General features: G+C 53.9%; 45 protein-coding genes (2 of these 45 running past the window's edge). 17 read left to right on the top strand and 28 right to left on the bottom strand.

Going from position 1 to position 57671, the window contains the following annotated elements; all coding sequences use genetic code 11:
* The 8 genes from AC23NW_RS05045 to AC23NW_RS05010 all read right to left on the bottom strand — a co-directional run.
* Positions 1–840, bottom strand: partial view of a RagB/SusD family nutrient uptake outer membrane protein gene (locus AC23NW_RS05045; RefSeq protein ID WP_487448098.1) — the beginning only. The gene continues 1011 nt to the left of window position 1, outside the view; the window shows 840 of its 1851 coding nt (coding positions 1–840); its start codon is at positions 838–840; its stop codon lies off the left edge, out of view.
* Positions 841–881: 41 nt separating this feature from the next.
* A complete protein-coding gene (locus tag AC23NW_RS05040; protein ID WP_487448339.1) occupies positions 882–3971 on the bottom strand; it encodes a SusC/RagA family TonB-linked outer membrane protein in 3090 nt (1029 codons plus the stop codon).
* Positions 3972–4422: 451 nt separating this feature from the next.
* A complete protein-coding gene (locus AC23NW_RS05035) occupies positions 4423–5418 on the bottom strand; it encodes a FecR family protein (RefSeq protein WP_487448097.1) in 996 nt (331 codons plus the stop codon).
* Between the two features lie 56 nt (positions 5419–5474).
* Positions 5475–6137: an RNA polymerase sigma-70 factor gene (locus AC23NW_RS05030; RefSeq protein WP_293836985.1), complete on the bottom strand. Its 663-nt coding sequence runs from the start codon at positions 6135–6137 to the stop codon at positions 5475–5477.
* 579 nt (positions 6138–6716) lie between these two features.
* The gene (locus tag AC23NW_RS05025) at positions 6717–7463 is read right to left on the bottom strand and encodes a hypothetical protein (RefSeq protein WP_487448095.1); all 747 of its coding nucleotides are present in this window, start codon (positions 7461–7463) and stop codon (positions 6717–6719) included.
* Between the two features lie 49 nt (positions 7464–7512).
* Positions 7513–8442, bottom strand: coding sequence for a DUF4097 family beta strand repeat-containing protein (locus AC23NW_RS05020; RefSeq protein ID WP_487448093.1), 930 nt, complete (start codon positions 8440–8442; stop codon positions 7513–7515).
* Positions 8439–9038, bottom strand: coding sequence for a hypothetical protein (locus AC23NW_RS05015; RefSeq protein ID WP_487448092.1), 600 nt, complete (start codon positions 9036–9038; stop codon positions 8439–8441). Before AC23NW_RS05015 ends, AC23NW_RS05020 begins: the two co-directional genes overlap by 4 nt.
* Positions 9035–9583 carry an RNA polymerase sigma factor gene (locus AC23NW_RS05010; protein WP_487448090.1) on the bottom strand — a complete coding sequence of 183 codons (549 nt, stop codon included), beginning with the start codon at positions 9581–9583 and terminating at the stop codon, positions 9035–9037. Before AC23NW_RS05010 ends, AC23NW_RS05015 begins: the two co-directional genes overlap by 4 nt.
* An 11-nt stretch (positions 9584–9594) precedes the next feature.
* Between AC23NW_RS05010 and AC23NW_RS05005 the strand changes: the two genes are divergently transcribed.
* The gene (locus AC23NW_RS05005; RefSeq protein ID WP_487448088.1) at positions 9595–9768 is read left to right on the top strand and encodes a hypothetical protein; all 174 of its coding nucleotides are present in this window, start codon (positions 9595–9597) and stop codon (positions 9766–9768) included.
* A gap of 287 nt (positions 9769–10055) precedes the next feature.
* Here AC23NW_RS05005 and AC23NW_RS05000 read toward each other — a convergent pair whose 3' ends face one another.
* Positions 10056–10844, bottom strand: coding sequence for an SMP-30/gluconolactonase/LRE family protein (locus AC23NW_RS05000; RefSeq protein ID WP_487448087.1), 789 nt, complete (start codon positions 10842–10844; stop codon positions 10056–10058).
* Between the two features lie 257 nt (positions 10845–11101).
* On the opposite strand from AC23NW_RS05000, the gene AC23NW_RS04995 reads away from it, so the two are divergent.
* From AC23NW_RS04995 to AC23NW_RS04985, 3 genes are all read left to right on the top strand, one after another.
* Positions 11102–12202 (top strand): Nif3-like dinuclear metal center hexameric protein, encoded by a 1101-nt coding sequence (locus AC23NW_RS04995; RefSeq protein WP_487448086.1) that lies wholly within the window; start codon positions 11102–11104, stop codon positions 12200–12202.
* Between the two features lie 86 nt (positions 12203–12288).
* Positions 12289–13041, top strand: a complete 753-nt coding sequence (locus AC23NW_RS04990; RefSeq protein WP_293836999.1) for a zinc ribbon domain-containing protein — start codon at positions 12289–12291, stop codon at positions 13039–13041.
* Between the two features lie 76 nt (positions 13042–13117).
* Positions 13118–14596, top strand: a complete 1479-nt coding sequence (locus AC23NW_RS04985) for a tetratricopeptide repeat protein (protein ID WP_487448084.1) — start codon at positions 13118–13120, stop codon at positions 14594–14596.
* 51 nt (positions 14597–14647) lie between these two features.
* On the opposite strand, the gene AC23NW_RS04980 is transcribed toward AC23NW_RS04985, so the two are convergent.
* The 3 genes from AC23NW_RS04980 to AC23NW_RS04970 form a co-directional block, all read right to left on the bottom strand.
* The gene (locus tag AC23NW_RS04980; protein WP_293837003.1) at positions 14648–15385 is read right to left on the bottom strand and encodes a LytR/AlgR family response regulator transcription factor; all 738 of its coding nucleotides are present in this window, start codon (positions 15383–15385) and stop codon (positions 14648–14650) included.
* 18 nt (positions 15386–15403) lie between these two features.
* Positions 15404–16489, bottom strand: a complete 1086-nt coding sequence (locus AC23NW_RS04975; protein WP_487448082.1) for a sensor histidine kinase — start codon at positions 16487–16489, stop codon at positions 15404–15406.
* Between the two features lie 138 nt (positions 16490–16627).
* Positions 16628–17263, bottom strand: coding sequence for a histidine phosphatase family protein (locus tag AC23NW_RS04970; protein ID WP_487448081.1), 636 nt, complete (start codon positions 17261–17263; stop codon positions 16628–16630).
* Positions 17264–17410: 147 nt separating this feature from the next.
* On the opposite strand from AC23NW_RS04970, the gene AC23NW_RS04965 reads away from it, so the two are divergent.
* Positions 17411–17833: a hotdog fold thioesterase gene (locus tag AC23NW_RS04965; protein WP_487448080.1), complete on the top strand. Its 423-nt coding sequence runs from the start codon at positions 17411–17413 to the stop codon at positions 17831–17833.
* 81 nt (positions 17834–17914) lie between these two features.
* Positions 17915–19150 carry a chorismate-binding protein gene (locus AC23NW_RS04960; RefSeq protein WP_487448079.1) on the top strand — a complete coding sequence of 412 codons (1236 nt, stop codon included), beginning with the start codon at positions 17915–17917 and terminating at the stop codon, positions 19148–19150.
* A gap of 46 nt (positions 19151–19196) precedes the next feature.
* Here the strand turns inward: AC23NW_RS04960 and AC23NW_RS04955 are convergent, their stop codons facing one another.
* Together AC23NW_RS04955 and AC23NW_RS04950 are read right to left on the bottom strand one after the other, a co-directional pair.
* Entirely contained in the window at positions 19197–19361 is a 165-nt protein-coding gene (locus AC23NW_RS04955) for a hypothetical protein (RefSeq protein WP_293844302.1), read from the bottom strand.
* Positions 19362–19383: 22 nt separating this feature from the next.
* Entirely contained in the window at positions 19384–19716 is a 333-nt protein-coding gene (locus AC23NW_RS04950; protein WP_487448077.1) for a hypothetical protein, read from the bottom strand.
* A 212-nt stretch (positions 19717–19928) separates the two neighbouring features.
* Between AC23NW_RS04950 and AC23NW_RS04945 the strand changes: the two genes are divergently transcribed.
* A complete protein-coding gene (locus tag AC23NW_RS04945) occupies positions 19929–22580 on the top strand; it encodes a T9SS type B sorting domain-containing protein (protein WP_487448076.1) in 2652 nt (883 codons plus the stop codon).
* A 21-nt stretch (positions 22581–22601) separates the two neighbouring features.
* Positions 22602–23648, top strand: a complete 1047-nt coding sequence (locus AC23NW_RS04940; RefSeq protein WP_487448074.1) for a glycoside hydrolase family 130 protein — start codon at positions 22602–22604, stop codon at positions 23646–23648.
* On the opposite strand, the gene AC23NW_RS04935 is transcribed toward AC23NW_RS04940, so the two are convergent.
* From AC23NW_RS04935 to AC23NW_RS04920, 4 genes are all read right to left on the bottom strand, one after another.
* Positions 23645–24697 (bottom strand): methyltransferase, encoded by a 1053-nt coding sequence (locus AC23NW_RS04935; protein ID WP_487448072.1) that lies wholly within the window; start codon positions 24695–24697, stop codon positions 23645–23647. The genes AC23NW_RS04940 and AC23NW_RS04935 overlap by 4 nt on opposite strands.
* A gap of 32 nt (positions 24698–24729) precedes the next feature.
* Positions 24730–25455, bottom strand: a complete 726-nt coding sequence (locus tag AC23NW_RS04930; RefSeq protein WP_487448071.1) for an SDR family oxidoreductase — start codon at positions 25453–25455, stop codon at positions 24730–24732.
* 140 nt (positions 25456–25595) lie between these two features.
* Positions 25596–26165 carry a Crp/Fnr family transcriptional regulator gene (locus AC23NW_RS04925; RefSeq protein WP_487448069.1) on the bottom strand — a complete coding sequence of 190 codons (570 nt, stop codon included), beginning with the start codon at positions 26163–26165 and terminating at the stop codon, positions 25596–25598.
* 6 nt (positions 26166–26171) lie between these two features.
* The gene (locus AC23NW_RS04920) at positions 26172–26984 is read right to left on the bottom strand and encodes an oxidoreductase (protein ID WP_487448068.1); all 813 of its coding nucleotides are present in this window, start codon (positions 26982–26984) and stop codon (positions 26172–26174) included.
* Between the two features lie 293 nt (positions 26985–27277).
* Here AC23NW_RS04920 and AC23NW_RS04915 point away from each other — a divergent pair, with 293 nt between their 5' ends.
* Entirely contained in the window at positions 27278–29431 is a 2154-nt protein-coding gene (locus tag AC23NW_RS04915; RefSeq protein ID WP_487448066.1) for an FUSC family protein, read from the top strand.
* Positions 29432–29486: 55 nt separating this feature from the next.
* Here AC23NW_RS04915 and AC23NW_RS04910 read toward each other — a convergent pair whose 3' ends face one another.
* Positions 29487–34964 (bottom strand): endonuclease/exonuclease/phosphatase family protein, encoded by a 5478-nt coding sequence (locus AC23NW_RS04910; RefSeq protein ID WP_487448065.1) that lies wholly within the window; start codon positions 34962–34964, stop codon positions 29487–29489.
* 771 nt (positions 34965–35735) lie between these two features.
* Between AC23NW_RS04910 and AC23NW_RS04905 the strand changes: the two genes are divergently transcribed.
* Positions 35736–37346 (top strand): GMC family oxidoreductase, encoded by a 1611-nt coding sequence (locus tag AC23NW_RS04905; RefSeq protein ID WP_487448063.1) that lies wholly within the window; start codon positions 35736–35738, stop codon positions 37344–37346.
* A 157-nt stretch (positions 37347–37503) separates the two neighbouring features.
* Here AC23NW_RS04905 and AC23NW_RS04900 read toward each other — a convergent pair whose 3' ends face one another.
* Entirely contained in the window at positions 37504–37701 is a 198-nt protein-coding gene (locus tag AC23NW_RS04900) for a hypothetical protein (RefSeq protein ID WP_487448062.1), read from the bottom strand.
* Between the two features lie 98 nt (positions 37702–37799).
* Between AC23NW_RS04900 and AC23NW_RS04895 the strand changes: the two genes are divergently transcribed.
* Positions 37800–39107 carry a CehA/McbA family metallohydrolase domain-containing protein gene (locus AC23NW_RS04895; protein ID WP_487448061.1) on the top strand — a complete coding sequence of 436 codons (1308 nt, stop codon included), beginning with the start codon at positions 37800–37802 and terminating at the stop codon, positions 39105–39107.
* Positions 39108–39147: 40 nt separating this feature from the next.
* On the opposite strand, the gene AC23NW_RS04890 is transcribed toward AC23NW_RS04895, so the two are convergent.
* Positions 39148–40290: an RNA-guided endonuclease InsQ/TnpB family protein gene (locus AC23NW_RS04890; RefSeq protein WP_487448060.1), complete on the bottom strand. Its 1143-nt coding sequence runs from the start codon at positions 40288–40290 to the stop codon at positions 39148–39150.
* 158 nt (positions 40291–40448) lie between these two features.
* Here AC23NW_RS04890 and AC23NW_RS04885 point away from each other — a divergent pair, with 158 nt between their 5' ends.
* A complete protein-coding gene (locus AC23NW_RS04885) occupies positions 40449–42224 on the top strand; it encodes a TIM-barrel domain-containing protein (RefSeq protein WP_487448059.1) in 1776 nt (591 codons plus the stop codon).
* 130 nt (positions 42225–42354) lie between these two features.
* Here AC23NW_RS04885 and AC23NW_RS04880 read toward each other — a convergent pair whose 3' ends face one another.
* Both AC23NW_RS04880 and AC23NW_RS04875 read right to left on the bottom strand, forming a co-directional pair.
* Positions 42355–43383, bottom strand: coding sequence for a helix-turn-helix transcriptional regulator (locus AC23NW_RS04880; protein ID WP_487448057.1), 1029 nt, complete (start codon positions 43381–43383; stop codon positions 42355–42357).
* A gap of 255 nt (positions 43384–43638) precedes the next feature.
* Positions 43639–44112: a DUF3828 domain-containing protein gene (locus tag AC23NW_RS04875; protein WP_487448055.1), complete on the bottom strand. Its 474-nt coding sequence runs from the start codon at positions 44110–44112 to the stop codon at positions 43639–43641.
* A gap of 164 nt (positions 44113–44276) precedes the next feature.
* Here AC23NW_RS04875 and AC23NW_RS04870 point away from each other — a divergent pair, with 164 nt between their 5' ends.
* From AC23NW_RS04870 to AC23NW_RS04855, 4 genes are all read left to right on the top strand, one after another.
* On the top strand, positions 44277–44711 hold the full coding sequence (locus tag AC23NW_RS04870) for a pPIWI_RE_Z domain-containing protein (protein ID WP_293835840.1): 435 nt from the start codon (positions 44277–44279) through the stop codon (positions 44709–44711).
* 81 nt (positions 44712–44792) lie between these two features.
* Positions 44793–46166 (top strand): ADP-ribose polymerase, encoded by a 1374-nt coding sequence (locus AC23NW_RS04865; protein WP_487448054.1) that lies wholly within the window; start codon positions 44793–44795, stop codon positions 46164–46166.
* Positions 46167–46225: 59 nt separating this feature from the next.
* The gene (locus tag AC23NW_RS04860) at positions 46226–46474 is read left to right on the top strand and encodes a hypothetical protein (protein WP_293835837.1); all 249 of its coding nucleotides are present in this window, start codon (positions 46226–46228) and stop codon (positions 46472–46474) included.
* Positions 46475–46921: 447 nt separating this feature from the next.
* Entirely contained in the window at positions 46922–47380 is a 459-nt protein-coding gene (locus AC23NW_RS04855; protein WP_487448052.1) for a pPIWI_RE_Z domain-containing protein, read from the top strand.
* An 85-nt stretch (positions 47381–47465) separates the two neighbouring features.
* Here the strand turns inward: AC23NW_RS04855 and AC23NW_RS04850 are convergent, their stop codons facing one another.
* The 5 genes from AC23NW_RS04850 to AC23NW_RS04830 all read right to left on the bottom strand — a co-directional run bounded on the left by AC23NW_RS04850 (position 47466) and on the right by AC23NW_RS04830 (position 54789).
* Positions 47466–50033, bottom strand: coding sequence for a TonB-dependent receptor (locus AC23NW_RS04850; protein WP_487448050.1), 2568 nt, complete (start codon positions 50031–50033; stop codon positions 47466–47468).
* Between the two features lie 576 nt (positions 50034–50609).
* Entirely contained in the window at positions 50610–51719 is a 1110-nt protein-coding gene (locus AC23NW_RS04845; protein WP_487448049.1) for an alginate O-acetyltransferase AlgX-related protein, read from the bottom strand.
* A gap of 79 nt (positions 51720–51798) precedes the next feature.
* Positions 51799–53220, bottom strand: a complete 1422-nt coding sequence (locus AC23NW_RS04840; RefSeq protein ID WP_487448048.1) for an MBOAT family O-acyltransferase — start codon at positions 53218–53220, stop codon at positions 51799–51801.
* 171 nt (positions 53221–53391) lie between these two features.
* The gene (locus tag AC23NW_RS04835; RefSeq protein ID WP_487448047.1) at positions 53392–54021 is read right to left on the bottom strand and encodes a hypothetical protein; all 630 of its coding nucleotides are present in this window, start codon (positions 54019–54021) and stop codon (positions 53392–53394) included.
* A 138-nt stretch (positions 54022–54159) separates the two neighbouring features.
* Positions 54160–54789, bottom strand: coding sequence for an MgtC/SapB family protein (locus AC23NW_RS04830; RefSeq protein ID WP_487448046.1), 630 nt, complete (start codon positions 54787–54789; stop codon positions 54160–54162).
* Positions 54790–54912: 123 nt separating this feature from the next.
* Here AC23NW_RS04830 and uvrA point away from each other — a divergent pair, with 123 nt between their 5' ends.
* Positions 54913–57671 carry the 5' portion of an excinuclease ABC subunit UvrA gene (gene uvrA / locus AC23NW_RS04825; RefSeq protein WP_487448045.1) on the top strand. The gene runs 178 nt beyond the window's last position, so 2759 of the gene's 2937 nt are visible here — the first part of the coding sequence; it begins with the start codon at positions 54913–54915; the stop codon falls past the right edge of the window.

Genomic DNA, 57671 nt, shown 5'->3' with positions numbered 1-57671 from the left:
GAAGAAGTTTTCGCCGGCGTTCGGGTTCACGCGGTACAGCGAGTAGTTGCCGGTGGTGATGATCTCCTTCGAGGCCGCCAGCGACTTGGTGTAGTAATCGGTTGCCCGTGCTGCCGGAATACCAACTTCACCGCCGGGGGTCGTAATCGGAGCACCCATCCGGTTGTTGTATTTGGCAATCGACGCCGCATAGAGCATCGCCCGGCTTTTCAGCGCCAGCGCGGTAAACTTATTCGCCCGCGTGTTGCTGCCGGCATTGCCCAGCTGCTCCTTGATCGCATCGAGTTCGCTGGCAATGAAGTCATATACCGCTTCCTCTTTCGCCCGTGGCTGCTGCAACGGGGTCGGGTCGCCGCTGAAGTCGTAAATCAGCTGCTTCGTAATGAGCGGCACGCCTCCCATCCGCTTCACCAGCTCGAAATACTGATACGCCCGCAGGAAGCGTAGCTCGGCCGAAAACAGCGTTTTCTGGCTGGCAGTCAGCGTGGTGCCGTATTTCTCGATGCTTTCAAGCGCCAGGTTAATGTCGCGGATCAGGCCGTAGTCCCACAACCGCCAGCGGTCAAACGGATACGAAACAATGTTGTTCCGCGCATCGTCGTTCCCCGACCACATGGCTTCGTCGTAGGCCGCGAACTCCGCCCAACCCACATCAATCTGCGAGTGGGCCGGTAGCCGGTCGTAGTAGTTGGCCAGCAAACCGGTGATCATGTTCGGATCGTTCCAGACTTGTTCTTCAAGGATAATGTTCGGCGGCTGCCGTTCGAGCCACTCCTCCTTACAAGCCGTTACGGGTGCGGCCAGGGCCGCTATGATGAGTAATTTCTGAAATTTTTTCATGGAGAATAAAGGGCCTTTCACGTTCATCGTTCCGGAATCGTTTAGAATGTCAGGTTGAAACCGGTGTTAAACAGCCGCTGCTGCGGATACACCAATGCACCGTTCGACGAAATTTCAGGGTCGATGCCGAGCGATTTCACGTTGTCGAATGAAAACAGGTTGGTCGCATTCACATAGACTTTCATCTGGTTGACACCGAACTTACGCGTGAAGACAACCGGCAGGTTGTAGCCCAGTTCGAGGTTACGGAGCCGCACATAGCGTACGTTGGTTGTCCAGAAATCACTACGACGGCTGAAATTCACGTGGCTGGTATTGTCTTTCCGGATGGCCGGATACGTGCCTTCCACCCACGGGCTGTCGGCATTGTACGGATCGGCGCGGTGCCAGCGATCTTCAAACATGTAGTTCGGCGATGTACCGTTGTTCTGGAACGGAATCTTCATTTCCACTTCGCGGCGGAACGATTGCAGGGAAGCGCCCGCAAAGTCGACCTGGAGCGTAAAGCCTTTGTAGCCAAAGTTTAAGCTGCCGCCGAAGCTCAGGTACGGGTTGGCACCTTCGGCATAACCGATTGGCCGCTCGTCGAGGCCGTTGATGATGCCGTCGCCGTTCACGTCCTTGTAGATAAAGTCGCCCGGCAGCTGGGTCCGGTTGCCCTGTCCGTCGTTGTTAATATCGTAGTTATCAATCTCTTCCTGCGACTTGAAGCGGCCGATCACCTGATAGCCCCAGTTCACGCTTGCCCACCGGTCAACGGCGGAGTTCCGGTATTCGTCCCATGCGTTGCCGAAGCGTGGCTTGTACTGGCTGAGGTTACGCAGCCTGGAGATCGTGGCGTTACCGCTTACCGAGAAATCAATGTCGCGGACTTTGCTGCGGTAGGTCAGTACCCCTTCCAGACCACGGTGTGCGTCCGAGTTAAGGTTTTCGTTCGGCAGCGTGTAGCCTACTTCACTAGGCAGCAGCACGTCATACCGGGCGGCCGGCAGACCGGTCCGGCGGCGCTCAAACAGGTCAAACTGACCCGACAGTTTTGAATTCAGCAAGGCAAAATCAACCCCGATGTTCGACGAAATGTTGGTCACCCACGACAGGGTTGTGATCGGCAGACCGCGCGGCCGTACCCCAATGACGTAGTTCCCGTTGAAAATGGCGCTGCCTTGCAGGAAGTTGTAGCCCGGCAGGTAGCTGAACGGTGCCACAATAAAGCCGTCGTTGATCAGGTCACTACCCGTTTTGCCGTACGAGGCCCGGAGCTTCAGTTCGTTCAGCACCTTGGTGCGGCCCTGCATAAACGGCTCTTCAGTAATCCGCCATCCCGCCGACACGCCCGGGAAGAAGCCGTAGCGTTTGCCCGGCGCAAACAGGAACGATCCGTCATAACGACCCAGTACCTCAAGCAGATAGCGCTGCTTGTAGTTATAATTTACCCGGCCGATATAGCCCGCCCGCGCCTGCACGTTCCATTCGTCGATCAGCAAGTCCTGGTTGGCGAACGACATCAGCGGAATGTAGTTGTTCGGCGGCACCGTGTGGACCACCAGGTATTTGTTGTCCGAGTCGGTACGTTCGTAAGCGGCTACTGCCGAGATACCATGTACGCCAAACTGCTTGTTATAACTCAGCTGCAACTGGGCAAAGCGGTCGGAGACGTTCCGCTTCCGGCGTTCGCGCCACGGGTTCTGGTTACCACCGCCCGGCACCAGGTTGTAGGCATCGTTTTTGGCGTCGTAGGTATAGGCGTTGTAGGTGTATTCGAACCCGTCGAAATCGAAGTTGGTGAAGTTATACGAATACGTCGCCTTGGCGCTCAGCCCGAAATCGAAGTCATACTGGGCGTAGAAGTTGCCCTTGGCCGCCCGCCAGATTTCGTCGATATAGCCCGTTACTTCCTTCTTGTAAGTCGCAGGGTTTACGTTTACGTTGTGGGTCTGGTTGATGTATTTCGGGTTATCGTTGGCATACGGGCGCTCCGTCGGCCACATTGAGAAAATACTCAGGAACGGGTTGAAGTAATCGTCAAGGCCCGGCACCCCGACCTGAAAACGATCTTCCAGACGACCGCTGATCTGAGTACCGACCCGCAGGCGTTTCGACAGACCGGCATCAATGTTTGCCTGGAAGTTGGTCCGGTTAAAGTTATAGTCGCGGATCAAAGCGTCCTGATTCAGGTGGCTCACCGAGAAATAGTAGTTTACACTCTCCGAACCACCCGACGCACTGGCGTTCAGGTAATACTGCGGTACGTTCGGCCGCATAACCATGTCGTAATAGTCAAAGCTCTGGAAGCCTTTTTCGGTATTGGCCTGCCACTTTGCCAGCTCTTCCGGCGTGATGGTCGGCGTAATGCCCCGGTTCTGATCCGATTCGACCAGCGCCCGCACGTGCTGGTAGGCATTGGCCGGGCGCGGATAGCGGGTAAAGTTCTGTAAGCCGTAATAGCCCGACAGGTTGATCGACGTTTTCTGACCGGCCTTACCTTTTTTGGTTGTTACAAGCACAACCCCGTTGGCCGCCCGAAGTCCGTAGATCGCCGCCGACGCATCTTTCAGAATCGAAATACTTTCAATATCATTGATCCCGAGGTTGTTAAACTGCCCTGCATCGGCTGTAATACCGTCGATAACGAACAGCGGTGTACCCATGTTCCGGATCTGGATACTGGTTGACCCGCCCGGACGCGCATCGGCCTGACGGGCAGTAATCCCCTGCACCCGGCCGACCAGCGCACCCGATGTAGTTGCAGCCGGTGTCCGGATAATGTCATCGGCTTTTACATTGCCGACCGCACCGGTCACCGTTCCCCGCGACTGCGTACCGTACCCTACCACCACAACCTCTTCGAGTGTCTGATTGTCAGCCACGAGCGTTACGGCAATCCGCGCATTCGCACCAACAACCACCTCTTTCGACGTGTAGCCCACAAAGCTGAACACCAGAATCGCATTCTGGTCCGGTACACTCATCCGGAACGCGCCGGTAGCATCGGTCGTCACCCCTTTGGTTGTGCCTTTGATCACTACGTTAACGCCCGGCAGGCCGTCGCCTTTTTCGTCGGTTACCGTACCCGTCACCTGAATATCCGCCGCCGACGCAACATCCGGCGAACGCATAGCCAGCGAATTCATGGTCAAGGTGCTGCCCGCCGGCGCCGGTTCGGTCGTCAGCGGTGCCGGGAGGGTATTGGCCAGGCCAGCCACGGGTGCGGCCTTCGTTTGTTTGCGGAAAACCAGGAACGTCTGGTCGCTTACCTGCTTTACCTGCAGGCCGTACGGCTCAACCAGACTGGCCAGCCGGCGGGATAATTTACCGGTAGCCGTCAGCGATTGCCCCGGAACGGTAAGCCCCTGAACGGTCGTTTCTTCAAACAGAATACTCACACGATGTTGCCGGCTCAGGTCGGTCAGCACATCTTTCAACTGCCGCGCCGACGTACCGGACGACTGTATCAGTGCCACGGGTTTGGCCTGCTGCCGGGCCAGTACTACCCGCTGTGCCATACTCGTATGGCAGCAGGAAAGCCCCAGTAGAACCAAAAAGGTCCCTGGTAAGAAAGGTTGGTGCATAGGAGAAGTTAAATTAAAGGGTAAGTGTTCGTAATTCGATATGGTCGTTGGTTCTCGTAATTTTCACATTGAGTAATTCCGATAAGCTCTGCAACAGCTGATCAGCCTTTGTTGCCTTGAAATTGCCGGCAATACGCCGCCGGGCCAGTCCGGAGTCAGGAATGACCACCTGAACACCAAATACCTCATCAATCTGCTGCACCACTTCCGACAAGGATGTATTGTCGAAATGGAACCAGTGATCCTGCCAGGCGAGATACGACTGTGCCGGTGCGGTTTCCGTCAGCTTACCGTGACCGTCCGCATCGACCGTAAAGAGGTTACCAGGCTTCATGTAGAGCTGTTTCCCCTGTGGCAAGTCCAGTTTAATGCTTCCTTTATGGAGGAATACGTGCTGTCCGCGGTTACGGGCGTAAGCCACGAATTCGGTTCCGAGCACTTCGATCTGCACACCGCGTCCCATGTCTACCACAAACCGCTGGTGATCAGGCAGGTGAGCCACCTTGAACACCGCTTCGCCCGTCAGTCTGACCAGCCGGCGGCCCTCAGCGAAGCCAAAACGCGGCACCTGTAGTACCGAATTGGCATTCAGCGTTACGGTTGAGCCGTCAGGCAGCCGGTGCGTGGCGGTTTCACTGAATCCGGTGCGGTAGGTACTGTAGCGCCACTGATCCTGATAGATCAGTCCGCCTCCGGTTGCCAGCAGAATAATCGAAGCGGCAATACTCCACCAGAACCACCGCTGAAACCGGAACGGGCTTTCCGGCGGATCGTACAAGGCCCTGACCCGGCGGGTCCGTTCGCCGTTCAGCTCCTGTCTGTATTGCGTCAGGGCTTCGTCGAGCGGCGGAAAGAACTGCATGTGGCGCGTTTCCCACTCATCGAGATACTGGTAGTACAGTTCTTCATTGGCCGGTATCATCAGCCAGTCTTCAATCAGTTTGCGTTGCAGGGGCGTGGCCTTGCCGTCGAAGAAGTCAAAAAGGATGTCTTTAGGTAGCGGTGTCATTATCATCAGGTTGTTTTGCGGTGTATGGTCTTGAGATCGTGAAAATCCCGCCGCGTTTACAGAATAGATAAGATCACCAGCCCGGACAATCCCAGAAACCAGTCGTTTTTCAGTTCGGCACGGAGGCGGGTAAGCGCCCGGCTGACCAGTGCTTCTACAGCCTTGGTACCGATCTGCATTTCTTCAGCGATTTCCGTGTATTTTTTGCCCTCAATCCGTTTCAGCAGAAACGCCCGCTGACACTGGGCCGGCAGTTGCTGGATAGCGTGTTCAATCTTCTGGTGCAGTTCGGAGTACTGCAATACTTCGTCGGGTTTTAGCGTCGGATCGACGGGCATATCCTCAATGGCGTCCATCGAATCAGTACGTTTGAACTGCCAGGCGAGGTAATTATAGGCCCGGTTCCGGACAGCGCGGTAGAGATATGCCCGGTAGGAGGTGCTGATGTCATCGAACACCCTGCTGTACCAGAAGTTAGCGAACAGCTCAGCCACAATGTCTTCAGCAACTTCCTTCGAATAAACAAACCGGATGGCGTGGTTACAGAGGTTGGTGTAGTACCGGCGAAACAGGAGTTCACAGCCCTTGCGCGGATCGCTGGCAAACGCCTGCCGGAGTACCAGCTCATCGTCCATGACTAAAGCTTCCTTACAAACAGAGGTTCTGAACACAGACGACTGCGTTTTTTCCTGCGAATGCGTTGAGTAAGAAGCGCTCATATAAAATTGTGTTTTTCACCTACAATCGTTGTACTCATCATAGACAAGTAAAGTAAGCGAATCCCTATACTCGCAGGTTAAAAAAACGACCTTTTTTTCTCTATTTTATCATGTTTTTTTGTCGATTAAGCGTATTTTGATCAATATATAGCCAGTTTTACCTGAATGATTAAATCCTCATTAAAGAAATTACGGCGATAGTCAATGCATTTTTAATCAGTGTTATTATGCATGCGGGCTGACACAATTGTAGAGCCGCAACATCTTGCGGCTCGGGGCGGTTGAAGTACCCTGTCAGCTGACGATGGAGTTTGAATAGCTACCGCAACTGTAGAGCCGCAACATCTTGCGGCTCGGGCGGTTGAAGTAGCCTGTGTGCTGACGATGGGGTTGCAATAGCTGACGATGGGGTTTTAAGAAAATGAATATGGATAGCTGACGCAACTGTAGAGCCGCAACATCTTGCGGCTCGGGGCGGTTGAAGTACCCTGTCAGCTGACGATGGGGTTTTAAGAAGAATAGATGTGGATAGCCGGCGCGATATGGCTGGCGCATGCGAAACCGCAACATCTTGCGGCGCTACAGGGCCAAGCCGAAGCAGGACCGGAAAACGGCCTGTACATGCCGCCGGATGCCCGGATCAGGGCCAATGAGGTACCCTGCCCCGAACGAAAAGTTGTAATCAAACCATTTTGTCCGGCGGCTGTGCTGCCCGATCTGTACCGTAATCAGCTGGTTGTAGTGCTTCAGGTTGGTCTGCCAGCGTTCTCCGGTATTCAGCCGGGTAGCCGTGATCCGGTCATGGATAGTCGTTACCAGTAAGGCTGAGATGTAGGTCTGGCGTAAGAAGTTATTCGCGGACTTACCCTTCCGGATCATCCGCATAATGGAAGGATACCAGGCAATGCCGCCAACGCCGTCAAGGCTGTAACCCTTGTATGAAAAGCCGTTTTTCCGGCCACCGGCAAACCCGGCCTGTACGGTCCCGAGCAGTGCCCATGCCGGATGCACCTTATGCTCGACACCGGTTTCCAGCCCATACCAGCTGGTTTGCTCCTGCTCCGGCAACCTGTTTGTTGCAAAGACGGGATGGAGGCTATCTGTGAACCGCAGCACAAACAGTGTCCGTTCTTCACGGCTACGGCTGTACAATTCATCGACAGCCGTTTTTTCGGCTTTTGCACGCTCGGGATCCGTTTTCGCCGAGACAGTCACTGTCTCCTGTGTATACTCCACCCGAACAGTGTCCGGTACGGTCTGTGCCTGCAAAGGCACCAGGCTGCCCGTCATTACGATAAAAAGCGCAAGAGTAACGATGGTTTTCATACGATCAGATTAGTAGTTAGGGTTCAAGTTTCAGCGTAGCGATATCCGTTTATTTCCCCGTTGACGCATTGGTATCCGAAAGCGACTGGATGATCACCGGAGCATAGTCGTTGTCAATCTTTATCAGAGGTTTGCGGCCGGAAACCGGCCAGTCGAAGCGCTGCTGCACGCCCTTTTTCTTCAGAAACTCCCTGAAGCCGTCAGGCACCTGTACTGTGCTGTAAGCCGACTGAACCACATACTGGTACTCCTCGATCCGCTTCGGAATAACCATGATTTCCGTACCGGCCGCGTCAACCTGCAAGCCGTCCAGCGTGGCGGCGTTCGGCCAGATCACCAGCTTACCGTATTTACAGTACAGCTTCACAGTGCCGCCCAGCCCGCGCAGACTGACTTCGGCCTTCTGCGTTTTTCCCGTCAGGACGGCATTCACCTGCCGCCCGTCGATGTCGGCGTACTCCGACACAATGGTCAGCCGGCCACCGACCTCCTCCAGCGTCAACCGGCCAAATTCCAGGTTTACCGACCCCTCACCTGCCCAGTCGGTCAGGCTGATGTCGCCGAATGCATCATTGATCGTCAGTTGCGAACGGGCCGGCACATTTACTTCGAAAACGGCCTTCAGCTGGCTTTTAAGCTTGCCGGCCGCCTGCGGAATCACGAAGCGGTTGGCCAGATCCAGCCCGGTACCGGTCGCCTGCAACGTGTACTGGTGATAGGCCAGCTCCCGCTCAGCCACCGCCCGGTCGGGGTGTTTGGCAATAAGCCGGAGCCGGATACTCACTACGGGCCGGTTCCAGCCCCGTACGATCACATCAGCCTTCTGTGCCATCAGCCGGATGGGTTGTCCGTCGGCATAAGGCAGCTCCTTCTCAATCGTTTTCGTCACGACCTGTACCTGCGTCTGCGCCATCGTTCCTGACCACATGCAGACCAGTAACCACAAGAGCCACCTGCCCGAATACCTGCCTGTTCTCATATCCGTAGTTCGCGTACGAGCTGCTTTGTCACCTCAGCACGCTCATTTTCAATTTTTATCTGTGCCTGTACCAGCGCCGGATCGTTACCGAAAACCGACAGTTTTTCCTCGATTTTCACCTTCCGGTCGTTCAGATCGTCCAGCCGGCCTTTCAGTTCTTTTACCTCCGGGCGGCTACAGGCAGCCACTTCCTGCCGGCAATGCTGCTCAACAAATGTCATGAAGTGGTCATCGGCCGCTGTCTGGTCAGATTGCTGCCATGTCGTTACCGCCGTTTCTGTCGACCAGGCAACCGTTATGTACTCATCCGGCTTCGACAGATTCTGCCACCAGAGCCAGCCCGCCAGTAAGCCGGCCACAGAAGCCGCTCCCAACCACCTTGCTGCCACAGACCAGCCAATCTGCCGTACCGGTGTTTCGCCGGCGGCACCGCTTTCCCCCTCTTGCATCCGTGCCTCCAGCTGTGCCCATACATCGCCGGGGTCATGTTCGGGCAGCTGGCTGAGCAACCGGTCAAGCCGGTCTTCGTGGGTAAGGTCAGCCTCAATGCGGGCCCAGAGGTCAGGGCGCGGGTCATGTTCGGGTAATTGATTCATGATCGTTGAAGCCGTTTTTTCAGCAATTTTTTCGCATAACTAACCTGTGATTTCGACGTTCCCTCCGAAATCTGAAGCATATCCGAGACCTCACGGTGGCTATAGCCTTCTACTTCAATCAGCAGAAACACCGTCCGTGCACCTGCCGGAAGTGCCAGAATAGCGCCCTCCAGCTCCTGCCCCGTCAGCGTGTCCAGCTCCGGTACCGGCTGATCATGCAGGGATTCGTCAAGGCTGATGAACCGGCCTTCGAACTGCTGTTTGCGCAGCGCGTGCCGTACCACAATCGTTTTCATCCATGCCCCCGGCGTCGACTGGTACCGAAACGTATTGAGATTGCGGAAAATGTCCACAAACGCATCCTGTAAGGCATCGTTGGCATGGTCATAATCGTTCAGCAGCCTGAATGCCGTTGAAAACATAGCCCGTTTGTACCGCTCAAACAACGTCCGCTGCGCCATCCGGCGGATCGGCAGCTCCGGGCTCAGACAGCCTTCGATCAGGTCGCGTTCGGATATGTCAGGAGAGGTCGCCAAGCGAAACATTCGGTGGTTAGATGAATTACACCCTAAAGTGCACCGGCAAACCCGAAAAGTTGGAAAGGGGCAAAAAAAATCCTGACCGGCTGATCAGGATTTTCTTCTGTATTGATGAATCGGTTGTAGAGCCGCAACATCTTGCGGCTCGGGCGGTTGAAGTACCCGGTCTGCTGACGATGGGGTTTCAATAGCTGACGCAACTGTAAAACCGCAAAATATTGCGGCTCGGGCGGTTGAAATACCCTGTCTGCTGACGATGGGGTTTCAATAGCTGACGCAACTGTAGAGCCGCAACATCTTGCGGCTCGGGCGGTTGAGGTCCCCGGTCTGCTGACGATGGGGTTGCAATAGCTGACGCAACTGTAGAGCCGCAACATCTTGCGGCTCGGGCGGTTGAGGTCCCCGGTCTGCTGACGATGGGGTTGCAATAGCTGACGCAATACGGCTGACGCATGCGGAGCCGCAAAATATTGCGGCTCTACAGGTGGACGCTGATCAGCTGGCCTTTTTCGGCTTCGGTCACAATCAGCTGGTGCCCGTCCGGCGTAAAGGTCAGGTTAGTCGGGTTCTCGCCGGGAACGCTGATTTCACTGACCGGCACTCCCTCCTGATCGAACACCTGAATCCGGCTGCCGCCATATACGGCTGCATACAGATTGCCGTCAGGGCCTACAGCCAGCCCGTCAGGACCAAATCCTTTGTCGCCGGTTTCAGCCCACACACGGATGTTTTCCCACGTCAGGCTGACAGCGTCCCACTGACCGCACCAGATGCGTTTCCGGTGCGTTTCGGCAATGAGCAGACCATCGGTCTCCGGCAACATGGCCAGCCCGTTGGGGTAGCGCAGCCCTTCCGTAATCATATCCACTGCTCCTTTAGTCGTCAGTACACCCACATAGCCGTGCACATCATCGTCGGACGGGCCGGGGCAACTGAACAGTAAATTGCCGTATTTATCAAAAATAAGGTCATTGGGCATATTCAGCGGTTCCCCGTGAATCTGATCCAGCACGGTTTCCACCTGCCGGTTGTCGGGATGAATCCGCCGGATCGCGTTTTTCCCCGAGTCGCAGAAGTAAAGCCACCCATCGGGGCCTTTGGTTAATCCGTTCGGCTTACCGCCCACCCGTATTCGTTCGGTCATTCCATCAGCATGACGGCAGAACAGGCTCTCGCCCTCCTGCTCTACGCACCAGAGGCGGCCGGCATCGTCAAATGCAGGGCCCTCCGGAAACCGCAGATCCGTCACAAGTATTGTTGTTTCCATGTTCATTAGTTGAGTAGATTACAACACGTTAATACGTGCTTCTTTTCATTAAGTCAGTTTTATGCCCGTTTGTTTAGTAAACCGCTCATTTATTGGCCTCCCGCCCATTACTTTTGCAATCTGTTGAGCCGACTCCCGACGGGAGTGATAATGTGCAAACCGAATCATTCATTAATCCCGCGAAGGCCGGACTGACTACGCGTCCCGGACTACGCGTCCCGCTCATTCACTCATTCGCTCTATCACTCATTAGTACCATGACAACCATACGCACAGTAACGGCCTGCCTGGAAGCCTGGGCTCCGCTGGCCTATCAGGAATCATACGACAACGCCGGACTCATCGTCGGCGATCCGTCAACACCCGTCACCGGCGTGCTGGTTACGCTCGACGCAACCGAGGCCGTTATCGACGAAGCCATTGCCCGTGGCTGTAACCTGGTGGTCGCTCACCACCCCATTGTCTTTAAGGGCCTTAAGAAATTTAACGGCCGCACTTACGTAGAACGGACCGTGATTAAAGCGATTAAAAACGACGTGGCGATCTATGCATCCCATACTAATCTAGATAACGTAACAGGTGGTGTAAATTTTAAAATTGCCCAAAAATTAAGCCTGCGGGACACACGCATTCTGTCGCCCAAAGCCCAGACGCTGACCAAGCTCTCGGTGTATATTCCGGTCGGCGACACAGAAGCCTTGTTACAAGCCCTGTACGCGGCCGGAGCCGGTCAGATCGGTAATTACGAACACTGCTCGTTCCGCGTCGAAGGCACCGGTACGTTTAAGCCTCTGGACGGTGCCAATCCGGTAATTGGTCAGGTCGGCACCGACGAAGCGGTCCGCGAACACAAGGTCGAAGTCATTTTTCCGTCGCACCTCGAAGGAGCGATTGTGTCGGCCATGAAAAAAGCGCACCCATACGAAGAGGTTGCCCACGATTTGTACCCGGTACTGAATGTTAACGGCGAGGTTGGTTCGGGGGCCATCGGCGAGTTGCCGGAAGCCATGAGCGGTCCCGATTTTCTGGCTTATCTGAAGCAGCAGATGCAGGTTACGGTGATCCGGCATACGGCCCTGCCCGCTAAACCCATCCGCCGCGTGGCCGTTTGCGGGGGTGCCGGGGGATTTCTGTTGCCCAACGCCATCCGGGCCGGCGCCGACGTGCTGGTGACCGCTGACTACAAGTACCACGAATTTTTCGACGCCGATCAGCAAATTATGATCTGCGACATTGGCCATTACGAAAGTGAAGTCTTCACAAAGGAGCTGATTCAGCACTATTTATCAAAACATTTCACTAATTTTGCGGTAATTTTGTCTGAAACGGTGACTAACCCAATTCAGTACTATTTTTAGCGGGTTATGGTTGCTGCCAAACTATTTACGGATAGCCAGGTGTTCAGTATTCATAATGCCTTTTACATTAAAATATATTCGCTCGAATGGAACTAACAATTGCGCAAAAACTGGATGCTCTTCTCAAACTACAAACGATTGACTCTTCCCTCGATGATCTGATTAAAATCCGTGGTAGCCTGCCTGAAGAAGTTCGGGATCTGGAAGACGAAATCGCCGGTTTTGAAACGCGAATTGGTAAGTTTAACGACGAAATCAGCACGCTGAACGACGAAATCGAACGCAACCGGTTGTCGAAAAAAGACGCCGAACGCCTGATTAATCGCTATAAAGACCAGCAGATGAACGTACGGAACAACCGTGAGTACGATGCCATCTCCAAAGAAATCGAACTGCAATCGCTCGAAATCGAACTGGCCGACAAACGCATTAAGGAAGCGCTGTTCCGTATTGCCGGGAAAGAAGATGAGATCAAGGGGACACAAGGCGCCCTGAATGAGCGGAAGGAAGACCTGCGCGTGAAAAAACAGGAGTTGGATCAGATTCTGGCCGAAAGCGAAGAAGAAGAAAAACGCCTGAAAGTTGACCGCGACGAACAAGCTACGCACATCGAAGAACGTCTGCTGAAGTCGTATACCAAAATCCGGGGTAATGCCCTGAACGGTCTGGCTGTCGTAACCGTAAAACGCGGTGCGTGCGGTGGCTGCTTCAACGTGGTTCCGCCACAGCGTCAGGCTGACATCAAAGACAAGAAAAAAATCATCGTGTGCGAACACTGCGGCCGCGTTCTGGCCGACGTGGAAGGCGCACCTGAGCCAGCCGTAACCGGTCGCCGGTAATGGCGGATTGCCCTTTGCACGCCCCGTCTGATCCTGTCAGGCGGGGCTTTTTTTGTTTTGTCATGAATTGTGAGCCATGTACACGCGTGTTCTGTTCATACTCCTCATAGGGCTGGCCGGTACGCAACGCGCCGGTGCGCAGCCGTATGGCTGGACGGCCGGCCATCAGCAGGCCTACGCTGACCTGTCGAAGCTAAAGCTACAACCGGCCCGGCAGCGGCTTGCTGCCGAAAACGGCCGGAACGGCATCACGATCTGGCTCACCGACTATGCCGATATGCTCACCCTGCTTATCAATGACGATGAACAGGCCTTCGGTCAGCTGGCCGGCCTGGAAGCACAACGGCTCGATCAGCTCCGCGCCTTGCCGGACGACGCACCCTATGCCCGCGTGCTTCAGGCAGAGGTCAGGCTGCACTGGGCCTTTGTTAAACTGAAGTTCGGTCATGAAATCAGCGCGGGTTGGGACATTATCAAAGCGTTCCGGCTGCTGACCGAGAATCAGAAAAAATACCCGTCGTTTCTGCCGACCTACAAAGCCCTCGGCCTGCTGCATATTCTGTTCGGCTCGGTACCCGACAACTACACCTGGATGACCGGCATGCTCGGGCTTCGGGGCGACATCCGCCTTGGCCTTCAGGAACTCGAACGCGCTCAGCACGATCCGCTGCTGAAAAACGAAGCCTACCTGCTCGAACTACTGGCCCGATCGTATGTACTCACCATGTCGCCGGCCGACAGTCAGCAACTATCGCTCTGGGTTGCCAGCCAGCCGGATAACCTGCTCGTCCATTATTTCGGGGCCACCATGGAGATCAAAAACGGGCATAGCGAGCAGGCGCTGGCTTACCTGAACAGCCGCCCGACCGGCCCCGACTACCTGCCGATGCCCATCCTGAACAGCATCCTGGGCGATATTTACCTGCAACAAGCCCAATACGATAAGGCACAGGCTGCCTTTCAGCGCTTTTTAAGCACGTACAAGGGCCGGAGCTTTCTGAAAGATGCATATTACAAGCTGTTTCTGAGTTTGTGGCTCGACAATGAGGATGCAAAAGCCCTGCCTTACCTGCAAAAAGTACGGACAGTGGGCAAAACGGTGGCCGAAACGGATAAAGTGGCGCAGAAGTTTGCGGAGAATTTCGCGAAGAACGTACCCTCAGCGAATCAGAAGGTTTTGATGAAGGCGCGGCTGGCGTTCGACGGCGGATTTCTGGACGACGCGCTGGAGCATCTGAAAGGCTTTAGTGAGGCCCGTTTCGGGTCAACGGCCGACAAGGCAGAATACAACTACCGGCTTGGCCGCATCCGGCAAAAGCGAGGGGAACCGGTGATCGCCATTCCGTTGTTTGAGCGCGCTATTGCCCTCAGCGAGGCGGAGCAACTCTCCTTTGGCGCCACCTCGGCCCTGCAACTCGGCTACCTCTACCAGCAGCAGAAAAACAAGGGCAGAGCACGGCAGTATTTCGAAAAAGCGCTCAGCTACAAGAAGCACGAGTATAAAAACAGCATCGATAACAAGGCCAGAGCCGCCCTGAACGGGTTAGGCGATTGACCGGTAGACTATGGTCCGCCGGTCAATCGCCCGATCGATAGGCCTGATTCGTTACAGACTCAGCAGGTCCTTGAACCGTATGGCCTGACGGCGGCTGATTTCAATTTTATCGCCTCCCCGCAGGGTCACCAGCAACCCGCCGCTGAACCACGGCTCGATTTTATCGATCCATTGCAGGTTGATGATGTGTTTGCGGTTCGCGCGGAAAAACGTAGCCGGATCCAGCCGGTCTTCGAGCGCATTCAGTGATTTGAGAACGAGCGGTTTCTGATCATCGAAATACAACCGGACATAGTTACCCATCGACTCAAATAACCGCACTTTACCCAGCTTCACAAACCAGCATTTTTCACCGTCCTTGACAAAAACCTGATCGTTTTCGCCCAGGATTTTGGTCGAGATGTCTTTTTGTGCCCGTTCCGGTTCGTTGCGGTGATGGTGCTCCTCTTCTACCCGGTGAATGGCTTCCGTCAGGCGGTTCAGTTCAACCGGTTTCAGCAGGTAATCGAGCGCGTTAAACTCAAACGCCTTGATCGCGTACTCATCGTAGGCGGTGGTAAAAATCACATCCGGCGCTTTGCCTTCGATGGACTGCAGGAGTTCAAAGCCGTTTTTGCCCGGCATCTGAATGTCCAGAAAGAGCAAATCCGGTTGCAGATCATCAATCATGGGCAGTGCCTCATCCGCATTGGCGGCCTCACCGATGATCTCTATTTTCGGAAAATTCTCCAGCAATCGGCGCAGTTCGGCGCGTGCCAACCGCTCGTCGTCTACAAGAAGGGTCTTCATTAATATTGTATCAAATTGCTAACTCATTACTTTATCGGCCTTCCGGAAGATGCTGTCCGACTGCATCGGCATCGTTACCTCCGCACATACCACATCGTCGCCTTCCTGATAAATGTCAAATTTGGCCGGACTGCCATAGAGCAGTTCCAGCCGCTGGGCCGTGTTTTTCAGACCAAAACCACCTGACTCTTCCTTGTCTCCTAGTTTGCCGGTGTTCCGGATCCGGATGTGCAGCTTCGAATCACCTTTGTCGGTTTCATCGAGCCGCGAAGTCAATTCAACAAACCCGCCGCCCATTACCTTCGAGACTCCGTGCTTGATCGCGTTTTCGACCAGTGTCTGGAGCATCATCGGCGGAACCTGCCAGTACAGCGTACGCGGATCGAGATCAATGCGGGCTTTCAGCCGGTCTTCGTACCGGACTTTTTCAAGGGCCAGATAGTCCTCTACGGTTTTGATTTCCTCGCGCAGTTCGACGGTTTTCCGGCGGTCGGCCAGCAGCGAATTACGGAGAATGTTCGATAGCTGTGTGATGCCCTGCTGGGCCTTCGACGGGTCTTCGTAGACCAGCGCCCGGATGCTGTTCAAAGCATTAAACACAAAATGCGGGTTCAGCTGCGACCGGAGTACTTTGGCCTCCGTCTCCCGGATCGAGGATTTGAGCAGTATCTTTTCAATTTCCGCATCACGGCTTTGTTCCACATAATGATAAGCCGTGTAGGTCAGCACCCAGGTCAGCATAACCTTGCCCCAGCTCAGCATATAAGCCAGAAAGGCCGATGTATTGTTCAGAATCATGTCCGGCAGCAGTTGCTTGTCAACCGGAAAATTTACTACCGTCATTACCAGTGCCAGGACCAGCACCGAAGCCAGCACCCGTGGGGCCAGCCGGAAGAAAGGCAATTGCACCCAGTTCCAGCGCCGGATAGTCAGGCGGTAGAGGTGCGTCAGTGTTATACCCAGCACAATGTTTGCAATGGCCAGGTAGAACATGTCAGGGTCGAAGCCTTCCTCCAGCCAATAGACGAAATACTCCACGGCGATGAGGAGCGTCCAGCCGAAGATCTGGCAAAACCAATATAGTTGATGTTTTGAGTATCCCATTAGTCACTTCTACTCATAGTGAGTAGTTAGCGAATATACGGGATTTTGCGAAAGATTGCTGTTTGTTATACACCAGCGGGAAAATACGGTGAACAAACCGGGCATGGCCGGGAGCAGTGGTTGCTGCTCCCGCATTCCCTAGGCTATGGCTAATGTCAGCAGGTGGGTGCTGTCGTTGTTGAGGTCAATCGTAAACTGTTTCGTTTCGTAGTCGTACCGCAGCTTGTACAGGCACAGATTGCTGTGTTCGAACTGATCCATATTGGCGAGCGGCAGCTCCATCAGCCATGACAGCAAAATCCGCATGGCGCGGCCGTGCATGGCCACCAGAATAGTTTCCTCTTCGGGACGTGACAGAATCAGGTCGATAACCACTTTCTGGCGGTCGCGGACCTGCTCGGGGCTTTCACCACCATCGGTCGTCAGCGAGGTTTCGCCGGCGTTCCAGCGTTCGATCAGGTCACGGTAATAGTCGTTATCGAAGTTATTCGGCACTTTACCTTCCATAACGCCCCAGCTAATCTCATTGAGTCCTTCGTACTTTTCATACGGCAGGCCCAGTTCAATAAACGACTTGACGGTCTGGAATGTCCTTTTCAGGGCTGAGATGTAGATTTTGTCAAATGCAACGTGTTGATAGGCCTGAAAAAAAGCGGCTGCCTGTGCGCGGCCCATATCATTCAGGTCGGCGTCCACGCCGCTTCCCTGCACAACTCCCCGACGGTTGTAGTCGGTTTCTCCGTGTCGGATTAAAAATATGGTTTTTGATTTCAAGCGCTTAGCTTTGCTTTTAAGATTTGTTGGATGATCTTGCCTTACCGTAAGCAGGCTTCGGGTTACCAAAGCAGCCGCAAAAATACACAAAAAAGGCAGAAACGAGAAGTTAAGCCTGAATACAAGCTTGAAAACCACTTATTTCAGATGAAAGCAACGGCTACCATTGAGCAATTAAATGCCATCAACAGCAATACGATCGGAGCACACCTGGGCATTGAATTTACCGAAATCGGCGAGGACTATATTGTGGCACGGATGCCCGTCGATCAGCGTACGCATCAGCCTATGGGCCTTTTACACGGCGGTGCATCGGTCGTACTGGCCGAGACCCTGGGTAGTGTGGCTTCCTTTGTGATGATTGACGACCATACAAACTATCATGCCGTCGGGCTGGAGATCAACGCCAACCACCTCCGCGGTGTACGCAGCGGCTGGGTCTACGGACGGGTAACGCCAATCCATGTCGGCAAAACCACCCATGTCTGGGATATCCGGATTACCGACGAACAAGGCAAGGCTGTTTGCGTCAGCCGGCTGACCTGCGCCGTGATTGCCGCCCGGCATTAGCTTTTTTCGGAAGTTCAGTGACTTTTTTGTTTTACAAACTGTTATTTGATTAACCGTAACAGTATAGGCGGTTCATGGTTCATGCACGTCACAACACACGATATTTTTACGCGTACCCAGTGGCCAACACCCGACCAATTGTGGCAGACAGCCCGGTTGTCCGGCGTTCCGGCGGCTATCTGGCGCTTACCGAACGCAGATGAAAAGCACCTGATTCTCCAGACAGAATCAGCGCTGACCGAAGCCCCCGTCGATTTCGACGAATTGTCTTCCGGATTTGTTCTGAGCCGGTTCGACAATTTTGATCACGGGAATGATGCGCCGTTTAAGGCCTTATTTCTAAGGGCCGATATACACTTTTCCGCCACGGCCGGCGGCGCGGACTGGCAACCGGCCAATGAGGCCAGTGCGTCGTGGTGGTCAGCACAGGACGGCTCCGTTGCGGCCCGACAGCCAGCGGTAAGCGATCTGAGTGCGTTTACGATCGACGATAACACCACCGAACAGGCGCGTTTTGAGGAAATTGTGGCCGAAGCGGTCAGGAAAATGAAGCAAGGGACGTTCCGGAAAGTCGTGGCGTCAAAGACAAAAACGATTACGTTTGCCGAAAGCCCCGATGTGCTGCGTCTGTTCGACCGGCTGTGTCAGGCCTATCCGACGGCGTTTATTTCGGCGGTCTGGCTACCGGAGCATCAGCAAATCTGGATCAGTGCCACACCGGAACGGCTTGTAAGCGTTGACCGGGGCGGATTTTTCCGGACGGTTTCGCTGGCAGGTACCCAATCGGCCTTTCACCCCGACGGCACAGTGAAGCGCACCGCAGAGGCACTCTGGTCGCAGAAAGAGATTGAAGAGCAGGCACTGGTTAGCCGCTATATCATTGAGTGTTTTAAGAAAATCCGGCTGCGGGAATACCTGGAAGAAGGCCCGCGAACGATTCAGGCCGGTAACCTGATGCACCTGGGCAGCCACTTTACGGTGGATACGCAGGCGGTTCATTATCCACAGCTGGGCACGGTAATGCTCCGGCTACTACACCCGACCTCGGCGGTTTGCGGGATGCCACGAGCTGCGGCTTTTCAGTTTATTCAACAACACGAGGGGTATGACCGCGAGTTTTACAGCGGCTTTCTGGGGCCGGTAAACATACAGCAGGAAAGTCATTTGTTTGTGCACATCCGGTGTCTGAAGCTGGAAGACCGGCAGGCAACCCTCTACGCCGGTGCCGGTCTGACGGAAGATTCCGTGCCGGAACATGAGTGGCAGGAAACCGAAATGAAGTGCCAGACGCTGCTGCGGTGTCTGACCGCTTCGTAATCAATACACTTCCGGGAAGTCCTTTCCCGGAAGTGATAAATTCGTCTCAATTACCTTCTGCTTTATCTTCAGAAGCATCACCGCCGGTGTTCTCCTTACTCAGTTCGGCGTTATTGCGGTTTCCCTGCGCGCTGGCTGCCGACGACTGTGTGTCGCTGTCCGGTGCCACATCCTCCTCCGGCATATCTGCCTGTTCATGCTGATTTTCCATCACGTTGCGTATCTATGTTTAGTTAATACAGACTACTGTCATCATCGACATCGTCTCTGAATTCATCATCATCGTCCTTTTCGAAGTCCAGTTCGGCATCGTCGAAATCGGTTTCTTCGAGGAATTCGTCATCATCAGGATCACCAAATTCACGGCCTGCTTCTGCATCTTCATCGTGAAGTTCATCGTCGATATCGTCGTCATCCAGAAAATCGTCGTCATCGTCGTCTGCGTCATCATTCAGGTCGTCGAAGTCACGGCTGGCCCCCGTTATTCCATCGTTACCATACGCACCACTCGGGCGAGGGCTCATCAAAACAGCGTTATCGCGCTCGAAAAGGTGTTTAATCGCCATTTTTTCATTGGTTTTAAGGTAAAAAATCTGGTTTACTAGTATCCTGTTCCATGCCCACAACACGTTATTAATGCGGGTGGCCAAAGAACCGAGGGAACGGTCCTGAAAAGCTAAGGTACTAATTTTTGGGCACGTGTGCCTGCTATGGTATCTTTACCGGTAATAACCCAAACGTAAATTAATTATTTCTCAGCTTAGTCCTTTTTTACTGGATGAAGAATCGTTACTGGCTATTGGTATTGATGTGCGTTTTGGCAGGGCGTGGGTATGCTCAGACCATTTATGGCGGTACAATGTTCAGGTCAGTTTACTTTTCAGACCCTAATGGCCCTCCTCAGCCGGATGTCTATACCTTGCTCGCCCACTTTTACATTAATGCCGGTGATGTTGCTAAAATGCCTGCCGAACTTCAGGTAAGTCTGTACCGCAGTTCTGATAAATCGTTACAATCAACCTATAAACTACAAAAAGGCCCCTCAAGCCCGGCGATTTTTGGAAATACCTGCAATCCCGATACCGCGGCTAACCTTTACAATTTTCAATACTTAGGCGATTTAGACCTGCCTAAAACGAAATACAACGATCCGGCCGGCTATTATTTCGTTACCGAACCGATCGGCACCCGACCCCAAACGGCTAATATTCAACCTGATCCGGTTACGCTATACCAATGGTTCTCCCCTGACTTTCTGTCCGGTCAGCCAGATGGTTCCGGTCCAGGTAGAACGTCTACGTTTATGCTCGGCAATCCGATCCTCCGTTGCCAGAAGTCAAATCAGAGCTCGCAATTCAATGCGTATGCCTATGATCAGCTCGTTATCAGTGCACTTGGCCTGGCATCCCCTCCACCTATCCTGACAGTAAACATACGCCTTAGCTCTCCGCTAAGAAATGCTGCGGGCGGCACCTTAGACAACGTGAGCTGGAAAAGCGGGTATAGTGCTGCCAACCCGCTTCCTGTTCCGTCATCGGCCTCACTGACAGCAGGCCCCAACAACGGCCAGGCTACACTGACCATTACGCCCTCTCAGACTATTGCCGGTGGTCAGTTTACGATTGCCGCTATCGCCGAACAATATAATAACGGGAAAAAAGTTTCGGAAAGTCTTACCGAATACACCCTCATCTACACCACCTGCCCCAAAATTGACCCGCCAACCATTACCTACACCAAACAAGGCAGCGCTCCGTCAGCGACACCACCACCAATTTGCCCGGGACAATCGCTGACCGTCAGTGCGCCAAACGGTAAGGCCAATCAGGAGTACAGGTGGTTTAAAGATACCCAACCCATTACCGGCCAGACCAATCCGACACTAACCGTAAACACCCCCGGTAATTACCGCGTCCGGATTATGCAGGCTGGTGTCTGCGACTCGGCCAGTGTGCAGTTTACCATTCCGGCCGCTGTCGCTCCAACCGTAACGATTGTCAGTGATGTATCCGCAACAACGGGCTGTACCGCCTCCGGACCGGCAATGCTGAGTGTCAGTTCCCCGTCTACCGGTAGTGCCCTTACCTGGTATCTGGGGGCCAATCAATTCATCAGTAATCCGAACAGGCCGTTCATCCAAACCAATGTAAACGGCGTGTATAGCGTCGTCATCACCAGCCCGGATGGCTGTACGGCCCGCTCCAATGAGATTATGCTCAACTTTACCGGCCCGCCCTCTGTCAGCATTGCCCAACCCGCCAGCACGACCTTCTGCCCCGGTGCAACGGCGGATTTACAAACCAGTCTGGTGAATGGCTATCAGTATGAATGGTTCCGCGACGGCGTAACCACCGGCGTTACTACCTACACCATCAAAAGCATTGATACGGGGGCGTACACGGTAAAGGTCACCGTGCCAGGCGGCTGTACGGCCCTTTCTGCACCGGTTACCATGAGCAGCCCGGCCCTCGCAAAGCCAGCCATTACCGGCGACCCCACGGTGTGTCTGGGCAAAAGCCTGACGCTGACAGCGACACCCGCCGGTTTACCCGCATACCAGTGGTTCCGCGACGGGACTATTGAGCCCGGCGGCACTTCACCGACACTCAGTACCTCCTTCGCGGGTCAGTATACCGTCCGGGTCACCTACCCGAATGGCTGTACTATCCTCTCTGACAGGCATCAGGTGCTGCAAAACTCGACGGTTCCGGTGTCGATTGTCACGGTCGGACCAATCTGCGGGCCTTCGTCCATTCCGATTGCCTTGTCGGCCACGCCGGCCGGAGGAACTTTCAGCGGCCAGGGGGTTCTTGGAAACCTGTTTATTCCGCAGGCAGCCGGTATTGGCAGCACCACCGTTACCTATACTCCACCGGCCAGCCTCTCGGGTTGTACCGTCGGCAATGCAACCATGGTGGTTGCGGTCAGACCGTTGCCCCTCCTCAACCTGCCACCGGTGCTGGAAACCGGCCCTGGCGTACCGACACTACTGCCGGGCGACATCGGTGCGGGGTACCAATACCGATGGACGCCTCCGCTCTATCTCGACAATCCGGCCCTCGGCAACGCAACCAGCACGCCGGCTGCGCCGATTACTTATACCCTCACCGTAACCGATAGCTTCGGCTGTTCGGTCAGCGATAGCGTACGGGTAGAATTAGCGCTCGGCTTTTACGTACCCACTGCATTTTCGCCCAATAGTGACGGCATTAATGATACCTGGGTGCTGCGGGGAATTAACGATTACCCGGATATTGAAGTTATGGTATATAGCCGGTGGGGCGAGGTGGTCTTTTACTCAAAAGGCTATGCACAGCCCTTCGACGGTACCTATGCCGGAGACCCCTTACTGACAGGCACGTATACGTATTTGATCCGCTTAAAACCAACAGAACCGCCCAAACGGGGAACCATAACCATCCTCCGTTAAGCGTAGCTTACCCGCTCAACCATGAAAAATTATTCGCTGAAACGTCTTTACGACCAGCCCATCATTCAAACCCGCGACGTGCAACCATCGGTGGATGGTTTTGAGGTACTGGGCGCTTTCAATCCGGCGGCCTGCCGTGTCGGAGATGAGTTTATTCTGTTACTGCGCGTAGCCGAAGCGCCGGGGCCCGAAGCGGGCTGGCTCCATATTCCGGTGGTCGAAACCGTCGAAGGCCTGCCAACCTTAACCGTTAAAACGTTCCGCGAGCCGGACGAGCCGTATGACCCGAGGGTGGTCTCCCTCAACGGCAAAACCTACCTGACGTCGCTCAGTCACCTGCGGCTGGCCCGCAGCAAGGACGGGGTTCATTTTACTATCGACGAAAAACCGTTCCTGTTCCCAACGCGCCCCGACGAGGCATTTGGCATTGAAGATGCCCGGATTACGTATCTGGAAGGCAAATACTGGATTACCTACACCGCCGTGTCGGAGCATGGGCCGGCGGTCGGACTGGCGACAACGACCGATTTTAAGGACGTGACCCGGCTGGGCGTAATTCTGCCGCCACCCAACAAGGATGTGTGTTTGTTTCCCGAACGCATCAACGGCAAATACGTACTGATGCACCGCCCGATGGTGCACGAAATCGGTAAGCCATCGGTCTGGCTGGCCGAATCCGTCGATGGGATTCACTGGGGGAATAACCGGTTTCTGTTTGGCCCGACGGCTGCCGAATGGGAAATTCAGAAGCTCGGCGCCGGGCCGGAACCTATTCTGACCGATGAAGGCTGGCTCGTGCTGTATCACGGCGCCAGCAGTATTTCAGCCTATTCACTGGCTCTTGTGCTGCTCGACCGCCATAACCCCGACCGTATTCTTGACCGGTCGGCCGCCCCGCTTTTAACCCCCGAATTGTCCTGGGAGCGCGAAGGCTTTTTCCCGAACGTCGTCTTCTCCAACGGTTGGGTCAAGTGGTTTGATCAGGACCGGAACACCGACCGGATCTGGGTTTATTACGGTGCGGCCGACGATGGTGTCGGGCTGGCCGAACTGACCCGGAACGATTAGTTTTTCAAGGCCCGGATCAGGCTGTAGTCCATTTGGGTCGGAATGGTTTCGTCAGGTGTGGTTAAGCCCGCCCGGCGAAACCATTTTCTGTACTCGGCGCGGCTGTAGCAACGACCTTTAGTGACCCAAAACAGCTGCGCTGAATAATCGGTAACCGGCAGCGGTCCGTCCAGGGTATCGTTCAGGAAGGCGTCGTGCACCCACAATTCTCCGCCGGAACGCAGCGCACCGGCAAAGCGGTCGGCCAGCAATTGGCAGGTATCCTCCGGCCAGTCGTGAAAGAGGCTGGCGGCCAGCAGCAGGTCAGTTTCCGGCAACGGGTCGGTCAGCATATCGCCCGGCAAAAACGTCACACGTTCCCGTACCGTCTCCGCCCCCGGACGACCGCTCTGACTAAATCCGGTCAGTAATTCATCGGCCACCGTCAGCACCGCCTCCCGGTCAAACAGCGTGGCCGTCGCATCCGGATTGGCCAGCAACCACTCGTAGGTAAAATAACCGCTCCCGCCCGCCACATCGAGCAAATGGCCGCTGTGGCGCGGCAGGTTGGCTGCTACAATCGGCGACAGCGCTTTGGCACGGCCGGCAAGGGCCAGCGTCAGGGTCCGGGCCGTGTCCGGATCATCCATCGGCGACGGACCTTCGCCTTCTTTCACATACGCAATCCCGTCATCTGTTTGCAGCGGGCCGTCGTTGCGAAGCCGGTCGGTCATCTCCAGTACGCCGGGATTGTTTGCTTCCAGACCGGTATAGCCGGTTATGGTTGGCGATGCCGACAGGGTCAGGTGGTGCCCCACAGCGGTCAACGCCAGTTCATCGTCAGCGGTACGGGTCAGCATGCCCATAGCACACAAAGCCGGAAACAGAACGGCAGCAGGTCGGTCGGCCAGGCCGGTTTGCCGTTGCAGATCAGCTACCGGCAGCGGGCCGTGCTGCAACAACTCGAACACATGCAGGTGGTGAACAGCCGCCAGCAGCAGCCGGGAACTATACATGGCCCGCAAATGGCGGGTAATCGGGGCGAAATCAGGGTATTGCGTAACGGTCATCAGGACGTTTTTCGTTCAGTAGTGCATGGGGGCTACCAGGCTCCGTTCATCCGGTTAAAATACTCCGTAATACCGGCATTGTTCGCTTCAGCACGCGCAGCACTTGTTCCGAAGGTCAGTTCACTTTTTCCTTCCCTGAGCTGTGCAAAGATTGAGTCAATAAAATCGCTTACCGGCGGATATTCCGAATGCAGCCCGGGCTGTCCGAGATCGGTATTGAGTGCCGGCGGAATAATCTCAATTACTTCTTTACTGCCTTTCAGCAGGTGCCGCAGCGAGAGCGTAAACGAACGCATAAAGGCTTTGGTTGCCGAATAGACCGCTACCTTCGCCAGCGGAATAAACGCCAGCCCCGAACTCACATTCATAATGGTCGTCAAGTGCGGTAATTGCAGAAAAAGCTGCGTCAGGTGCAGCGGCGCGGCGATGTTTATGCTGATTTCCTTCGCTGCTTTTTCGTAAAATGCCTCGTCGCTCAGGTCCATCCAGTTCTGGATACCTGCGTTATTGACCAGCACCGTCAGATCACTGTGCGTTTCGGCCACCCAATTATACAAACGGGTGCGTTCTGCTTCCTGTTCCAGATCGCACTGAACGGTAATGAGCTCCGGAAAGGCCGCTTTCGCCTCGTCCAGTGCCTCCTGCCGGCGGCCACAGATCAGTACCGTGTTGCCTTCCTGAATAAACCGGCCGGCCAGTCCCAGACCGATCCCCGTAGCGCCTCCTGTAATGAGAATTTTGTTGTTTGTTAAGTGCATTGCTGTCAGATTTTTCAGCGCAAAGATCGGTAGCCGACGCCAGAACTGCGCTGTTGTACCGTTGTTTATCACCGCATAATCTGAGGCAGCGGAGTGGCATATAGGCTCAGCATACCCCTGCATACGCGCAGCAATTACCTTCAGCGGATATTCCGTCGGATCCGGCTCAGTGAGGATTGGGTAATGCCTAAATACGACGCCATATACGCCAGGGGAATGCGGTTGGCAAGCGACGGGAAGTTGGTCAGAAAATTCAGATACCGCTCCGTAGCATCTTCCGTCATCATCGGGCTGATCCGGTTTACCTTATCTGCCAATCCTCTGGCGGTTATCCGGGCAATGATCGCATCCCATCCGATGATGGTCATTGACAATTCGTCCAGGGCTTTTTTCGATAACGCGATATAGTGGCAATCCGTAACGGCCTGCACGTATTCGGTCGACGGAATACCCTGGTTATAGCTGTTGATGTCGGCCAGAAAATTGTTTTCGTCAATGAAATACTTCGTGATTTCATCGCCTTTATTGTTGTAAAAACAAATCCGCATAATGCCTTCGGTAATAAAAATCACCTCGCGTGGTATTTTACCGGCCTCGTGGTAATAAGCGTCCTTAGGCGTCTGTTTGCTGACAGCCTTCGATTTTACGAGTTCAATCTGCTGCTGATTCAGCTGGCCAAACTGCAGGATGTAATTGATAAGCTGCTCCATGATCTCTTAGGCCATCCGGCTCATTATCAGCCGGTCAAAAAGTTTATCAGACAAAATCTTCCGGAAAAACAGCATCATACCGGCCATGCTTCCCCCTACATATCGTGCGCGGGGGCGGCGGGCTTCGATGCCTTTTTTGATCAACTTAGCAATCTCAACCGGCTCCACCGCATTTTTTTCGATGTCGGTATACATCTTCACGAGTCTGTCGGCCTGTGGTTTATAAACCGTCTTACCGGAAACCCGCTGTAAATCATTGCCCCCGATGCTTATCATCTCCGATTTTGTACCACCCGGCTCAATCACAATTATGTCAATACCGAACGGACGCACTTCATTCCGGAGCGAATCGCTGAGCCCTTCGACTGCAAATTTACTGGCATGATACCAGCTTCCCATCGGCAGTCCTACTTTTCCGCCTACCGACGAGATGTTGACAATTTTGCCCCAGTTATTTTTGCGCATGGCCGGCAATACGAGCTGAATGAGCCGGGCAGTGCCAAACAGATTAATGTCAATCTGATTTTTCGCTTCGGCCATCGGCACATCCTCCAGCGCACCGTATGAGCCTAAGCCTGCGCTGTTTACCAGCACATCGACCGGTCCGGCCTCACGGGCTATCGTAGCGATGCAACTGGTCATACTGGCATCATCGGTCACATCAAGTGTTACCGGCCGGATACCGTAGACCGCTAATGCCTGCAATTTGTCGGTACGGCGGGCTGCGCCATAAACCGTATACCCCGCCTGCGCCAGATAAATTGCCGTTGCCTCGCCAATGCCTGACGAAGCACCGGTTACTAAAACTGTCTTTGCCATGTTTATCTCCGTTTTGTTAAATAACAAGGCAAAATTGCGTCCGGGAACAGCAAACTATTTTGCCATTTGGCAAAAAGAGAGGCAGACATTACAGCATGAATACCTTTTTCTGACCAGGTGTGTTTTTTATCAGGTTATGTCCGTAAAATGCACCCGTTATGCGTGTACCGGCTGGTAACAGATCGCATCAGACCGGTGAACCCAATGCCCCGGAATACGTTATATAAACGGAGGGTTAACCACCAATTCCGTGCGCAGGTAGCGCACAGGCAGCCCGACAACACATTACAATCATGAAACAACAAGTCCGGGAGGTACGGTATTTTTTATTCGGCCAGCATTTTTCGGATGGACTACGGATTACCCTTGCCATTCTGATTCCGTCTGTCGTGCTGGCACAGTTCGGTTATTTTCAGCTCGGCATGATGGTGTCGATGGGCGCGCTGTGCGTCAGCATTTCGGATTCGCCGGGGCCGGTCATCCATAAGCGGAACGGGATGCTCGTCTGCTGGGGGCTGATCGTGCTGGTGGCCCTGCTCACAGGTTTCCTGCGGGCCAGCAACTGGACGCTGGGGGCGGAAATTCTGGTATTCAGTTTTCTCTTTTCCATGTTCGGCGTCTACGGCAACCGCGCCACGGCCATCGGCACCGCCGGGCTGCTGATCATGATCCTGATGATGGACCGGCCCCTGAGCCACACCGAAGTCTGGCAGTATGCCGGCCTGATTGCCCTCGGCGGCTTCTGGTATCTGGCCATCAGCCTGTCGTCTGTTCAGCTGCTGCCCTACCGCGCGGCCCAGCAGGCACTGGGTGAGTGTGTGCACGCGATTTCTAAGTTTCTGCTCATTAAAGCCGAGTTCTATAATACCAGTACGGACCTTGAAGAAGACTACCGGAAATTACTGGCGCAGCAGGTAACGGTTTCCGAAAAACAGGATGCGGTCCGTGAACTGCTGTTTAAGAGCCGCCAGATTGTGAAGGAATCGACCTCGACCGGCCGGATGCTCGTCCTGACGTTTGTCGATGTAATTGACCTGTACGAACAGATTGTGGCGATGTATTACGACTACGCCTCGATCCGGGAACGGTTCGGCCATACCGGCGTCCTGCGCGACATCAGCCGCCTGATCCGGCGCATGGCCATTGAGCTGGATTACATCGGTCTGTCTATCCAGTCGAACCGGCCCCACAAAGGCCACACCGACCTGACCAACCACCTCGAAGCGCTGCGGCTCCGGATTGAGGACATTGGCAAAAAAGACCCCGAAACCAGTAACCTGGTACTCCGGAAACTGCTCGTGAGCCTGCGGAACCTGCATCAGCGGCTCTATACGATTCAACAGTATTCGGACCCCAACGCCAAAGCCTCAACAGAAGCCCGTTACCCGACTGATGTCAACCGGTTTGTGTCGCATCAGGACATTGACCCAAAAATGTTTGTGAACAACCTGACGCTGAATTCGTCGATTTTCCGGCATTCGCTGCGGATGGCACTGGCGTGTATGGTCGGGTTCATTGTGGCCAAATCGTTTCCGCTGGGTCACCATAGTTACTGGATTCTGTTAACGATCACGGTCCTGATCAAACCCGGCTATAGCCTGACCAAGCAGCGTAATTACGAACGGCTGACCGGCACACTGGTCGGGGGCGGCATCGGTACGCTGATTTTACTGGCGACCGGCAACACCACCGTGCTGTTTCTGGCCATGCTGGTGTTCATGATCGGGGCGTTCAGCTTTCAGCGCACCAACTATGTGGTGATGGTTACGCTGATGACGCCCTACCTGCTGATCTTGTTTCATTTTCTGGGCATGGGCGGTTTCGGCATTCTGGAAGAGCGGGTGCTCGACACCGTGGTCGGGTCGGTGATTGCCTTTACCGCCAGTTTCGTGCTGTTCCCGCGCTGGGAATCAGATCAGCTCAAGCCGCTGCTGGTCGATGTGGTGAAATCCAACATTGCGTTTCTGAAGATTATGTCGGACGGGTTGTCGGGCAAACCCATCTCCATTACGGAGTACAAACTGGCCCGTAAAGATGTGTACGTCAGTTCGTCCAACCTCGCGGCGGCGTTCCAGCGTATGACCTCCGAGCCGTCGTGGAAGCAATGGCACCGCAGCGAAGTCCATCAGTTTGTGGTGCTGAACCACATTCTGTCGTCGAACGTCGCCACGATTACCTCTACCCTGGCCACCGGCTCGCTGCCGAAGCCAGCCACTGCCGACGGGATCCGGCTGGTAAAACGGTCACTGGCCAGCCTCACCGAAAGCCTGCGCAAACTGAACGCACCGGTCGCGTCGGCACCGGTTGCGCCGGAGCCACTGACCGAAGCTGCCAGCGTTGCCAGAATAGCCCCTACCGCCGATGACCGGCTCCTGCGTGGCCAGCTCGAATTTATTCAGAAAGTAAGTTTTGATGTGGGAAAGGTGACGGATACGTTGCTGGTGTAATAAAAAAGGGGAGCGCCAATGACGCTCCCCTTCGGATATGCCTGGTTGTACTATCTTACCGGCAAGGCATTTCAGTTACGGTAACCGGGTAAACCGCCGAACCGCAACCATCGCCACCCGACACCGTCAGGGTATAGCCTCCCGTTACCGGCAGGTTTGGTGCCATGATCGGATACGTCCCCGGCGTGCGGAACACATAACTGAACACATAGCCATTAGGTCCCGTGAATGTAAAGCGGGTACCCGTAGCCGTTGCTGTCAGTACGCTCATACAACCACCCGTACTCTTCGTCATACTGCCAACCTGCACATTGGTTGCCGATGGCGTAATACCGGCGTTAATGGTCTGCGTCGCTACAGCCACACAACCCGCATTAACAAGACCGCTCACCGTATAACTACCTGTCTTCGAAATCACGAAGATACCGGTTGTGTTTGTCTGCATAAAATCCGGCCCGACAGCAGTATAGCTGGCCGCGCCGCTGGCTGTCAGCGTAACACTTGAAGCACCGCAACCTACCGCACTTCCGGAAGCGACCATCGCCAGCGGAGGTAATGTCCCGGCCACAACCGTTGCCTGTGCCGTAGCCGTACATCCGTTCACATTAGCAACCAGTACGGTATATACACCCACCTGCGTAGCGATTGCCGCAGTACCGGTGCTGCTTACGACACCGCCCGGGCCGGTGAACGTATAACTGCTTCCACCACTGGCTACCAATGTCGCTACCGATGCACAGGTTACTGCCCCGTTTGCCACCAGCGAGGCCATTGGTGCAATAGTATTGGATGTTACGCCTGCCGAAACAGTTGCGCTGCATGTGTTGGTGTACGAACCAATGACAGTATACAGTCCCTCAACGCTCACGACAGCCGTATTTCCGATAACCGGACTCACCAAACCAGGACCAAGCAGTGTGTAGCTTGTTGCCCCGCTGGCTGTTAACGTCACACTGGTTTGCGCACAGGTCAGCGTACCCGACATGACCAGACTCACCGACGGTACCGTCTGATCAGCAGAAACGGTTACCGTTGTTGTCGACGCACAGCCATTGGCATTGGCGACTGTTGCCGTGTATGATCCCGCCTGATTTACCACAACCAGGCTGGTTGTTGCCGGCGTGGCCAGGCCAGGGCCGGCAATCGTATAGCTTTCGCCGCCGGAAGCCGTCAGGGTCACGCTGGTCTGCGTACAGGTCAGGGTATTGCTGGCTACCAGACTGGCCGTCGGCGTAACGGTATTTGACGTTACGGTAGCCGTGGCGCTGGCCGTAGCACTCGTTACCTGATCCGTTACGATAACGGTATAGGTACCTGCCTGATTGACGGTGGCAGACACTGCACTTTGCGACACAACGCCTGCGCCGACAAATGTGTACGTGAATGGCCCTGTACCGGTCACGCTCGCAGTCAGGGTTACCGTTGGACTGGCACATGTCAGCGTACTGCTGTTACCCGTTGACAAGGCTACTGTTGGTGCAGGCAGCTGCGACAGATCGAAGCGGGCCGCAATCGGATTGTGGTCCGATGTCGTTGTGGCGTAGCTTGGCACGCTGAACGGTTGCAATACATACATTGAGTTGCTGACATACCCACGATTCAGGTCATTTGAGACGACCATGTGGTCAATAAAGCTGGCCGATGAATTAAAGGTCGAGCAGTTTTGCAGTTCGAGTGGCTTGGTCAGCGTTGCATAATTCGTTTCATCTGCCACGAAGCTGTTGAACGATGAAATCGGTGACGCTGTGTAAATCGATGCCGTTGCCTTGTCGTTGTAATCACCCAGGATAACTACATTAGCATTGGCATATTGCGCATCCAAAACGGCTTTCAGGTCATTATAATCCTGACGGCGACGGGTAAAGTCGGCCGATGCGCTACCTGATTTTGCGTGTACAACCACCACATGAATTTTACGGGTAATCCCGTCAATGGTTGCGTTAGCTACGAACATATACGGCAGACGGCCTGATGCCCAGCCATTACCACCTGGATATGTATACGTCGCGCTTGAATTCAGCAAGAGCGGTTTCGTTTCCGACGGAATCGGTGTAATCGTTGCCGTATTGTAAACCACGCAAACCTTCTGGCCATACGCCGTCGGGCCGAAGACTTTTCCGTTAGTAACGGTCTGCTGGCATTCGTCCTGGAAGTAATAGGAGAACTTATCCGAGCAGGCAAAACTGTAGCTCCCCGGAATGCTGCTCACCATCTGGGCGAACAGGTTAATATCACTCACCTCTTCTGTAGCAATGATGTCGGCATTCAGCTTACCGATTACCGTCGCCACGTTTGTCTTCTGGAGCGTTTCGTTCAGCGGTCCCTGATCGTCATAGGCATAGGTGCCCTGCGCACAGGTGATTGATCCGGCATCTGCTCCGAAAAACTCAACGTTCCAGGCCGCAATGTCCAGTGTTTTATCCGCGGTCAGTGTCGATGACCCTGGAATCGTACAGGTCAGGTCGACCGGAGCCGTGGCCCCCGACACATCTGACAGAAGCCGTGGCATTAATTCATTGATGTTCGTAGCTCCGCTGGTATAATGCTCGCTGATCCCGATGATGGTAGCCGAAGCCGGTTTACCGGCACCGTTTACGCCCGACTGTGCTTTAATGTACAGCGTACCGGATGCTCCGTCAGCCGTCAGCGGGTACGTTGTCGGAGAGAAGCTCGTGCCCGTACCGCCGATGGCCGCATTATCGACCTGCACCAGCCAGCCTTCGTTTGCCGTCAGCTGATCCAAGGTAACTACTTTCGGAGCCGGCGGCGTAAGCCCCGTCTGTACTACCGAGAAGCTGGTGATTACCAGTTCACGGGCACCCTGATAAACCGTTACCGAACCGGTAGCCTGTACCCTGTCGCCCAGCTGCACCTGACTGCCGTAAGCCGTCGAGGCACTATAAAACGCGATACCGCCGGTTTCATCCTGCACGTAGAACAGGTTGCCGCCAAACTGATTGGTGACGGTTACCTGGCCACGGAGCGTCACAACGCTGTTGACGGCTACCGTGCGGGCCTCTGCCATACTGATTAACCCACCGATGGACACTGAGTTGCTTACGGTGCCTCCTACCGTTACGGCTGCCGACAGGCTATTCGCAGCGTGCGTAACTGACCCGCTTACCGGTCCGACATTTTCACCCGTCAGGTGAACGTAGATCGTTGCCAGTGTCGTTGAGGCAGGCAGTGTTAATGACGAGGCAAAGTCAATGCCAGACACCTCACTTACTTCAACGCCGGCCGGAGCCATTATCACAATATCTTCCGTCAGATTAGACGCCGTAAGTGTATAGGTTTGCTCGTCAGACAGGGTGCCTTGCGTGGTGGTGAAGCTGCTCAGGGTAACGGGCTGCACCCGTAATACCTTCGTACCGGCAGCCAGCACTGTACCACTGACCGGAATCATTACCGGCGTGGTGCCACCGCCCGAAAGTGTCAGCGTAGTGGCATAGGTATCACCGATGGCAATGCTGTTATTCAGCCGGACAATCAGGTTTGTGGCCGCCAGGGCAGAACCGGTATAAGGCAGGCTGGCCGTGGCACCGAATGTTGTTCCATCCGTCGATACGGCAAAGTTCGTGGCATCTGATGTTGTCACGGTGATATTACCGGCGTCCGGCGTCAGGAATTTACCGCTTACCGTGACCGTCCGGCTGGCGGGGCCGCTTCCGGTAAAATACTCCAGCCCGTTAGCCCCCGTTAATGACGCTGGCGTCGCCGTCAGGACCGGCTGAACCGGGCTGTATGTTAATGAAAAGTCGTCAATACCGGTAGTCGGACGGTTTCCTGAGCCGCTGCTGGACGATAGGGCAACAATCCGCACCCAAACCGGAGTGTTTACGTTATCCAGTGCATTACCAAAGTCTACGCCAATCGTATTGTTGCTGACGGCGCTGCCACCTACCGTTAAGGGGCCGGAAACGGTCAGCGCCGTAAATGATGTCGGTGTTTCACCAAATCCATAATCCACCCGCCACGTAGTTACCCGTGGCGACGAAGCATCAAGGCTTTGTAGTTTAAAGGTCAGGCTGAAACTCTGGAAGCCGGTTGTTTTGGCCAGTTTAGCCGTGAAAGCAGCGCCCGGGTCACCAAGAGAACCCGACTGCCGTACACCAAGCGCACGGTCGGTTGCGTTCCCCTGATCAGTCGTTGATGCCGACAAACCAATATCACCGGACGCCAGGTTTTTGAATGAGCCTCCGGTATTGTTCCAGAGCGTCGGCGCTACCGTCAGCAACTGAGTAGACCCGAGACCGGTAGCCGTAGCCCCTGTCCGTACTGACCAGCCAGTTGGCAGCTGTGTGCCGATGCCATCAAAATTCTGGGTGTAGCTTCCTCCGGTCAGGATAATCTCACCGGTTGAGCTAACCGAACCACTTACCGGAACAACGGCACTCACCGAGCCGCTAATGTTCGTGATATTTCCGCTGAATGAACCGGTGTTCAGTCCGGTAAGACGCGCGGTGATCGTCGCGCTGGTTGTTGATGACGCCAGCGTAAGCGACGAACTGAATGAAGTGCCATTAGAGCTGATTTCAATGCCTGTCGGTGCAGAAACAACCAGTGCGGCTGTCAGGGCTGTTGCCGAAACAATATATGACTGGGTTGCCGACGGCGTTCCCTGGGTACCAGCTAAGGTTAAGCCTGTGCTATTGACTGTCAAGGCAGCCGGTGGGTTTACCGTACCGCTCACCGGTACCGTAGCCGTTAAGCCGGTACTGACATGAGTAACCGTCCCGGTGAAACTACCAACCGCGGCACCCGTCAGCCGGACAAATACGCCCTGACTTACCGAACCACTCACCGGCGAAACCGTTGTTGTACTGGCATATGCGGAGCCGTTCAGGCTGATTTCATACCCTGCTGGCGCCGAAACCGTTACCGGCCCTGTCAGATTTACGCCGTTAACGGTATAACTCTGGGCCGTTGAAGGGGTACCGATGATTGTAAATAAGGCACTTAGACTGGTGGGCGTTGTATCCAGGGCCGGTGCCGTACTGGAGGTAACTGTACCGGTGACCGGCACCGTTGCCGTTGCTCCACCGCCTTCGAAGGTTAATGTGGCAGAGTACGTGCCGACTGGTAAATCAGCAGTTAAGCCTACCGTAAACGTAGTTGATGTCAGCGCCGAAGCAGAATAAGGCGTTGAAGCAGGTGAAATGGTTATAGCCGTTGACGATGAGCCAGCCGTAACATTGCCTGAAACCGGTGTTAACGAAGCACCATAAGCCGTAATTACTGTCGAAGCCGGTGTCGATCCTTGTGCATAAGACAACCCCGTTACTGAGGTTGCTGAAGTAGTAATGCCAGGGCTCGGAACGCCTGTAATCCGTACGTTGTCAATTGAGATTTTTGGTCTTGAGCCGGAAGAACCACCCGTCCCGTTATGGTAATAGAACCGGAGAAAGAAATTAGGAGCCTGATCAAAAGTAGATGCCAGTCCAATGGTAAAACTTTGAGACCCGGTAACGTTATTAGTAGCACTGTAGCTCGTCAGTTCTGTAAATGATATGCCGTCTTTCGATGCATACACTCGTAAAGTCCCAACCCGGTTCCCTGTTGAATTAAAAATTGTTGCCGCATCAAATGAAGTTGTAACAGACCGGACGCCCGTTAAATCTACCATTAAATCCACAGCTGTACTTTGCGAGTTATCCGGAGTACCTGTTGTCAAAAAAACCATATTATTGGTTCCCTTTTGTACGCCAGCGGAGCTAGCCGATGCTGTAAACGTAAGGCTGGCAACTGTTAATTTTGTCGGATCAGGGATAGTTGCGGATCCGCCAGCGACTAAACCCCGCCAGTAGGTTGCGGCTGTACTACCAGATCCAATCCCGTTTGTGAGTGTCCAGTTGGTTATGTCCGCAAAATCAGCAGTATAAGTAGTATTAGGCTGAGAGGCTAGCGGGACTTTAGCCTGCCCTCTGGCACTGCCCCCTGCCAGAAAAACAATAAATCCTAAAATAATCCAAAATTGCCTGTATAGACGTGTTGTCATGAAGTTATTCGGTTTAACTTAGACAAAACTACGTATATTCCAGTAATCCAGATGTTATCATAGTACTATTAAAAGCTAACTTTCACTTAATATTTAAGTAATACGCAGAACAATAATTATTAAAAACAATAAAAAGTAACATTTTCACAAAACCAATATATAAAATAAAGTTACCACACCTACTCTATCAAATAAAGAGCCTATCATTTTTTATTATAGTTTCTCAAACGAAAAAACGTTGAGGAGTAACCGGTGAATAACAAAAAAATATATCTTCATAATCCTATTTTTTCTCCTCAGCTGACTATGCGTTTTGACTATATCATCGTGGGAGCGGGTTCGGCCGGTTGTGTACTGGCAAACCGGCTTTCCGAAAACCCTGCTACGACCGTACTCTTGCTCGAAGCCGGCGGACCGGATACCAAAATGGAAATCCATATTCCGGCGGGTTATGCCAAACTTCACCGCTCCGCCGTAGACTGGGGGTTCTGGAGCGAGCCCCAGGCCGCACTCAACGGCACCCGTATTTACCTGCCCCGCGGCAAAACGCTGGGCGGCAGCAGCTCAACCAACGCCATGGCCTATGTCCGGGGTAACCGCGAGGACTACAACGACTGGGCACAGGCGGGTAACCCCGGCTGGCGCTACGACGACGTACTGCCTTATTTCATCCGTTCCGAACAAAACCAGCAGGCCGGCCAGCTCGACCCTGCCTACCACGGCACGGGCGGCCCCCTGTCGGTGGGCTACGCTACCCGCTTCCGGACGCCGCTGGCCGACGCCTTTGTCGACGCCTGCCAGCAAACCGGCATCCCGCTCAACCATGATCCCAACGGAGCCCGGCAGAACGGCGCCGGACTGCTTCAGTTCACCATCAGGGACGGCAAACGGCAAAGCACCGCTACGGCCTTCCTGAAACCGGTACTCAACCGCCCCAACCTGAAAGTGATTACCAGAGCCATGACCAAACAGGTGTTGCTCGACAAAGGTCAGGCCATTGGTGTTGAGTTTTTCTCGGGTAAACACGCAACCGAAAAAGCCTATGCCAACCGCGAAGTAATCCTGTCGGCCGGGGCATTTCAGTCGCCGCACATTTTGTTGCTGTCCGGTGTCGGTCCTGCCCATACGTTGCGTCAGTACGGCATTCCGGTCAAGCACGAACTGCCTGGCGTCGGCAAAAACCTACAGGATCATGCCTTCACCGGTGTGAGCGCGCTGGCCTCCCAACCGGTATCCACCAACCGCTTCCTGACGCCTTGGGGGCAACTTTCGTCGTTTGTTCGCTACGCACTAACCAAAAGCGGGCCGCTGACCTGTAGCCCGCTCGAAGCCAATGCCTTTATCAACCTCGAAGCCCCGGACGACCGCGTCGATTTCCAGTTCCATTTTGCTCCCCTCCACCTCGGCAGCGATTACAAGGCCAATCTGTACGATATCAATACCCTGCCCCGCACGGATGGCTTCAGCATTCTGCCGATTCTGCTCAAACCTAAAAGCCGTGGCTGTGTCGGGCTGCGTTCGGCAAGTCCGCTGGATGCCCCCCTGATTCAGCCGAATTTCTACAGCCACGAAGACGACCGGCGGATGATGCTTAAGGGCATCCGGAAAGCCCTCGACATCATCGGCGCTGATGCTTTCAGCCCGTACCGGAAAGAAGTTCTCCTGCCGCCTAAACGGGTGTCTGACGATGACCTGTGGCTCCACGTACAGCGGCTCACCGAAGCCCTGTACCACCCTGTCGGGACGTGCAAAATGGGCACCGACGAGCTGGCCGTCGTTGACCCCGAACTACGGGCCCATGGCATCGGCGGGCTGCGTGTGGTTGACGCATCCATCATGCCGACCATCGTCTCGGGCAACACCAACGCTCCCGTCATCATGATCGCCGAAAAAGCAGCAGATTTGATTTTGGGTTAATAATGGTTGTTTTTTTAGTTCTGATTGTTGCTGGTAGTTCTGGTGGTTGTTTTTTAGTTCTGATTGTTGCTGATGGTTCTGGTTGGTTGCTGTTTGTTTAGTTCTGGTAGTTGCTATTAGTTAGCCAACGTAGAACTTTCATAACAAAACAAAACAGTTAATCTAGTGGTGGCACGACTCCACTATACAACCAGAACCACCAGCAACAATCAGAACCATCAGCAACAACAAAAACCATCAGCAACAACACAGAACCACCAGCAACAACAAAAACCATCAGCAACAATACAGAACCATCAGCAACAACCAGAACCATCAGCAACAACACAGAACCATCAGCAACAATCAGAACCATCAGTAACAACACAGAACCACCAACAACAAAAAATAGCCCCTTTCCCCCGTCTCCCCGTATTATTTGCAGGTTAGTAATCCGCTGGCCGGAAGCTGTTTATGAAGTTCCTGCGTGCTCTATTCCTGCTCCTGAAAATACTGCTGATTTTCCTTGTGTTGGTCGCCGGATATCTGCTGGCAGGACCGCTCTGGAATCATTTTGTTACCTACCCGGCACTCGAAGCTGACCGCGCGGCGCTTTGGCAGCAATACCGGAAACCGCAGCATCCCATCACGCTACCCGATTACCAGGGCGTGTTGCATGCCCACTGCTACTGGTCGCACGACAGCCGGGGGGTGCTCACAGAAATCGTCCCGGCGGCCAAACAGGCACAGCTCGATTTTCTCTTTTTCTCCGACCACAAACGGGCACCCCTCGACACATTCCCCCGCGCCTACCACGGCACCTTCGACGGCCTGATTGTGGAGTCCGGTACCGAGTCCGACGGCCTGATGATTACGCCCCTGCGCCCGACGGTTATTAACTGGAAGCAGGGTCTGGATACCGTTATCCGGAGCGTGGTGGAGCCAGGCGGGCTGGTGCTGTATGTCCATACCGAAGAGCCCCACGATTGGGGAAATCCCGACTATCAGGCGATGGAAATTTATAACATCCACACCGACCTGATCGACGAAAAAAGCGGGTTTCTGCCATTTGTGCTGAATAGTATGGTCAACAGCGGGCGGTTCAAACACTGGGGCTACCGCGAGCTGTACGACGAACAGACGGCGATTCTGGCACGCTGGGACTCCCTCAATCAACACCGCCGGATTGTCGGTATGGGCGCCGCCGACGCGCATAACAACCAAAGTATCCGCGCCCGCTACACCAAAGACGGCATGGTGGAATGGGTAGGCTCGAACGCTAAAACGATGCGGATTATCAAACCGGGTTTGCTGGAAAAACTGGTACTGGGCAAACCCGACGCGGCCGGCTGGGCCTACAAAGCCGAACTCGACACCTATTTTCACTCGTTCAATTTCATTAATACCCACATTTTCAGTGATACCTTATCAAGCCGTGCGCTGAAAAACGGTCTCGTGAAGGGCCATGCCTACATTTCCTTCGAAAATCTGGCAAAGGCAAAAGGCTTTGGCTTTTATAGCACCGATGCCCGCAGCCAGCTGAATGCGATCATGGGCGACTCCATCAAAGCAACATCAGTCAGCAGGCTCAAAGCGGTTTCGCCGTATCCCGTCACGTTCGAACTTTTCCGCAACGGCAAGCAGATTGACCGCAAAGAAAATGCTTACGACTATGCGTATGCTAAACCCGTAACGGCCGGCAACTACCGCCTTGTCGCACGTGTACACCTCGGCGACAAATGGGTTCCGTGGGTGTATACTAACCCGATTTACGTTTACTGATCGTAACTATCCCCCAGCTAAAGCAAGGGGGCTTTAATCCTCACCGTTGGCAGGTGTAAGTACAAACCAACGGGGAATTTTCAGGACGAGTTACAACTACGCCCCCGACTGCGGCAATGTTGCGCGCTCCGTTTACGTCAGCGTCGCTACAATAACCACAGTTGCTACAGGTAAAATGTTTAGACGAACGCCGGCCAATATGCAGACAGTTAGAACAGGTTTTGGACGTGTAAGCAGGTGGGATAACAACCACCTGAACACCTGCCAGCTGTGCCTTGTAGCTGATAAAGGTCCTGAGCTGGTAAAACGGCCAGCTGTTGTGTTCGCGTTTCTGAGACTTGCGGAGCCGTTGATTAGTACGCTGTCTAATTGCCTTCAAGTCTTCCAGAGCGATTGCTCTGTGTGTCTCTTTAGCCTTATCGACCAGACGCTTACTAATCGTATGGTTGATAAGCTTCGAAGTAGCCTGCTCTTTTTTACTCAGCCGCTTCAACAGGCGACGAGTGTTTTTAATAGTGGTCTTCTTGGCTTCCTTATGTTTTTTTGCTTGAAGACTGGCACGAATTGCGGACCGCTTTTTACGGTACTTACGAATAACACTTCCTGTAAACCGTTCTCCGTCACTATCGGTAGCCAGATCAACTATGCCAAGATCAACACCCAGAACATCTTCCGGTATTTCAGTGTCCTTATCAGGAATATCACAGGTTGCCAGCAGAAACCACTTGCCGGACCCGTCCCCCCGCTTTGTATACAGCAGATCGCTTTCCCCTTTCTGGTATTGCAGAAGCGATTCGTTGTGCGTTCCGCCTACATAGGAGATTTTTTGCCGGCCGTCAATCGTCCAGATATTGACAAATTTCCTGTCAGTTCTGTATGTAAGAATACGGCTATCATAGGCAATTGCTCCGGTGTCCCGAAAAGCGCGCTTTGTCTTTTTGTCAAGCCTGTAACTATCGGCCACCTTAGCCAGACAACGGACAATCATCTGAGACGAGAGACGACAGGTTGCTTTGGTGGGATAATATCGCTCTTTGTGAAGATTGAACTGTTTAAAAACCTTATGCTCAAACGCATAGTCCGACAAGGCATTGCAGACGGCATTGGCTTCGGTAAGCGTAGCCAACAGCAGCTGAGCTTGTTCTGGAGTCGGATTGAGTTTGATTTTGGCCGTCAATTTCATGCCCGAAGCTACAAAACAGCTCACTCAAACGAAAACATTAACACAGGAATCGAGTCTACCCGCGCACTGGCCTTTGTCCCCTTCGGGCGACAGCCGCGCGGCGGCCCGGCGCGATTCCTCCCCGCCGTGAACGAACGGGGTTTCTTCGCGGGGTTCTCATGAAAAAACGGCTGAAGAAAATCGGAAAAATACTGGGTCTGACCCTCGTCGGCCTCACCGTTCTGGGCTACGTTTATTTTATTCTGCCGTTCTGGGGTATCCCTTTCAATCAGCAGCGCCACGGCCATCCGCCCCTGACACCGGCCTGGGCACTGGAATGCTGGCTGTGGGAAGACGATCAGAATACGGCGGGTTACGTTGACTCGCTGCTGACCGGTTATGCCGCCCACGATATTCCGGTCCGGACCATCCTCATTGACAGCCCGTGGAGCTTACGGTATAACGATTTTACGGTCGATACCAGCCGCTATCCCGCGCCCAAACAGTGGTTTACCGGTTTGCAGGACAAGGGTTACCGCGTTGTGCTGTGGATGACCTCCATGGTCGATAGTTACAGCAAGGACACGAAAGTTCAGGAGTCAGGGCCCTGGTATGAAGCGGCGAAAGCAAAAGGCTATCTGGCCGGCAACGGCGAACAGATTAAGTGGTGGAAAGGCAGGGGCGGCTTTATCGACTACACCAATCCGGAAGCCATGCGGTGGTGGCGGGGGCTGCAACAACAGGTGTTCGACTTCGGTATTGACGGCTGGAAACTCGACGGCACCGGCACCCTCTTCCGGCAACAGCTTGGCCCGCTGCCCTTTTTATACCAGAAAACCGCCGGTGGCTGGATGACCACACGGCAGTACATGGATCACTACTACCGCGATGAATACAAATATGGCCTTACGCAGAATCCGGAATTTGTGACCCTGGCACGGGCGATGGACCGTGGGTTCCACCCCGAAGGCTTTGCCCCGATTGATGCCTCGCCCGTCAACTGGGTCGGCGATCAGAAGCATTACTGGCAGACACCGGCCCGCGCCGGTGGCGGGGAAGCATCCGGAAAAGACATTGCGCTCGACGGCGTGCAGGGGTTTGAGTCGGCCATTCAAAGCATCCTGAAAAGCGCGGCACTCGGCTACAACATCATTGGCTCCGACATTGCCGGCTTTTCCGGCGACAGCATCCCGCCACGGCTCTACATCCGGTGGGCGCAGTTTTCGGCCTTTTGCGGGCTGTTTCTGAACGGTGGCCACGGCGAACGGGCGCTCTGGAAACGCAGCCCGCAGGAACTGGAGATCATCCGGACGTATGCCTGGCTGCACACCGAACTGGTTCCCTATATGTACAGCTACGTGGTCTCTGGGCATCGGGGTGGTACTGTGTTACAACAACCTGTGGATGGCAAGTACCATTACCTGTTCGGCGATCACCTGCTGGTTGCACCGGTCTACAAAGATGACCTGAGCAATACGGTGACGCTGCCCGCCGGGCAGTGGCGGTACTGGTTCGACGATGGCAAGGTACTGGACGGCGGGCAGACCCTGACGCGTGACTTTCCGCTGGAGCAGTTTCCGGTATTTATCCGGGAAGGCGCCGTCATTCCGCTATCGGTCAGCCGCGCCTATACCGGTCTGGGCGACAGTCTCTCGACCGGTTATCTGACGTGGCTGGTTTATCCGAAGGGCAACACCACCTTCACGACCTATGACACCAAAACGCAGGAGCCAACGTCGCTCACGGTTGAACAGCAAGGCAATACGGTACGCTTACAGGTCAAGGGCAAAAAACAACCGCACATCCTCCGTATCCACCTCGACAAACCGCCGTTTACCCTGGAGCGCGACGGCCACCCGCTCACTACCAGCGACTACCAATACCTGCCCGCCCAAAAGAAACTGATCATCAAAACCAGCACCTATGCGCAAGGGCAGTACACGATCACGCTATAAACCACAAAGGCACGAAGAAATGAAGGGGCACGAAGTTTTTCTTAAGCTAAAAAACTTCGTGCCCCTTCTTATCCTTGTGTCTTCGTGGTAAAAAAACTTCGTGCCCCTTTGGTACTTACCGCCTTTGTGGTTAATTACCGTAATGTGCCAGCGCCGCCCGGAACGAATCCGCGATGGCCTGCGCCAGACTCGCCGGCTGCAACACAGTCAGGTCCTCGCCATAACTGCGGAGGTGCATCATCAGGTCACGGTTGGGTGCAAGCCGCAACCGGACCACACAGGCCTCGTCGGTATCGCTGAGCACCTCCTGCGTCTGGTGAATGGGTTTCGCCTTCACATAACGCCCCCGCAACGGTGTGAACGACAGAATAATATCTTCTACCGGACCGCTGCTGTCCGTAATTCCGTAAATGTGATTGAACAACTCACTGACGTTGTTCATGATGGATTCGGGCACATTACAAGGTTCGTCCAGAATCTCCAGGTCACTCATCCGGTCGAGGGCAAAGGTCCGCTCCTGCCCCGTTTTTTCGTCATACCCGATCACATACCAGCTGTCCCAGACCTCCCGCAACAAAATCGGGTGCAGGGCGCGCAGGCGGGGTAATTCCCTTTCCTGCACGGCCTTGGGATCGTTGTTATCGTATTTACTGTACCGGAACGCCACCTGCCGGTTCTGGTTCACGGCGCGGATCAGCACGGGAACATAGTGCCGGTTACCACCCAGAATCCGCTCTTCGACATAGACAACCCGTCGGGCGGGCGTATCGGTTTTTACCTCGCGGATAATGTCGAGGCTTTGGCGTACCTTCTGCAAGGCGTTGCTGAGCTCATCCGCCACTGAATCACCCTGGGTAGCCGCCAGCACTTCACGGGCATAGTCAAGGGCTTCCATGTCGTCAGGGTTGAGCATCAGCGTCAGGAGCCGGAACTGCGGATCGGTGTAGTAATAACCGTCTCTCCGTTTGTCGTAGGCAATGGGCGCATCATGGTCTTCGCGCAGCCGTTGTATATCTTTTTCCAGCGACGATACCGACCGGATACCACACTTATCCCGGCAGATTTCGAACAACCGCTGTTTGGAAAATTGCTTCGGGTATTGACTGATCAACTCATCAATCAGGCGGTAACGCTGAAACGCAGATCTGGTAATGGGCATAGAGGAATGAGTGAATGAGCGATAGAGTGATAGAGCGACATGTTATTGCGCTTAATGGTTATGCCATCAATCCCTCGCTCAGGTATACTATTGCTACAATTTTACTGAAAAAATTTCCTCCTGAAAAGAAGAACGTAAAAAGATTACGCTTTGGCACCTGTACCTTTGTTCCATCAGTAAACAACAGATACCCATGAACGCAAGAAAGCGCTGCTTCACAAGAGGCAGCGCTTTCTTCTTTTTCAGGGTTCCTGATTAGTGGGCCGTCAGCCAGCCCATGAGCGAGCTGCCGTCGGCGTATTTGATGTTTTCGATTTTCCAGCGTTCCTTTTCCTGACGCAGCAAAAATGTGACTTTCTGCTTCTCTCCGAAATTCTCGAATGATACCGTCATCGTTGCCTGGCCGTTCTGAATCGCAGCTTTTCCGAACGTCCGGTGTTTAATGTCCGTGTCCTGTGCATTATAAAGCGGATCGGCACCGATGGCACCGACTTCGTCCTGATGAGAAACTACATCCTTCCAGATCAGGTCGGCGAGTTTCTTCACAAAATAAGTATCAACCGATGCCCGGCTCCGGGTCTGAAAAAACGGACTTTGGTCCTGATCGTGATGCTTGTAGAGGTCTTTAACAACCGATTCCGGCGTTTGCGGGGGCGTTGCCGGAACTTGCGCAAACGCGCTGGAACCAGCTAACAGACAGATAGTGAATGCAATAAATCGTTTAAACATACGGCTTAGGCTTTAGATCGGAAAGATGCATAAAAAGGCGGGAAAACTTTTTTCTGAATAAAAAAATCACAAAAAAAGAAGAACATAAAAAGATTACGTTCATAGGGGTGAATCTTTGTATCACCAAGGACAACACGTAAACTGAATGCTAAACGACAAAGCTCATGAACACCTCATTCCAACTCCGCTCCTCGTTGCACGCCAGCCCGGTTATGGGCCGGTCAACTACCGCAACACGGCCGCACCGTAAACCGGCCAGCTTATCGGCCAACCAGCTCATGGCCGTTGAACTGGGCCTTTTTTTACTGGCAGAACTTACCCCGGCAGCTTCTCCGGCTATACTCCCTGGTCTGCTGACCACAAAAACACCATATGATGCTGCCTGGACAGCAAAACAACTCCGTTATCTCAACCGCGCCCGCCTGCTCATCGGTCAGTTTATGCAGCCGGCCCTGTGGCAAAGCCAGCTCGAACGGTATGCCAACCTGCCGGAGCACCTGCAGGCCTACGACATCAGTCAGGACCGGGCGCGGTTCTGCACCAAAAAAGTCGGCTTTAGCCGCAACCGCATCTTTACCCTGAAACGTTTGTTTGACTAATCCCCGGACACAATGTATCGCATTAGCCTGCCCCCTGCACAAAACCCGAAAAATCAAGTCACAACCAACCACACAAACCCTATGCTCGGCGCTGTTATTCAACGCGTAAAAGACTGGATCAGTCCGGCCGACGCTCTGAAAACGATTCAGACCGTTACCGTACCGGTGGCGCATACCGCGGCTACGGTATCCACCACCCTTACCCCGCAGCAGGCAGCCGGTGCGGGCCGGACACCGGTCCTGCGGGTCAGCAAACTGATCATGGTAACGGCCGAAAATAACAACAAATACTATGAAATGCGGGAGCAGGCCGACGGCACCTTTACCGTTGAATATGGCCGGATCGGCGGGACAAAGGCCGTGGCGACCTATCCGGTCCACCAGTGGGACAAGAAGTTCCGGGAGAAGGTAGCGAAGGGCTATGTCGACCAGACCCACCTGTTTGCCGTGCAGGGCCCGTCGACCGATGCGTCCAGCATTAAGGACGAAGCAGTCCGGGGCCTGATCAGCCGCCTGATGGAACTGGCTAACCGGTCGATTTCGCAGAATTACGTCGTCACTGCTGATCAGGTAACGCGCAAACAGGTTGAACGGGCGCAGGAAATCCTTGATGAACTGGCTTCCATGCTGAAGCAGGATCTTGATCCGCAGGAGTTTAATGCCCGGCTGATCGAGCTCTTCAAGATTATTCCGCGCAAGATGGGCAAAGTAAACGATCATCTGCTGAAGATTAAGCCTACAGACCCCGATGCACTCCGGCAGCTGCACAATCAGGTGGCGGGCGAGCAGGACACGCTTGATGTCATGCGCGGGCAGGTCGAACTGAACGAGCAGCAGGCAGGCCCCGACGAAGCGCCGAAAGACCTGCTGGCCGGCATGAATCTGACCGTTGCGCCGGTAACCGACGACCGGGTCATCACGCTGATCAAGCGGATGATGGGCACCGATGCCGATAAGTTCGACGCCGCGTTCAGCGTCCGGCAGGAGCTTACCCAAACCGCTTTCGATGCGCATATCAGTCAGAGTCACAACCCGAAAACGCAGCTGCTCTGGCACGGCAGCCGCTCCGAAAACTGGATGTCGATTCTGAAAAGCGGGCTGGTACTACGACCGGCAAACGCCGTGATCAACGGCAAAATGTTCGGCCACGGCATTTATTTCGCCGATCAGTTCAGCAAATCGCTCAACTACACCTCTCTCCACGGCGCAACGTGGGCGCGGGGCAACCAGCGCGAGGGCTATCTGGCAATTTATGAAGTACACGTCGGCGAACAACTCGAACTGACGCAGCACGAAGGCTGGCACATGTCGCTGAATCAAGAGGTGCTGCACAAGATCAACCGGCGCTACGATTCAGTCTTTGCCCGCCGGGGAATCAGCCTGCTGAAGAATGAGTACATCGTCTATACTCAGGCGCAGTGCACCGTGCGCTACATGGTCAGAATCAAGATTTAATGAATTGGCAACAACGTATTCGAAACCTAATTAAACGCACTCGTGCGTATTTTTTTCCGATGAAAGCTGGACTGAAGAAAATCGACAAACAGGCCGTTCGAATGGCGGCCACCACCCTGATTCTGGCAGAAGGCAGCACCACCACCCTCGGGGTCAAGCTTTACCTGCGTCAACGCGGCTATGAAGTATATCAGTCCGACGTTTCCGATTGCTTGTTCGACGTGGCCACGCGCGAAGGCTGGTCCATCAACGACAACGGCTCTTTCCGGGTATATTATTTCCCGAGTCTGCGGATTATGGCACAATAACGCAGCCACTGCCGCCGTGCGGTGATGGGATGCGTGCAGCACAGTATTTCGTTTTCAGATAATTACGGTAGTTTGGTTCTAACTAATAACCCCCGGTCAGTGTCTGGCCGGGGGTTTTCGTTTATGAGGTTTTAACCACGAAGGCGGGAAGCGGTACAAAGGATTTTTAACCACGAAGAAAGGAAGATAAGAAGCCGCACAAAGAATAACTAATTCCGGATACAGGAGGCCCATGAAGCATAGTTTCACAGAAAACACCTTCGTGCTCCTTCCCGCCTTTATGTCTTTGTGGCTATAGTGACTTCCTCCTGCCTTTGTGGTTAAAATTGAGCGACTTGCCGAAAAAAAAGTGAGATTTTTCTGACTATTTTCAGAAGAACGTAAAAAGATTACGTTTAGAGGGGTGCATCTTTGTTCTGTACAGTAAACAACAACCCTATGAACGTGATGCCAACTTCCGTAAATGTCTCAAATCCTTACTCATACACGGCAAATCTGCTGCGTTGGCAGGAGCCGATGGCCTTTAGCCTGCGCTACCGGTACAACCTGCCGGGTCAGTTAGCAAACCGGATGCTGAACGTAGAACTAGGCCTGTATGTACTCTCTGAACTGATGCCTTATGCACCGGCCGACTCCCTGCCGGACTTGCTGAACGGCGAAGGTGCCGCCTTCCGCAGCCGGCCGGTCTGGACACCACGTCAGCACAGTTACCTGCAACGGGTACGTGTCTTACTGGCTCCCTATCAGAACCGGCTGGTATGGCAGAGCGCCCTGCAGAAATACGGTACGCTTTCGCCGGAAGCGCGGCTTTTTTCAGTCAATCCGTTCAGCGGCCTGAACACCGAAATCAGCAGCTACTCCCTCCGTGAACGCCTCGCGCTTCTCCGCCGGGCGTTGCTGGTATAAACGCCTTGTCTCACGGAATGATATTCCGTGGGCCGTCAGGCCATAAAAGCCTGTAGCGGCACAGAATATCATTCCGTGATACAGCTTAAAACGCGTAGCGCAGGGTGACGCCGTAGGTGCGCGGATCACCGACGATACCGGCATAATGACCGGCACTACCCGGCGCAGCCAGTAACTGCTCGTAATAATTGGTATTGAACAGATTACGTCCCCAGATAAAGATCGTGATCCCATTCGACGCCCGGAAGCCCAGACGGCTGTTGAACAGGCTGTAACCATCGATATTCAGGTATTTCGACGGCGACGGGCTCGACGAGAACGATGACCGGTAGAAACCGTCAACACCGAAGAAATAATTACCCTTCAGGCCGATCAGGCTGCCGCGTGCGGTTACTTCGCCCCCAACGGACCCCGACCATTTTGAGATCCCCGGCAGTACGCCCCCCGAAACATCTTTAAACGCCTGCGCTCCACCTGTCTCTTCCAGAGGTACCGGCGCATTTTTAAACGACACGTATTTACCATCTGTATACGCTACAGCGGCATTCAGTGTCAGCCGATTCGCGACGCGGATGTTTCCGTCCAGCTCAACGCCCAGCACCCGTACCTTCTCGGCATTGGCCAGATACCCACGGTTCACGCCGGGCTCCGGTGTCTGCACCTGTGTCTGGTAATCTTTAATATCAGTGTAATGGAACGTCAGGTTCAGCACCGAATTTGGTGATGGCTTTGTTTTAACGCCCAATTCGCGGTGTGTTACAAATTCCGGCTTCACTTTAGCCAGATCCAGCAGGACCGCACCGTTCGCCGTTGGCAGACCACCAATGTTTACCCCGATAGGCTTATAGCTGACCGAGTATGTACCAAAAGCATTGATGGCGTTGGTTGCCTTATATTGCAGCGTCAGCTGACCCGAAAAGTTGCCGCCATCCGCTTCAATGTCGAACGCCTGATTGGTATATACCGCATTTTTCAGCGCAACCAGCGCAGGGTCTGTCGTTTGCAGACCGCCGTAGGTCTGCCGGTTGTAGTTGGCAGTCTTTTTGTCGTAGTTGTATCGGATACCCGGCAATACGTGAATCCGGTTGGTAATGGACCAGTCGGCCTGGGCGAACACTGCTAAACTGGTACTGCGAATCCGGTTAGTGGTGCGGATACCGAAGTTATCAAACAGACCCGGAGTTTTCCAGAGCGCACTCGTTGAGCTCTGCGCAAAGCGCCACTGCGCCGAACCGGCTTCTTCGGTCTGCACCGGATCAGACTTCAGATCCTGCCACAGGCCGAATACACCCACCACACCACTGACGCGTGAGGAAAGTCTCCCTGCGTACCGGATTTCCTGCGACCACTGATCATGAATGGAGTTACCGGCAGAAATAGTGAACACCGGCAGACCGATATAATCACGGTCATTCAGCGGTGTCCAGCGCCAGTAGCGCCATGCCGATGTAGACGTCAGCGTACCACCGCCGATTTTAATGTCTGCATTTACGGATACCCCTCCTAACCGGTTATCGGCCTTCGATGGTGTATCAAGGTCGACAATGCGTTCAAACGCACTTGAATACGGTAGTTTATAACCAAGATCAGCGATAATCGCATTAAACTGACGATAGGCAGCCCGCTGTGTAGGAACGACGCCGGCAACCGGCCAGCCATAGCCGGTTGGCTTCTGGTCTGATACGTCACCGATGAGCGTAATTTTTATGTTTTCTGTCGGTGTATAAAGCAATTGACCACGGACGCCGATATTGTTGATATCGTTGAACCTGAGCTGTGTATGCACGTTGTAAAATGTGCCGTCACGCTGGGTACCGGTGAACGATATTCTTGTTGCCAGCTTCTTGCTCAGCGGCCCTGTCAGCGAGCCCTTAGCCTGAATAAAGCCGTAGTTTCCGTAGCTCAGCTCAAAGCTTCCGCCCGCTGTGAACTGAGCCGCACGGGTGGAGATATTAAATGCACCGGCCGTTGTGTTTTTGCCAAACAGCGTTCCCTGCGGTCCGCGCAACACTTCAACCTGCTCAATATCAACAAAATCAAGCGCCGTAGCAGCCGGACGGGCATAATAAACACCGTCTACATAAAATCCGACCCCCGGATCGATACCGTCATTGGTTAAGCCATAAGTCGAGCCCAGACCGCGGATGTTCAGTGTCGTATTCCGTGCATTCGACGCATACAACTGAACGGTGGGCACCAGTTCTTTTAGCCGGTTCACGTTGAATGCACCGGCATCTTCGGCCCGTGTGCCGCCAATGACCGAAATCGGAATCGGTACATCCTGCGAGGATTCCTGCCGCCGGCGCGACGTAATCACTACATCATCAAGTTGGTTTGTGCCTTCTGAAAGCTGAATAACGGTATTGCTTTCATTAATGATAACTTCTTTCGTTTGATAGCCTACGAATGACACTACAACGGCAAACGGCAGTTTCTGACCGGTAATGAGCTTGAATTGTCCGTCCTGATCCGTTGTGCTTCCATTAGTGGTTCCCTTAATCGTAACCGTTGCTCCGATCAGTTGTTCCTTGGTACGGGCATCCACAATCTTACCGGTTACAGTGGCATTAATTACCGGCGCATTCTGTGCTGAAACAAATACGGGTGTCAGTAAAACGCCCAGCAGCAAAAGTGATGTTAAAAGTTGTCGCATAAATGTGATTTTCTCAAATCTTCAGTGATAAATATAAACCCTATAGATTTTATATTCTTATAGAGTGAGTTATTGTTTTTTTAAGCGCTTACACCTATTCTCCTAATACTCTTGGTACTAGATAGGGTTTTAGTGCTTTTAATCTATAATTTTTATAGATTTGTGCAAATTAAAAGCCCTTACTACCTTTTATCCAAACCGCCATCTGGAAAAAAGATAAAAAGGGCTTAACTTCTTAGATAGTTACAATTATTTATGAAAATATTCTGCCGTAGAGACGCAACATCTTGCGTCTCCGCATGCGTCAGCTTTTGTGAGAAATACGGCGCAATGATAACCAGAGGACCAGCTGGCGCAACAGCAGACCTAACAGCTGACGCAACAGGAGACGTGACGGCTGGCGCAACAGAAGACCTAACAGCTGACGCAACAGGAGGCGCAACCAGCTGGCGCAACAGAAGACCTAACAGCTGACGCAACAAGAGGCGCAACCAGCTGACGCAACAGGAGACCTAACAGCTGGCGCAACAGAAGACCTAACAGCTGACGCAATACGAGACGCAAAATATTGCGTCTCTACAGGGATTTTAACCAGCTGATGTTGCGCTCGACGATTTCGATGACGACGATATCCGGTTTTTCGGTCTGCACCAGCGCGGGATTCAGGTGGCTGCTGCGGACAAAATAGGACTCGCGGAAGTAGCCGGGCAGGAATTGGGTCATGCTGTGGCTGAAGGAATCGCCGATAAACAGCAGTTTGGGGCGCTTGGGGTCGGGGCCCATGAACCGCAGCGACGGAAATCCATATTCATCATTCGGGACAGTAGCGGTCAGCGTTGACGAAACAACCGGCGCCGGTTTGATTTCGTAGAAAACCGAGTCTTTTACCTCTTCCTGCAACGTCAGCATCTGAACCAGATCACCGCCCGCGCCCCGCATCTGTTTAATGGCATAATTCCCTGTAAACGGCACCGGAACTGCCGGTACATCCTGACGAATCCGGTTCAGCAGGGCTGCGCAGCCTATCAGCGTACCGTAGTCATTCCAGTGGGTGTCGGTCTGGTAATAGACGACATGGTCTTTTTTCCCCGCAATCAGCGTATCGCGGATGTCGATCAGCGGGATTGTGGTCTGGCTCGTCAGGTATTGTTTAAACACGTCCAGCCGCGTCGGAGCCGCAGAAGCCGCCACGTTGTCGGGCAGATTTTCAGGGTAGATCGAGTGCGAATCAGGGGCGATCATCACATACAGCCGGATACCTTGTTTGGCCAGATCGCGCTGACACGTCAGCAGGCGATCCGTGATGATCCGCGCCGAGTCGGCCGACAGCGGATACAGGTTCCGGTGCTGATCGACGACGTTGTTGTAGCTGTTGCCCAGGTAATGCCAGCCGTTTTTACCGACAACCACTTTTTCGGGCAGCGGCGATTCGCCCAATATCCGGTATTTCCAGCGGCTATAGGCGTAGAACAGCGCATTCCGCCAGCCAAAATTCTCTTTGTAGTATTGGTCAAACTGACGGATAAAGGTATTGACATGCGGAAAATGCAGGGCAGGCACCCCACCCATCCGGCGGTTTTCGGTACTTTTAAACGCATTCGACAGCCCCAGCAACTGATCGGCCAGCGGCATGATCAGCAGGGCAGCGAACCCGAATGCCAGTATGGTAAAACGAGGTGATTTCATGGGTCTTAAAGCGTGAAAGACAAAAAAAGCGAAAGAGTGACCGGGCTTCGCGTCTATTCATTTCATCCCTATTGTTGGGTTAAAACCGGAAATAGATGAACGGGTTATAGGTATCGGCGGCCAGATACATGACGGAGGCAATAAACAATCCGAACAGCATGACCGAATAGACGGTTTCGCGCAGGCCAACGGCCGGTAAACCCGCCCACTGCCTCTGAAACCAGTGGTATACCGGCGTAGCCACCACAAAACCAATGAGGAACGTAATCAGGGTTTCGGTGCTGAGGAAGAACGTAACCGGATAGCCGACCGGCTCCTGCACCGCACCGACACCGGCCATTTTATGCAGGTAGGCGAGTGCCTGGGTCAGGTCATCGGCACGGAAAAAGACCCAGCCGATCATGACCGTCAGCAGCGTATAGGCATGTGCCAGCGGCGACCAGATGCGGTTCAGCACCTTCCCGAAACCCGCCCGCTCAATGAGCAGAAAGACCCCGTGATAAAGGCCCCAGACGATGAAATTCCAGCTGGCTCCGTGCCAGAGTCCCGTTACAAAAAAGACAATCAGCAGGTTGCGGTATGTTTTAAACTCACTGCCCCGGTTACCACCCAGCGGAATGTATACATAATCGCGGAACCAGCTCGACAGTGAAATATGCCAGCGCCGCCAGAAATCCTGTACGGAGCGGGCAATGTACGGGTAGTTAAAGTTCTCCTTAAAGTCAAAGCCAACCATCTTGCCCAGACCAATGGCCATGTCGGAATAGCCTGAAAAGTCAAAGTAAATCTGAAGGCTGTAGGCCGTGATACCCAGCCACGCCGTAGCGGTTGACAACTGGCTGAAATCAGCTTCAAAGATTTCGTCGGCAATAGCGGCAAAGGTGTTGGCCAGCAGGATTTTCTTAGCCATCCCGATGATAAACCGCTCGGCGCCTACCCCGAATTTCTGCACCGATACGTGGCGTTCGGCCAGTTCGGGTGCAATATCGGCGTAGCGGACAATCGGGCCGGCAATCTGGTGCGGAAACATGGCCACATACGTACCATAATCCAGAAAGCTCTTGTTGGCCCGGATCCGGCCCCAGTAAATGTCAAGCGTATAGGAAATACCCTGAAACGTGTAGAAACTGATCCCGATCGGTAAGGCGATCTGCGCCATCTTCATGCTTTCGGCTACCGGCAGGTCGAGCATCAGCGCCACGCTCCGGACGGTGTCGAAGGCAAAATTGCTGTATTTGAAGTAAAACAGCAGGGCCAGACTACCCACCAGCGACACCCACAGGCCAGGCTTCCGCTGCCCCTGTTCGATCAGGCGGCCGGCCACGAAGTTGATCAGTGCCGACAGCAGCAGAATAAACACAACCGGCCCTTCTCCCCACGCATAAAAGATCAGGCTGGCCCCGAACAGAAATGCGTTCTGCCACCGCTGCGGCAGTAAGTAGTAGATAATCAGGAAGAACGGCAGGTAGAGAAATAAAAATATGGCAGAACTAAATAGCATTGATCACCCGTGTTTGGGGCCAAATTTACTATTCCGGCCGAAGAAATTACGTTTTAGGCGCGAATACTTATGAACCGTCATACAAAGCGGCATTCTGCCATTAGACAACAAAGGCACCCTGCCGATTATGCTGACAGGATGCCTTTGCGCCGGACAGGCCTTTCGTCGTAATCAGAAAAACGAAATCCGTAAAACCCACGGGCTACCGTAGACCTGGGTGGTCGTTGTGTTGTAATTCAGGTTATAGAGGGCCGACAGGTTAATCCCCGCCAGCCGGCCGATGCGCTGCGAATACGTCACTCCTACCAGCGGGCTGGCAACCCATGTCCGGTTAACCGGTATACCGGCACCGCTGTAGTTATCCTGCACGCTGATGCTTTCCAGTTCGCCATGCGCATACAGGTTCGGAATGATTTTCGGTACAATTTCGTACATCCCGAACAAACGGCCACCGTACTGGTTTGCCGTAAAGTTATACCGTTGCCCGGCCGGATCATATAGTTTCAGACGGGTGTATACATAGTTTACGCCCACCCCGAGTACGGCGCGCTCCGATGCCTGATAGGCCACTACCGGCGATACCCCGATGCTGAAGGGGTTGCCGATTGACAGACCGCTGATGCCGCCGCCAAACCGCAGCCGCTGCGTGAACGGCAACGGATTACCTTCGGGCGTACGCGATCGCAAAGGGTCCTGAGCACCCCGTTCGCCCCGTTCTTCAGGGTCGGCGGTGATCTGTCCGAATGCCAGACTGCTGGTTAGTAATGAGGTCAGCAGCAGAAGTTTACCAATATGTTTCATAATGAACTGTTACGACAAAATAATTACTTAATACAAACGAAAAAAGTTCTTTTTTAGCGCCCGCAACTTAGAGCAGAGAGCGCAGGGCATAGTGCTGTGTGCTCTCTGCTCTACGCCCTAAACTCTACGCCCTACGCCTTAAAAATCCACTTCCTTAACTTCAGGATCGCTGAGTAGCCGTTTAATACACCGCTCGTGCGCTTTTTCAGGGCCATGTACACGCCAGTGACCGGTTATCTCATTACCTATACGCTGTTGCGTGCCGCGGTGTGGCGACAATCCGCATTCCCGGAAAAAATTCTCGTACTGCATAAGGGTTTTATGGCGGAACGGCGTCACGATCCGGTAATCACGCACCTGATTAATCCGGCTGATCCACTTCGACGCCTGCGTCAGAAACAGCAGGGCGCTTACCATAAACACAGAGCCGATAATGGCAATACCGTACTCACCCGCCCCCAGGCACATGCCTAAGGCACCGATGCCCCAGACGGTAGCAGCCGTGGTCAGGCCCCGAACGCGGCTGTCTTCCTTAAAAATAATTCCCGCCCCCAGAAAACCGATACCATTCACGATGTTCGCCGCAATCCGGTCGCCGCTGTTGCCAATCCGCCCCGAGGCCAGCGTAAACAGCGCCGAGCCGACGCAGATCATAATCATGGTCCGGAAACCGGCCGATTTACCGTGGTATTCGCGCTCGGCCCCCACAATCCCCCCGATCAATACGGCCAGACTCAGCCGGATAAAGTCTTCTGTATAAAATTCCATTACCAGACGCATTACAAAACAGGCTCAGGGGCCGCCATTTTCCCGTGAAATGTCCCTGCCCGTCAGAAACCCTTTTTACCTGAAAACCGTTAGTCTTAAGATACAGTTTGCTAATTTCACTGAATGAATTCTGCTGTCGAGAATCTAACACCTGCCGGCATAGATCACCTTGATCCCAAGAGCCATATTATCATTAAGGGAGCGAAGGTACACAATCTGAAAAATATAGACGTTGCCATCCCGCGCAACAAACTCGTTGTTGTAACGGGTTTGTCCGGCTCGGGCAAATCGTCGCTGGCTTTCGATACCCTTTTTGCCGAGGGACAACGTATGTATGTCGAAAGCCTGAGTTCGTATGCACGGCAGTTTCTGGGCCGCATGGAAAAACCCGAGGTCGAATACATCAAGGGCGTATCACCGGCCATTGCCATCGAACAAAAAGTAACGAGTCGGAATCCACGGTCAACGGTTGGAACGACGACCGAAATTTATGATTATCTGAAACTGCTCTTCGCCCGGGTTGGTGTAACCTATTCACCGGTGTCGGGGCAACCCGTCCGGAAAGATACGGTCACCAGTGTGGTCAATTACCTCTATACCTTTCCTGCGGGACAGCGTGTGATGGTGATGGCTCCGCTTCAGATCCGCGACGGCCGGACACTGGCCGATGAGCTCAAAATTCTGCTACAGAAAGGCTATACACGGATCGTGATCGGGGAGAAAATGGTCTTTCTGGAAGAAATTCTGGAAGCCGGTTTCATGATGCTGGAGGACCAACAGGTTGCTCTGGCCGACATCCGGTCCCAGGCTCCGGATATCTCCGTCCTTATCGACCGCAGCACCGTACAGGTTGACGATGAAGGTAAGCCCGACGAAGATAACCAGTACCGGTTTTCGGACTCGGTGCAGACCGCTTTCAGCGAAGGCGACGGCGTTTGCCGGATCGACATCATGGGCGTTGAATCGCGTGTGTTCTCCGATAAGTTCGAACTGGATGGTATTCAGTTTGAAGAACCAAGCGTCAACCTCTTCACGTTCAACAACCCCTACGGCGCCTGCCGCCGGTGCGACGGCTTCGGCAAGGTTCTGGGTATCGACCCTGATCTGGTCTTTCCGGATAAAAGCCTGTCGGTCTTCGAAGGGGCCATTGCGCCGTGGCGCAGCGAGAAAATGAGCGATGAATGGCTCCGCCCGCTGCTCCGGAACGGCATCCGCTTCGACTTCCCGATTCACCGGCCTTACCGCGACCTGAGCGAGCAGGAAAAAGAAGTGCTCTGGACGGGCAATAAGTACTTCAGCGGCCTGAATGCGTTTTTCGAATACGTGGAAAGCCAGACGTTTAAGGTACAGTACCGCGTAATGCTGTCACGGTATCGCGGGAAAACAACCTGCCCGGAATGCCGTGGTTCACGGCTGCGCAAGGACGCCAGTTACGTAAAACTCCCCGGCTCTCCGGCCACCGGAAAAGAATACGTATCAATCACGGACCTGGTGCTGATGCCGATCGGCAGCGTAGGGACCTATTTCCGCGAACTTGGCTTGCCCGACGGCCAGAAGCAGGTCGCTACCCGTATTCTGATCGAAATCCGGAACCGGCTCGATTATATGGAGCGGGTCGGTCTTGGCTATCTTACGCTCAACCGGCTCACCAATTCCCTTTCCGGCGGTGAATACCAGCGCATTAAGCTGGCCACGTCGCTGGGGTCAGCGCTGGTAGGGTCCATGTACATTCTCGATGAACCCAGTATCGGCCTCCATCCGCGCGATACGCAACGGCTCGTCAGTGTGCTGGAATCACTGCGCGACATGGGCAACACGGTGATTGTGGTCGAACACGAAGAGGAAATGATGCGGGCCGCCGATCAGCTTATCGACATTGGCCCCGATGCCGGTGTACACGGCGGTCAGCTTATGTTCCAGGGCACCTGGCAGGATATCATGGATGATGCGGGCCAAACCGGCATAGATACTCCGGGACGGGCCTCGCACACCATTAATTTCCTGACGGGACGCGATATTATTCCGACGCCATCGTTCCGCCGGAGTCCGGTAAATTACATTGAGCTGAAAGGCGCGTCTGAAAACAACCTGAAAGACGTTAATGTACGCTTTCCGCTCAATACGCTTACGGTCGTGACCGGCGTGTCGGGATCGGGCAAAAGTACGCTGATCCGCAAGGTATTGTATCCGGCGCTGAGCCGTCTGAAAGGCGAGTCAGCCGAAGAAGCCGGTAAGTTTACGGAGCTGGAAGGCAGCGTTGACCTGATCAAGGCCATCGAAATGATTGACCAGAACCCGATCGGTAAATCGTCACGGTCGAATCCGGTTACCTACATCAAGGCCTATGATTACCTGCGGCAGGTCATGGCCGAGCAGCCGCTGTCGAAGGCACGCGGCTACAAACCGTCGCACTTCTCGTTCAACGTGGAGGGTGGCCGCTGTGAGGTATGTCAGGGCGAGGGCGAGGTAAAAGTCGAAATGCAGTTTATGGCCGACATTTACCTTAAATGCGAAGGCTGTAACGGACGCCGGTTTAAACAGGAAGTGCTGGAGGTGACGCTGGCGGGCAAAAACGTATCGGATATGCTCGACATGACCGTTGATGAAGCCATTGCTTTTTTCCGTGAAAGCGAACCGAAAATGGCCGACAAACTGATGCCGTTGCAGGAGGTCGGGCTGGGGTATATCGGGTTAGGGCAGTCGGCCAATACCTTGTCGGGTGGTGAAGCACAGCGGGTTAAGCTGGCCTCATTCCTGAGCAAGGGGAACGCCAACAAAGGACAGACTCTGTTTATTTTCGATGAACCAACTACCGGTCTGCACTTTCACGACATCCGGAAACTGCTGAAAGCGATCAATGCACTGGTCGATCAGGGCGATTC

The organism is Arsenicibacter sp. R0_47 (genome assembly GCF_057652235.1).
This window is presented reverse-complemented; position numbering and strand designations above follow the sequence as displayed.

What these genes read in the sequence shown, in the direction of transcription:
- AC23NW_RS05040 (WP_487448339.1), bottom strand. Translation starts at nt 3,971, where the DNA reads ATGAATTCGCTGGCTATGCGTTCGCCGGATGTTGCGTCGGCGGCGGAT.
- AC23NW_RS05035 (WP_487448097.1), bottom strand. Translation starts at nt 5,418, where the DNA reads ATGACACCGCTACCTAAAGACATCCTTTTTGACTTCTTCGACGGCAAG.
- AC23NW_RS05030 (WP_293836985.1), bottom strand. Translation starts at nt 6,137, where the DNA reads ATGAGCGCTTCTTACTCAACGCATTCGCAGGAAAAAACGCAGTCGTCT.
- AC23NW_RS05025 (WP_487448095.1), bottom strand. Translation starts at nt 7,463, where the DNA reads ATGAAAACCATCGTTACTCTTGCGCTTTTTATCGTAATGACGGGCAGC.
- AC23NW_RS05020 (WP_487448093.1), bottom strand. Translation starts at nt 8,442, where the DNA reads ATGAGAACAGGCAGGTATTCGGGCAGGTGGCTCTTGTGGTTACTGGTC.
- AC23NW_RS05015 (WP_487448092.1), bottom strand. Translation starts at nt 9,038, where the DNA reads ATGAATCAATTACCCGAACATGACCCGCGCCCTGACCTCTGGGCCCGC.
- AC23NW_RS05010 (WP_487448090.1), bottom strand. Translation starts at nt 9,583, where the DNA reads ATGTTTCGCTTGGCGACCTCTCCTGACATATCCGAACGCGACCTGATC.
- AC23NW_RS05005 (WP_487448088.1), top strand. Translation starts at nt 9,595, where the DNA reads ATGAATTACACCCTAAAGTGCACCGGCAAACCCGAAAAGTTGGAAAGG.
- AC23NW_RS05000 (WP_487448087.1), bottom strand. Translation starts at nt 10,844, where the DNA reads ATGGAAACAACAATACTTGTGACGGATCTGCGGTTTCCGGAGGGCCCT.
- AC23NW_RS04995 (WP_487448086.1), top strand. Translation starts at nt 11,102, where the DNA reads ATGACAACCATACGCACAGTAACGGCCTGCCTGGAAGCCTGGGCTCCG.
- AC23NW_RS04990 (WP_293836999.1), top strand. Translation starts at nt 12,289, where the DNA reads ATGGAACTAACAATTGCGCAAAAACTGGATGCTCTTCTCAAACTACAA.
- AC23NW_RS04985 (WP_487448084.1), top strand. Translation starts at nt 13,118, where the DNA reads ATGTACACGCGTGTTCTGTTCATACTCCTCATAGGGCTGGCCGGTACG.
- AC23NW_RS04980 (WP_293837003.1), bottom strand. Translation starts at nt 15,385, where the DNA reads ATGAAGACCCTTCTTGTAGACGACGAGCGGTTGGCACGCGCCGAACTG.
- AC23NW_RS04975 (WP_487448082.1), bottom strand. Translation starts at nt 16,489, where the DNA reads ATGGGATACTCAAAACATCAACTATATTGGTTTTGCCAGATCTTCGGC.
- AC23NW_RS04965 (WP_487448080.1), top strand. Translation starts at nt 17,411, where the DNA reads ATGAAAGCAACGGCTACCATTGAGCAATTAAATGCCATCAACAGCAAT.
- AC23NW_RS04960 (WP_487448079.1), top strand. Translation starts at nt 17,915, where the DNA reads ATGCACGTCACAACACACGATATTTTTACGCGTACCCAGTGGCCAACA.
- AC23NW_RS04955 (WP_293844302.1), bottom strand. Translation starts at nt 19,361, where the DNA reads ATGGAAAATCAGCATGAACAGGCAGATATGCCGGAGGAGGATGTGGCA.
- AC23NW_RS04950 (WP_487448077.1), bottom strand. Translation starts at nt 19,716, where the DNA reads ATGGCGATTAAACACCTTTTCGAGCGCGATAACGCTGTTTTGATGAGC.
- AC23NW_RS04945 (WP_487448076.1), top strand. Translation starts at nt 19,929, where the DNA reads ATGAAGAATCGTTACTGGCTATTGGTATTGATGTGCGTTTTGGCAGGG.
- AC23NW_RS04940 (WP_487448074.1), top strand. Translation starts at nt 22,602, where the DNA reads ATGAAAAATTATTCGCTGAAACGTCTTTACGACCAGCCCATCATTCAA.
- AC23NW_RS04935 (WP_487448072.1), bottom strand. Translation starts at nt 24,697, where the DNA reads ATGACCGTTACGCAATACCCTGATTTCGCCCCGATTACCCGCCATTTG.
- AC23NW_RS04930 (WP_487448071.1), bottom strand. Translation starts at nt 25,455, where the DNA reads ATGCACTTAACAAACAACAAAATTCTCATTACAGGAGGCGCTACGGGG.
- AC23NW_RS04925 (WP_487448069.1), bottom strand. Translation starts at nt 26,165, where the DNA reads ATGGAGCAGCTTATCAATTACATCCTGCAGTTTGGCCAGCTGAATCAG.
- AC23NW_RS04920 (WP_487448068.1), bottom strand. Translation starts at nt 26,984, where the DNA reads ATGGCAAAGACAGTTTTAGTAACCGGTGCTTCGTCAGGCATTGGCGAG.
- AC23NW_RS04915 (WP_487448066.1), top strand. Translation starts at nt 27,278, where the DNA reads ATGAAACAACAAGTCCGGGAGGTACGGTATTTTTTATTCGGCCAGCAT.
- AC23NW_RS04905 (WP_487448063.1), top strand. Translation starts at nt 35,736, where the DNA reads ATGCGTTTTGACTATATCATCGTGGGAGCGGGTTCGGCCGGTTGTGTA.
- AC23NW_RS04900 (WP_487448062.1), bottom strand. Translation starts at nt 37,701, where the DNA reads ATGGTTCTGATTGTTGCTGATGGTTCTGTGTTGTTGCTGATGGTTCTG.
- AC23NW_RS04895 (WP_487448061.1), top strand. Translation starts at nt 37,800, where the DNA reads ATGAAGTTCCTGCGTGCTCTATTCCTGCTCCTGAAAATACTGCTGATT.
- AC23NW_RS04890 (WP_487448060.1), bottom strand. Translation starts at nt 40,290, where the DNA reads ATGAAATTGACGGCCAAAATCAAACTCAATCCGACTCCAGAACAAGCT.
- AC23NW_RS04885 (WP_487448059.1), top strand. Translation starts at nt 40,449, where the DNA reads ATGAAAAAACGGCTGAAGAAAATCGGAAAAATACTGGGTCTGACCCTC.
- AC23NW_RS04880 (WP_487448057.1), bottom strand. Translation starts at nt 43,383, where the DNA reads ATGCCCATTACCAGATCTGCGTTTCAGCGTTACCGCCTGATTGATGAG.
- AC23NW_RS04875 (WP_487448055.1), bottom strand. Translation starts at nt 44,112, where the DNA reads ATGTTTAAACGATTTATTGCATTCACTATCTGTCTGTTAGCTGGTTCC.
- AC23NW_RS04870 (WP_293835840.1), top strand. Translation starts at nt 44,277, where the DNA reads ATGAACACCTCATTCCAACTCCGCTCCTCGTTGCACGCCAGCCCGGTT.
- AC23NW_RS04865 (WP_487448054.1), top strand. Translation starts at nt 44,793, where the DNA reads ATGCTCGGCGCTGTTATTCAACGCGTAAAAGACTGGATCAGTCCGGCC.
- AC23NW_RS04860 (WP_293835837.1), top strand. Translation starts at nt 46,226, where the DNA reads ATGAAAGCTGGACTGAAGAAAATCGACAAACAGGCCGTTCGAATGGCG.
- AC23NW_RS04855 (WP_487448052.1), top strand. Translation starts at nt 46,922, where the DNA reads ATGCCAACTTCCGTAAATGTCTCAAATCCTTACTCATACACGGCAAAT.
- AC23NW_RS04850 (WP_487448050.1), bottom strand. Translation starts at nt 50,033, where the DNA reads ATGCGACAACTTTTAACATCACTTTTGCTGCTGGGCGTTTTACTGACA.
- AC23NW_RS04845 (WP_487448049.1), bottom strand. Translation starts at nt 51,719, where the DNA reads ATGAAATCACCTCGTTTTACCATACTGGCATTCGGGTTCGCTGCCCTG.
- AC23NW_RS04840 (WP_487448048.1), bottom strand. Translation starts at nt 53,220, where the DNA reads ATGCTATTTAGTTCTGCCATATTTTTATTTCTCTACCTGCCGTTCTTC.
- AC23NW_RS04835 (WP_487448047.1), bottom strand. Translation starts at nt 54,021, where the DNA reads ATGAAACATATTGGTAAACTTCTGCTGCTGACCTCATTACTAACCAGC.
- AC23NW_RS04830 (WP_487448046.1), bottom strand. Translation starts at nt 54,789, where the DNA reads ATGGAATTTTATACAGAAGACTTTATCCGGCTGAGTCTGGCCGTATTG.